40 protein-coding genes and 2 pseudogenes are annotated in these 45923 nt (G+C 68.2%); 27 read left to right on the top strand and 15 right to left on the bottom strand.

What is annotated here, in order from left to right; genetic code table 11:
* From RWX45_RS09135 to RWX45_RS09105, 7 genes and pseudogenes are all read left to right on the top strand, one after another.
* A pseudogene (locus tag RWX45_RS09135) lies at nt 1–274 on the top strand (WYL domain-containing protein); the annotation flags it as partial.
* Between the two features lie 3 nt (nt 275–277).
* Nucleotides 278–1234, top strand: a complete 957-nt coding sequence (locus tag RWX45_RS09130; protein ID WP_316023409.1) for a WYL domain-containing protein — start codon at nt 278–280, stop codon at nt 1232–1234.
* 107 nt (nt 1235–1341) lie between these two features.
* Nucleotides 1342–1647: a Sec-independent protein translocase subunit TatA gene (tatA, locus tag RWX45_RS09125; protein WP_316023408.1), complete on the top strand. Its 306-nt coding sequence runs from the start codon at nt 1342–1344 to the stop codon at nt 1645–1647.
* Nucleotides 1648–1827: 180 nt separating this feature from the next.
* Nucleotides 1828–2613, top strand: a complete 786-nt coding sequence (gene tatC, locus RWX45_RS09120; protein WP_410050705.1) for a twin-arginine translocase subunit TatC — start codon at nt 1828–1830, stop codon at nt 2611–2613.
* The gene (locus RWX45_RS09115) at nt 2610–5462 is read left to right on the top strand and encodes a DEAD/DEAH box helicase (protein WP_316023406.1); all 2853 of its coding nucleotides are present in this window, start codon (nt 2610–2612) and stop codon (nt 5460–5462) included. Before tatC ends, RWX45_RS09115 begins: the two co-directional genes overlap by 4 nt.
* On the top strand, nt 5459–7057 hold the full coding sequence (gene lnt / locus RWX45_RS09110) for an apolipoprotein N-acyltransferase (protein ID WP_316023405.1): 1599 nt from the start codon (nt 5459–5461) through the stop codon (nt 7055–7057). Before RWX45_RS09115 ends, lnt begins: the two co-directional genes overlap by 4 nt.
* A 23-nt stretch (nt 7058–7080) precedes the next feature.
* Nucleotides 7081–7890: a polyprenol monophosphomannose synthase gene (locus RWX45_RS09105; RefSeq protein WP_316023419.1), complete on the top strand. Its 810-nt coding sequence runs from the start codon at nt 7081–7083 to the stop codon at nt 7888–7890.
* Here the strand turns inward: RWX45_RS09105 and RWX45_RS09100 are convergent.
* The gene (locus RWX45_RS09100) at nt 7872–8225 is read right to left on the bottom strand and encodes an RNA polymerase-binding protein RbpA (protein ID WP_316023404.1); all 354 of its coding nucleotides are present in this window, start codon (nt 8223–8225) and stop codon (nt 7872–7874) included. The genes RWX45_RS09105 and RWX45_RS09100 overlap by 19 nt on opposite strands.
* 121 nt (nt 8226–8346) lie before the next feature.
* On the opposite strand from RWX45_RS09100, the gene RWX45_RS09095 reads away from it, so the two are divergent.
* From RWX45_RS09095 to RWX45_RS09075, 5 genes are all read left to right on the top strand, one after another.
* On the top strand, nt 8347–9471 hold the full coding sequence (locus tag RWX45_RS09095; protein WP_316023403.1) for an ATP-dependent 6-phosphofructokinase: 1125 nt from the start codon (nt 8347–8349) through the stop codon (nt 9469–9471).
* A 166-nt stretch (nt 9472–9637) separates the two neighbouring features.
* A complete protein-coding gene (locus RWX45_RS09090; RefSeq protein ID WP_316023402.1) occupies nt 9638–9832 on the top strand; it encodes a helix-turn-helix domain-containing protein in 195 nt (64 codons plus the stop codon).
* 371 nt (nt 9833–10203) lie between these two features.
* Nucleotides 10204–11205 (top strand): ABC transporter permease, encoded by a 1002-nt coding sequence (locus RWX45_RS09085; protein ID WP_316023401.1) that lies wholly within the window; start codon nt 10204–10206, stop codon nt 11203–11205.
* A complete protein-coding gene (locus tag RWX45_RS09080; protein ID WP_316023400.1) occupies nt 11202–11921 on the top strand; it encodes an ABC transporter ATP-binding protein in 720 nt (239 codons plus the stop codon). Before RWX45_RS09085 ends, RWX45_RS09080 begins: the two co-directional genes overlap by 4 nt.
* Nucleotides 11922–12093: 172 nt before the next feature.
* A complete protein-coding gene (locus RWX45_RS09075; protein ID WP_316023399.1) occupies nt 12094–13098 on the top strand; it encodes a LacI family DNA-binding transcriptional regulator in 1005 nt (334 codons plus the stop codon).
* 62 nt (nt 13099–13160) lie between these two features.
* On the opposite strand, the gene RWX45_RS09070 is transcribed toward RWX45_RS09075, so the two are convergent.
* From RWX45_RS09070 to RWX45_RS09055, 4 genes are all read right to left on the bottom strand, one after another.
* The gene (locus tag RWX45_RS09070) at nt 13161–15179 is read right to left on the bottom strand and encodes a sucrose-specific PTS transporter subunit IIBC (RefSeq protein WP_316023418.1); all 2019 of its coding nucleotides are present in this window, start codon (nt 15177–15179) and stop codon (nt 13161–13163) included.
* Between the two features lie 154 nt (nt 15180–15333).
* Complete coding sequence (locus RWX45_RS09065) at nt 15334–16863, bottom strand: glycoside hydrolase family 32 protein (protein ID WP_316023417.1); 1530 nt, start codon at nt 16861–16863, stop codon at nt 15334–15336.
* Between the two features lie 91 nt (nt 16864–16954).
* Entirely contained in the window at nt 16955–17191 is a 237-nt protein-coding gene (locus RWX45_RS09060; protein ID WP_316023398.1) for a hypothetical protein, read from the bottom strand.
* Nucleotides 17188–18414: an anion permease gene (locus RWX45_RS09055; protein WP_316023397.1), complete on the bottom strand. Its 1227-nt coding sequence runs from the start codon at nt 18412–18414 to the stop codon at nt 17188–17190. The genes RWX45_RS09060 and RWX45_RS09055 overlap by 4 nt, the downstream gene beginning before the upstream one ends.
* Before the next feature lie 262 nt (nt 18415–18676).
* Between RWX45_RS09055 and RWX45_RS09050 the strand changes: the two genes are divergently transcribed.
* On the top strand, nt 18677–20272 hold the full coding sequence (locus tag RWX45_RS09050; protein WP_316023396.1) for an Hsp70 family protein: 1596 nt from the start codon (nt 18677–18679) through the stop codon (nt 20270–20272).
* A 31-nt stretch (nt 20273–20303) separates the two neighbouring features.
* On the opposite strand, the gene RWX45_RS09045 is transcribed toward RWX45_RS09050, so the two are convergent.
* The 6 genes from RWX45_RS09045 to gndA all read right to left on the bottom strand — a co-directional run bounded on the left by RWX45_RS09045 (nt 20304) and on the right by gndA (nt 25494).
* Nucleotides 20304–21272 (bottom strand): aldo/keto reductase, encoded by a 969-nt coding sequence (locus RWX45_RS09045; protein WP_410050704.1) that lies wholly within the window; start codon nt 21270–21272, stop codon nt 20304–20306.
* Between the two features lie 3 nt (nt 21273–21275).
* On the bottom strand, nt 21276–21794 hold the full coding sequence (locus RWX45_RS09040) for a MerR family transcriptional regulator (protein WP_316023415.1): 519 nt from the start codon (nt 21792–21794) through the stop codon (nt 21276–21278).
* A 350-nt stretch (nt 21795–22144) separates the two neighbouring features.
* Nucleotides 22145–22630 (bottom strand): bifunctional nuclease, encoded by a 486-nt coding sequence (locus RWX45_RS09035; RefSeq protein WP_316023395.1) that lies wholly within the window; start codon nt 22628–22630, stop codon nt 22145–22147.
* A 52-nt stretch (nt 22631–22682) separates the two neighbouring features.
* Nucleotides 22683–23327 (bottom strand): MerR family transcriptional regulator, encoded by a 645-nt coding sequence (locus RWX45_RS09030; protein WP_316023414.1) that lies wholly within the window; start codon nt 23325–23327, stop codon nt 22683–22685.
* 92 nt (nt 23328–23419) lie between these two features.
* Nucleotides 23420–23866, bottom strand: a complete 447-nt coding sequence (locus RWX45_RS09025; RefSeq protein ID WP_316023394.1) for an FHA domain-containing protein — start codon at nt 23864–23866, stop codon at nt 23420–23422.
* Nucleotides 23867–24009: 143 nt separating this feature from the next.
* Nucleotides 24010–25494 carry an NADP-dependent phosphogluconate dehydrogenase gene (gene gndA / locus RWX45_RS09020; protein WP_316023393.1) on the bottom strand — a complete coding sequence of 495 codons (1485 nt, stop codon included), beginning with the start codon at nt 25492–25494 and terminating at the stop codon, nt 24010–24012.
* A gap of 256 nt (nt 25495–25750) precedes the next feature.
* Between gndA and zwf the strand changes: the two genes are divergently transcribed.
* The 11 genes from zwf (at nt 25751) to RWX45_RS08965 (ending at nt 37145) form a co-directional block, all read left to right on the top strand.
* Nucleotides 25751–27271 carry a glucose-6-phosphate dehydrogenase gene (gene zwf / locus RWX45_RS09015; protein ID WP_316023413.1) on the top strand — a complete coding sequence of 507 codons (1521 nt, stop codon included), beginning with the start codon at nt 25751–25753 and terminating at the stop codon, nt 27269–27271.
* On the top strand, nt 27268–28224 hold the full coding sequence (locus tag RWX45_RS09010) for a glucose-6-phosphate dehydrogenase assembly protein OpcA (RefSeq protein ID WP_316023392.1): 957 nt from the start codon (nt 27268–27270) through the stop codon (nt 28222–28224). The genes zwf and RWX45_RS09010 overlap by 4 nt, the downstream gene beginning before the upstream one ends.
* Before the next feature lie 120 nt (nt 28225–28344).
* On the top strand, nt 28345–29268 hold the full coding sequence (locus tag RWX45_RS09005) for an aldo/keto reductase (RefSeq protein ID WP_316023391.1): 924 nt from the start codon (nt 28345–28347) through the stop codon (nt 29266–29268).
* 56 nt (nt 29269–29324) lie between these two features.
* Complete coding sequence (locus RWX45_RS09000) at nt 29325–30263, top strand: HNH endonuclease family protein (RefSeq protein WP_316023412.1); 939 nt, start codon at nt 29325–29327, stop codon at nt 30261–30263.
* Nucleotides 30264–30319: 56 nt separating this feature from the next.
* On the top strand, nt 30320–31015 hold the full coding sequence (gene lipB, locus RWX45_RS08995) for a lipoyl(octanoyl) transferase LipB (RefSeq protein ID WP_316023390.1): 696 nt from the start codon (nt 30320–30322) through the stop codon (nt 31013–31015).
* A gap of 28 nt (nt 31016–31043) precedes the next feature.
* Nucleotides 31044–32069, top strand: coding sequence for a lipoyl synthase (locus RWX45_RS08990; protein ID WP_316023389.1), 1026 nt, complete (start codon nt 31044–31046; stop codon nt 32067–32069).
* Between the two features lie 30 nt (nt 32070–32099).
* The gene (locus RWX45_RS08985; RefSeq protein WP_316023388.1) at nt 32100–32822 is read left to right on the top strand and encodes a DUF4191 domain-containing protein; all 723 of its coding nucleotides are present in this window, start codon (nt 32100–32102) and stop codon (nt 32820–32822) included.
* A gap of 103 nt (nt 32823–32925) precedes the next feature.
* A complete protein-coding gene (glnA, locus tag RWX45_RS08980) occupies nt 32926–34350 on the top strand; it encodes a type I glutamate--ammonia ligase (RefSeq protein WP_316023387.1) in 1425 nt (474 codons plus the stop codon).
* A 98-nt stretch (nt 34351–34448) separates the two neighbouring features.
* Complete coding sequence (locus tag RWX45_RS08975) at nt 34449–35390, top strand: ABC transporter substrate-binding protein (RefSeq protein ID WP_316023386.1); 942 nt, start codon at nt 34449–34451, stop codon at nt 35388–35390.
* A 1-nt stretch (nt 35391) separates the two neighbouring features.
* Complete coding sequence (locus tag RWX45_RS08970; RefSeq protein ID WP_316023385.1) at nt 35392–36369, top strand: amino acid ABC transporter permease; 978 nt, start codon at nt 35392–35394, stop codon at nt 36367–36369.
* Entirely contained in the window at nt 36366–37145 is a 780-nt protein-coding gene (locus RWX45_RS08965) for an amino acid ABC transporter ATP-binding protein (RefSeq protein ID WP_316023384.1), read from the top strand. Before RWX45_RS08970 ends, RWX45_RS08965 begins: the two co-directional genes overlap by 4 nt.
* A 48-nt stretch (nt 37146–37193) precedes the next feature.
* On the opposite strand, the gene RWX45_RS08960 is transcribed toward RWX45_RS08965, so the two are convergent.
* From RWX45_RS08960 to glnA (RWX45_RS08950), 3 genes are read right to left on the bottom strand one after another with little or no spacing between them, the layout of a single operon-like run.
* Nucleotides 37194–37844: a histidine phosphatase family protein gene (locus RWX45_RS08960; RefSeq protein WP_316023383.1), complete on the bottom strand. Its 651-nt coding sequence runs from the start codon at nt 37842–37844 to the stop codon at nt 37194–37196.
* A gap of 37 nt (nt 37845–37881) precedes the next feature.
* Nucleotides 37882–41304 carry a bifunctional [glutamine synthetase] adenylyltransferase/[glutamine synthetase]-adenylyl-L-tyrosine phosphorylase gene (locus tag RWX45_RS08955; RefSeq protein WP_316023382.1) on the bottom strand — a complete coding sequence of 1141 codons (3423 nt, stop codon included), beginning with the start codon at nt 41302–41304 and terminating at the stop codon, nt 37882–37884.
* Between the two features lie 7 nt (nt 41305–41311).
* Nucleotides 41312–42643, bottom strand: a complete 1332-nt coding sequence (gene glnA, locus RWX45_RS08950; RefSeq protein WP_316023411.1) for a type I glutamate--ammonia ligase — start codon at nt 42641–42643, stop codon at nt 41312–41314.
* Nucleotides 42644–42856: 213 nt separating this feature from the next.
* Here glnA (RWX45_RS08950) and panB point away from each other — a divergent pair, with 213 nt between their 5' ends.
* On the top strand, nt 42857–43645 hold the full coding sequence (panB, locus tag RWX45_RS08945; protein WP_316023410.1) for a 3-methyl-2-oxobutanoate hydroxymethyltransferase: 789 nt from the start codon (nt 42857–42859) through the stop codon (nt 43643–43645).
* Between the two features lie 73 nt (nt 43646–43718).
* Here the strand turns inward: panB and RWX45_RS08940 are convergent, their stop codons facing one another.
* Nucleotides 43719–44483: a histidine phosphatase family protein gene (locus RWX45_RS08940; protein WP_316023381.1), complete on the bottom strand. Its 765-nt coding sequence runs from the start codon at nt 44481–44483 to the stop codon at nt 43719–43721.
* Nucleotides 44484–44551: 68 nt separating this feature from the next.
* Here RWX45_RS08940 and map point away from each other — a divergent pair, with 68 nt between their 5' ends.
* Together map and RWX45_RS08930 are read left to right on the top strand one after the other, a co-directional pair.
* Nucleotides 44552–45454, top strand: coding sequence for a type I methionyl aminopeptidase (gene map / locus RWX45_RS08935; protein ID WP_316023380.1), 903 nt, complete (start codon nt 44552–44554; stop codon nt 45452–45454).
* 202 nt (nt 45455–45656) lie between these two features.
* Nucleotides 45657–45923 (top strand): annotated as a pseudogene (locus RWX45_RS08930) (hypothetical protein); the annotation flags it as partial.

Here is a 45923-nt window from a genome sequence, read left to right as displayed (position 1 = left end):
CGAGCCGTCCCGCGCTGCCATCGCCGTGGCCCCCGGGCGGGCGCTCCAGCTGCGCTCGCGCGCCCTGGAGACCGGACCCGCTCCGGCGTCACTGCGACTACCCGCCGATTGGGACGTCATCCGCGTGGCCTACACCGACCGTTTCGCCTTCGCCGGGGCGCTTGCCGCCCTGGGCGACGCCGTCGTCGTGCTGGAGCCGCACGTGCTGCACGCGGACGTGGTGGCACATCTGCGCGCGGTCGCCGCCCTGGCCGCCGCGGCGGAGGAGGAATAAGACATGGCTCGCCCCAGCTCCACCGACCGCCTCGTGCGGCTCCTCGCGCTGCCCGCCTGGGTGGCGGATCACGACGGCGCCACTTTCGAGGAGGCGGCCGCGCACTTCCGGGTGAGCCCCGAGACCATCCGCGAGGACGTCGCCACCCTGTGGGTGTCCGGCCTGCCCGGCGGCATGCCGGACGACCTCGTGGACTTCTCCGCGGCCGCCTTTGAAGCCGGGCGGCTCAGCCTGACCGAGCCACTGGGACTGGATCGTCCGGTACGCCTGTCACACCGCGAGGCGGTCGCCCTGCTGCTGTCGCTGGGCGTGCTCGGCGACGTCCTCGCCGAGGATCCCGAGGCCGCGGCCCCGCTGCACGAGGCGCGCCACGCGCTGCAGCAGGCACTGGGGGCGACCCCGGCCCCGGACCCGCCAGCTGACGCTACGCACTCCGACGTGCTGCGCACCGTTCGCCAGGCGTTGGCACAACACCGCCGCCTGCACCTCGTCTATGTGTCCGCCACCGATACCCGTTCCGAACGCGACGTTGATCCGCTGGAGCTGCGCAGTGACGGAACCCATCTCACGCTGCAGGCGTGGTGCCTGAGCGCCAGGGCGGAACGCTCCTTCCGAGTTGACCGCATCCTGTCCGCCACGCTGCTGGAAAAAACGGCGACAGCGCACCGCACTGCGCGCCGCCGCCATGCTCCCGCATCCGATTCGACGTCGACGACGGTCACGCTCGATCTCAAGGCGTCCGGACGCTGGCTGGTGGAGCAGATCCCCTGCGAGGTGGTGGAGGAGAGGGCCGATGGCTCGGCGCGCGTGCGGGTGCGCGGACGCGACCAGGCCTGGTTGGTGGGGCTGCTGTTATCGACCGGCACACATCTGCAGGCGGTGGCACCGGACGAGCTCCTGGCCGACGCCGGCGCCGCGGCACGGCGTGCCCTCGCACGCGACGCCGCCGTATACGCCTAGGGTGGAACGCCCCCGCGGGGTACGCAGTCCACGACACCGAAACGCTAGACTCATGACGTACCACGCGGGCTCAGCCAGTATGCGAGCCCCACGAAAGGAGTTGCGTCGTGATCAAGCCCACGCACATCGTCGTTCTGCTTGTGCTCGTCCTTCTCATCTTCGGCGCCAACAAGCTCCCCGAGATCGCCGGGAGTGTCGGTAAGTCCATGAAGGTGTTCAAGAAGGAGGTCAAGGAGCTCCGCGAGGACGAAGACGCCCCCACCGCCGCGCAGCAGCCTCCGGCCCAGATTCCGCAGCAGCCGCAGCAGGGCACCTACTACACCCAGCCCACGCAGCCGGGCCAGGCGGCCCCACAGCAGCAGGCAGCGCCGCAGCAGCCGCAGCAGTACACGGACGGCAACGTCCAGCAGTGATGCCCAGCGCCTGTGGCGCCGCCGCAGGCGCATCCATCGCGCATCATCGTTGAGCGTCGCCGAGACCGGGCCGCCTCGGTCTCATGGGCGTATTGGGCCATCAACATCCGGGAGGAGTAGAACGTGCCGCATTTGCCGAAGCTGCCCCACTCCAAGCGTAAGGACAATCCCGAAGCGGTGATGTCCATCGGGGAGCACCTGCGCGAGCTGCGCAATCGGCTGTTCATCTCCGCCATCGGCGTCACCGTCATGGCGATTGTCGGCTACTTCCTATACGACGCCGCCTTCGAGTTCATCACCCACCCGGTCGAGGTCGCCAGGGCCCGCGGCGCGGAACTCAACATCAACTTCTCCACCATCCTGTCCTCCTTCGACATGCGGCTGCGCATCTCCATCTGGATCGGTGTGCTGCTGTCCTCCCCACTGTGGATCTACGAGTTCTTCGCCTACGTGGGTCCCGGCATGACCCGTAAGGAGAAGGTCTACACCTGGGCGTTCGGGGTGGTGGCCCTGCTGCTATTCGCCGCCGGCTGCGCGCTGGGCATGTGGGTCATGCCGCACGCCGTGGTGATCCTCACCGGATTCATCCCGAAGACGGATTCGGCCACCGGCATTATGGACGCCTCGACCTACCTGTCGTTCGTCCTGCGCCTGGTGTTGGCCTTCGGAGCGGCCTTCCTGCTGCCCGAGATCATGGTCGCCCTCAACCGACTCGGGGTCATGAAGGGGCGCACCATGCTCAAGGGCTGGCGCTGGGCGGTGGTGGGCATCTTCACCTTCATGGCCTTCGCCAACCCGCTGCCCGACCCCTGGTCCATGATCTTCATGGCCATCCCCATCACCGGGCTGTACTTCCTGGCGTGCTACATCTCCATCCGCCACGATAAACACGTGGCCAAGCGCCGTGCACAGGAGGATGCGGCTCTGGACGCCGCCCTGGCCGAAACGCCTTCGACGGCCCCATGAGCTCGCCCGCCGAGCGCTACGCCGCCGCCCGCCGCCGTCAAGCGGAATCCCGCACCGAGCTCGCCTGTTTCGCCGCCACCTACGACTTCCCCTTTGACGACTTCCAAAATGACGCCTGCCGGGCGCTCGAGCACGGTGAGGGCGTGCTGGTGGCAGCCCCCACCGGGGCGGGTAAGACCGTCGTCGGCGAATTCGCCGTCCACCTGGCGCTTGCGCGTGGGCTCAAGGCCTTCTACACGACGCCGATCAAGGCCCTGTCCAATCAGAAATACCTCGATCTGGTGGCGCGGCACGGAGCCGACCGGGTGGGTCTGCTCACCGGCGACACCTCCGTCAATCCGCATGCGGACATCATCGTCATGACCACCGAGGTACTGCGGAACATGCTCTACTCCGGGGCCCGAGACCTGGATCGGCTGGGTTTTGTGGTCATGGACGAGGTGCACTACCTCGCCGATCGGTTCCGCGGTCCGGTGTGGGAAGAGGTCATCATTCACCTCGCCCCCGAGGTGCAGGTCGTCTCCCTGTCGGCGACGGTTTCCAATGCGGAGGAGTTCGGGGACTGGTTGGGACAGGTTCGCGGCGAGACCGCCGTCGTCGTCTCCGAGCACCGGCCGGTCCCACTGACCCAGCATATGCTGGTCGGGAGGCGGCTGCTGCCGCTGTACTCGGTGCCGGTCGCCCCCGGCTCCGCCTCCGAGGAGGCCGCCGTCTCCGCCCAGCCGCCGCTCAACCCCGATCTGCTCAAGGCGGTCCGGGACGCCCGCCGCGCCGCCGCGGGGGAGGACTCGGGCACGCCCGCGCGGGGCAGGTTCGCCCGACGGACAGGCCGCCCGCCGCGGCGCGGTGAAGCCGGCGCACGGACGGCCCGGTTGCGTCCGCCCTCCCGCGTAGCCGTCATCAGGGCGCTCGAGCGCGCCGACCTGCTGCCTGCCATCGTCTTTGTCTTCTCCCGTGCGGGTTGCGAGAACGCGGTGCGTGAGGCGCTCACCCGTGGCGTCAACCTCACCAGTGAGGCGGAGGCCCGACGTATCCGGGAGATTATTGACCGGCGCACCGCGGACATCCCCACCGGCGACCTGGGCGTGCTGGGCTTCCACACCTGGGCAGACGCACTGAGCCGGGGCGTGGCGGCCCACCACGCCGGCCTGCTGCCCGTGTTCAAGGAGACCGTGGAGGAGCTGTTCGCTGCCAACCTCGTCAAGGTCGTCTACGCCACCGAGACTCTTGCGCTGGGCATCAATATGCCGGCGCGCACGGTGGTGCTGGAATCACTGCGCAAGTGGAACGGCTCGGCCCACGTCACTCTCACTCCCGGGGAATACACCCAGCTGACCGGCCGTGCCGGCAGACGCGGCATCGACGTGGAGGGACACGCGGTCGTGTTGGCCACCGACGACGCCGAGCCCGCCTTCGTCTCTTCGCTCGCCTCCCGCCGCACCTATCCACTCGTCTCGGCCTTCCACCCCACCTACAACATGGCGGTCAACCTGCTGGGCCGGATGACGCGGGCACGCGCCCGTGAGGTGCTGGAATCCTCCTTCGCCCAGTTCCAAGCCGACCGCGGCGTGGTGGAGTTGGCCGCGCAAGCCCGCCGGAAACGCCACCAACTGGACGCGCTGGAAGCGCAGATGGCCTGCCACCTGGGGGACTTTCGCGAATACGCCCGCCTGCGCCGCCGCCTCAGCGACGCCGAGGCCGACCAATCCCGCGGGAATCGGGCGGCGCGACGCAGCCAGGCCAGCCGGACGATCGGTTCGCTCGCGCGCGGTGACGTGGTCCTGTACCGCACGGGCCGGAGGCATCGGCACGGCGTGGTCATCGCCCAGAACACGACCCACCCCGGAGACCCGCAGCTGACGGTTCTCGGTGAGGACAAGCGCGTCCACACCCTCACCCCCGCGAGCGCACCGGAGGGCGTCACCCGCGTTGGTGCCCTGGAGGTGGCCGAGACGGTTGACATCCACCGTCCGCGTGAGCGGGACCGGTTGGCGGATCGGCTCATTGACGCACTGCGCGCCGGCACGCTCGACGTCTCGCCCCAGCGCGGTACGCGGCGCAGGCGGGCAGCCGATGACGACGTCACTGACCGTGTGGAGCAGCTGCGCCACGAACTGCGCGTCCACCCGTGCCACGCCTGCCCGCACCGCGAGGAACACGCCCGTATCGGCCGCAGGTGGGTGCGGGTACTCGATGAGCTGGACCGGCTCCGCTCCCGCGTCGATAAGCGCACCGGTACGATCGCCCGCCAGTTCGACGCCGTGTGCCGGGTGCTCACCGAACTCGGATACCTGGCCCCCGCCGACCGCGGCCACCCCGAACGCGAGCTGCGGGTCACCGCCTCCGGGCGGGTGCTGGCGCGCGTGTATGCCGAACGCGACCTGCTCATCGCCGAGTGCCTGCGTCGCTCACTGTGGGACGGTCTTAGTCCAGCCGAGTTGGCCGCAGCGGTGTCGGCGTGCGTCTACGAGCCCCGAGTGACGGCGCAGTCGCTTACGCTGCCGATTGCGCCGGGCTCACGTCTGGCGCAGGTGCTGCGCCAGGAGCTGTCCGTCTCCCGGCGTATCAATGATCTGGAGGCGCTAGAACGGGTGGAGCCGTCTACCGGCGCCGAACCCGTCCTGGCCGGCGCCGTGCGGGCGTGGGCCGACGGCGCAGAACTGGCGACCATCCTGGAGGATACGGAGCTGACCGCCGGGGACTTCGTGCGCTGGTGCAAGCAGCTGCTCGATGTGCTCGGCCAGCTCGCCACCCTGAACCTGGGCTCTCACCTCACGGCGCTGGCGGCAACCGCCGCCGAATCCTGCCTGGACGTCAATAGGGGAGTGGTGAGTTGGTCCTCCGTATGAGCATGCGGAAGCGGTGGGGAGCGTCCGTGCTCATCGCGGGGTGTGCTGGGCTGGGAGTATGGGCCGCTTTCCCGCCGCTGGGCTGGTGGTGGGCGGCCCCACTGGGGTTGGCCCTGCTGGCCTCGGTGCTACGCGATCGGGGCCCCTGGACCGGGGCGGGACTCGGCCTCGTGTTCGGCATCGCCCTGTTCACGCCGCTGCTGCACTTCACGGCGGTCGCCATGGGCAATCCGATCGGCTGGGCCGCGTTGACCGTCGTCGAGTCGTTGTACCTGGCCGTATTCGGGGCCGCGTGGGCGCTGGCCAGCCGCATAGGCGTCCTGCAGCGGCACGGAACCTTGACCGTGCTCGCGCGCATCGTGGCCTTCACCGTGCTGTGGTGCGGCGTGGAGGAGGTGCGCTCGTCCTGGCCCTGGGGCGGGTTCCCGTTCGGTCGTCTGGCTTTCGCCATGGCCGATGCCCCCATGCTGCCGTTCGCGGCCTACGGGGGAGCGGTGGGGCTGAGCGCGCTGGTTGCCTGCGCCGGAGCCGGTCTGGCCGAGGCGGGCCGGGCCCTGCGCGAGCACCGCGCGTTGAACGCACTAGCGGCCGCGGCGCTGGCCGGCGTGGTCGCCGTGGCACCCATGCTGCTGCCCGTGGACGGCGCCGCCGAGGACGGTACTCTGCGCGTCGGCGCGGTGCAGGGCAATGTCGCCGAGGAGTTCGAGGATGCCTTCAATCGGGCGTTGGAGGTAACCGGAAACCACGCTGAGGCCACCCGGCAGCTCGCCGACGACGTCGGCACAGGCGCCCTCGACGTCGTCATCTGGCCGGAGAACGCCGCCGACCTCGACCCGCGCGCCACTCCGGCGTCGGCGGCCCTGGTGGAGTCGTCGGCCCAGGCCGTGGGCGCGCCGATCCTGGTCGGCGCCATACTCTATGCGAACGGTGAGCGCTACAACGACGTCGTGGTGTGGACCCCGGGTCAGGGCGCGGGGGAGTACTACCGCAAGCACCGCCCGGTTCCCTTCGCCGAGTACGTGCCGCTGCGCGACCAGCTGCGTCACCTGACCCGACAAGTGGACCGCATTGGCACCGACCTGGCCCCGGGAACCGGCCCGTACACGCTGCCGGTCCATGCCGCCGTCCAGGACCGGGACGTGCTACTCGCCATGGGAATCTGTTTCGAGGTCGCCTACGACGACACTCTGCGCAGTGGAGTGGAGCAGGGTGGCGAGCTCATCGTCATCCCCACCAACAACGCCAGTTTCCTCACCTCCTCGGAGGCGGAGCAGCAGCTGGCGCAAGGGCGGGTGCAGGCTGTCATCCACGGGCGTGCCCTGGTGCAGGTTTCCACCGTGGGTGTCACGGCCATCATCAATCCACGCGGCGGCGTCGAACAGCGCACCGAGGCCTACACCCAGGCCGCGCTCGTTGCCGACGTGCCGCTGCGCACGTCCATCACCGTTGCCGACCGCCTTGGTGCCCTGCCCGGACGCGCCCTCGAAATGGGGGCTGCCCTGCTGGCAGTGGCCGGTATGGTGTCGGGTATGGCACGGCTACGACGTCGCCGTCGACGAAACGTCGCACGATCCCGTCGACGCCGCCGCACATGAGCTCAACGCACGGGAGAAGAGTTGTGAAGGCCCTGGTTGTCATCCCCACGTACAACGAGATCGAAACCCTCGCCGGGGCGCTGGACGGCGTGCGCCGGGAGGCCCCGGCGGCTCATGTGCTCGTTGTCGACGACGACTCTCCCGACGGCACCGGCGCTCTCGCCGACGCCCGCGCCCAGGCGGACGACCATATCCACGTCCTGCACCGCAGTGAGAAGAACGGGCTCGGCCCCGCCTACCTGGCCGGATTCTCCTGGGCACTGGCGAGCGGCTATGAGCTCATCTGCGAAATGGACGCCGATGGCTCGCACCGCCCCGAGGACCTGGCACTGCTGCTGCAGCGCGCACAGATGGCCGACGAGCCCGACCTCGTCATCGGCTCCCGCTGGGTCTGTGGAGGCGCCACCTCCGGCTGGGACGCTAAACGCGTGGCCCTGTCACGCGGCGGCAACCTGTACATCAACGCCTGGCTCGGGCTGCGAGTCAAGGACGCGACTGCGGGCTTCCGGGTGTACCGGGCAAGCACGCTGCGGCGCCTCAACCTGGGTGAGGTCGAGGCGCTCGGCTACGGCTTCCAGGTCAATATGACCAAACTCGTCGCCGATGCGGGTGGCCGCATCGTGGAAATGCCGATCACCTTCCGGGAGCGCGAGGCGGGCCGCTCCAAGCTCTCCGGCGGCATCTTCTCCGAGGAGCTGGCTCTGGTCACCAAGTGGGGCTTGGCCAAGCGCGGCGGCCAGTTGGCCGCGCTAGCCGGATCCGCCCGCGACGGTGCCCGCAACATGCTGCGGCGGGCTCGGGGCAATCGGCGCGATCAGAAGCGTTCGCGGTAGATCTCGCCGGAGCGCAGCATCTCCAGCCGCTCATCCAGGAGGACCTTGAGCTCCTCAATGTCGCGGCGCTCCAGCAGCATGTCCCAGTGGGTGCGCGGCGCCTTCTTGGGCTCATCCGACTCGGGCTCGTCCTCACCGCGGAGCACCGCGACCTGCCCGCACTCCGGGCACTCCCAGGTCTGGGGAACCTCCGCCTCCATGGACATGGGCACGGTCGTGACGTGGCCGACCGGGCACTCGTAGGTGATGTTCTGCCGCTCGGCGAATTCCACGCCCTCCTCGGACTCCATCGACTTCGCGCCGATCGTCATGCCTCGCAGTGCGCGGTCCGCCATGCTCGTGCCCTTTCCTGTTGGTGTGCGTTAGCTGCGCAGAGCATAACGCGTCCGCGCCCCGAGCCATTCCCGGACCGTTTTCGGGCCGCGTCGGGGGCCGGGCTGCGGCATACTGGGCGCCATGGCAACCAAGCGCATTGGAATCCTGACAGCGGGCGGCGACGCCCCCGGGCTCAACGCGGCGATCCGCGGCTTCGGCAAGGCGGCAATCTCGGAGCACGGCTGGAAGCTCATCGGTTTCCGCGACGGTATGCGTGGGCTCGCCGAGAACCGCTACATGGAGCTGGACGGTGCCGCACTGTCCGGCATTCTCACCACCGGCGGCACCATGCTGGGCACCAGCCGGGACAAGGTGCATCGCATGGTGGTCGACGGCGAAGTCCGGGACATGATTCCGACGATCGTGGACAACCTTGAGAAGGACAAGATCGACGCCCTGGTATGCCTGGGCGGGGGAGGCACCGCCAAGAACGCCCGCCGCCTCATGGACGCCGGCGTCAACGTGCTGCACCTGCCCAAGACCATCGACAACGACATTGTGCGCACGGACAGCTCCTTCGGCTTCGCCACCGCTCTGGAAATCGCCACCGAGGCGGTGGACCGGCTGCACTCGACGGCGCACTCCCACCACCGCATCATCCTCACCGAGATCATGGGCCACCGCGCTGGCTGGCTGGCGCTGGGGGCAGGGGTCGCCGGGGGAGCCGACGTCATCCTGCTGCCCGAGGTGCCTTACTCAGTGGAGGCGATCGCCGAGAAGATCGAGCGGCGCCGCAAGCACGGGTCGAACTTCTCCGTCGTCGCCGTCGCTGAGGGCGCTCTCAGCCAGGCGGATGCCGAAGAGCTGGCCCACGCGCAGGCGCTCGTCAAGGATGCGTCCAGCCCCGAGCTCAAGGCCATGGCCAAGAAGGGTGTCAAGGCGCTGGAGGCCTCACATCGAGCCAACACCTTCACCCTCGCCGAGCAGCTCGAGGCTGCCACCGGTCTCGAGGCGCGCGTGTCCATCCTGGGCTACGTCCAGCGCGGCGGCACCCCGAATGCGGCCGACCGGCTGCTCGGGACCCGCCTGGGTGTGGCCGGAGCGAACGCCATTGCGGATGGGAAGTTCGGCGTCATGGTTGCCGACCGTGGCCACGACACCGCACTGGTGCCGCTCAAAGACGTGGCCGGCAAGGTCAAGTACGTGCCGCGCGACCACGAGTGGATCAAGGCGGCCCGCGCCGTCGGCACCGCCCTGGGTGACTGAAGCGTTCACCGACTGTGGCGGGCGCTAAGCACGCGGGGAAGCCGGCCAGCGGAGCGTTATCTATAGTCCACCCACGCGCAGATTATGACCTCCATCACATGGAGATACTAGCGTCACCACACAGATCGGTTGCTACCACGACGAGCGGTCAACTATGATTGACGCCATGAAGACTCTAGTCAGCGCCGACGATGACGCACCACTGAAGGAGCTCAGGCGCATTGTGCGCGAGCGCAAGCAACTCGACGCCGCAGAGGAACTCGCCGTGCGTCGCGCACGCAATGCCGGCCACAGCTGGACGGCCATCGGTGCCGCACTCGGAATCAGCAAGCAGGCCACCCACAAGCGCTACGGGAAGTAGCGCACTGTTCCAAACCAGGAGCATCCAGCCAGGGCATTGAGGCCGAGCCACAGACCGGTTAGACCGAACCGCCGCCCACACACCGCAAGAGCCGATAATGTACATTATGTCATTCCTCGAATGAGGAACGAGCGAGCACTCCTCCGTTCTGTGCCCTGATTCCAATGCGGCTCGGATGGGACTCACATGGGAGGCCCTGCCAGCCAGGGCAAGCTGTGGACCGTTGGCGGACCGGAACCCGGTCCGCCCGATTCGAAGCTGATTCAAAGGAGTCTCGGTGTTTCTTGCTCTGCGTGAGATACAGCATGAGCCCGGCCGTTTCGCGCTGGTCGTCTCGGTAATCACACTGATCACCTACCTCACCTTCTTCCTTGCCTCTCTTGCCTCCGGCCTGGCCGGCTCACCGGGCCATTGTGGACGGCTGGAGCTCTGGCAGCGTCATAGTCACCGAGGCGTCCAACGAGAACATCGCGGCCTCGCGAATGACCAGCGACCAAGTGACGTCCGCCACCTCGATCGCCGACGCCGCCGGTACACGCGCATCTCCCCTCATCTCCACTCCCGCAGTGGCGCAGCTCACTTCTGAGAATGAGTCCAAGGTGGACGTCTTCGCCTTCGGAATCGACTTGGACGGACGACTCTCCCCCACCATCGTGTCCGGCTCCAAGATCACCGATCCGACGAGTGAGCTCCTGGCCGATGAGAGCCTGAAGGCAGACGGGCTGGGAGTCGGTGACACGATCCGGCTCCTGGGCTCGGACCATGAGTGGACCGTCTCCGGCCTCACCCGGAACACGACATTCCAAGCCACCCCAGTACTCACCATGGACGCCAGCGCCCTGCAGGACAAGGGACCGGCCGCTGCGTCCCCCACGATCAGCGCCATGGTGCTTGACGACGACATCACAGCGGACTCAGCAGCAGCCGAAACCGCCCCAGCCACCGGGCTTGCTCTGTTGACGACTGAGGAGCTCATTCAGACGCTGCCCGGCTACTCCGCGCAGGTTCTGACATTCACCCTCATGATCGGCTCCCTCATCCTCGTGGCCTCACTGGTACTCGGGATCTTCCTTTACGTGCTCACCCTCCAAAAGCGGCCAGTCCTGGGCATCCTGCGGGCACGCGGGGTCCCCACCGGCTACCTCATCCGCTCCGGCGGTGTCCAGACCGCGGTCCTTGCGGCGGTCGGCGTCCTCGTGGGACTGGTACTGACCCTGGTGACCTCGGTCATCCTTCCCGACGCCGTTCCGTTCCGCCTGTCCTCGGGGCTCAACGCCGCCATCTCCCTCGCCTTCATCCTGGTATCGGTCTTGGGAGGGCTGGCCTCGGTGCGCGTCATCGCCCGCATTGATCCTGTGGAGGCAATCTCATGAATAACAACTCCGAACGGCATGCTTCAGCGATGGCGGCGCTGACCCTGTCCAAAGTGACTCGCGACTACCGCCAGGGCAAGGAGACCGTGCATGCGCTACGAACCACGGACCTGGAGATCCACAACGGTGAGCTCGTCGGCATCCTGGGGCCCTCCGGCTCGGGCAAGTCGACGCTGCTCACCGTCATGGGCGGACTGCGCACGCCCACGACGGGCACCGTGGAGATCGGCGGGGAACCGTTCTCCGCGCTGCCCGAGAAGAAGCGGGCCCAGCTGCGCCGGCAGTACCTGGGGTTTGTGCTCCAGAACTCGGGCCTGGTCCCGTTCCTCACTCTGGCTGACCAGTTCGCCCTGCATGACCGGGTACTTAAGCGCGCCCCCACGACGGAGCATCGTGACGAGCTGCTTGACACTCTGGGCATCAGCGACCGTGTGCGCGCCTATCCGTCCCAGATGTCCGGAGGTGAGAAGCAGCGCGCCGCGATCGCCGTTGCCGTCTACCACGACCCCACCGTGATCTTGGCCGATGAGCCCACGGCCGCACTGGACTCTCACCGAGCCCACGACGTGGCACAGCTGCTTGCCCAACAGACGCACGAGCAGGGCAAGGCAACGGTCATGGTGACCCACGATGAACGGATTCTGCCGGTCTGCGACCGGGTCATGGTCATGCGCGACGGCGTGCTCAGCGACGAGAAGCGCTCCGAGTCGCCGTAACATGCTCTACAATGTTATGACATAACCGTGACCAAGATGGTCGCCTGGCGTCCGGATGCACGAAACCGGCCTCGTGGGGATTAGGCTTGTCCGGAATTTGTCGGACAGCCGGGCAAAACGGCCCGGCCGACTCATATGCCCAGGTCAGTCACGTCTCACAAAGGAGTTGCCGTTGACCGTACGTCGTGAACCCACACTTGCCGACGTCGCTGAAGTCGCGGGTGTCTCCTTGACCACGGTTTCCCGGGTGCTCAACAACCGGGGCTACCTCAGCCAGGCGACCAAGGACCGCGTCGCCAAGGCCATTACTCAGCTCAACTACCGGCCCAACCAGGTTGCGCGGGCACTCCACGGCAAGTCGACCAAGATCATCGGCGTCATCGTGCCAACGGTCGCCCTCCCATTCTTCGGTGAACTCGCCGCGGAGATCGAGAACGCACTGGCCGATCACCACTACCGCATGCTGGTGTGCAACTCGATGGGGCGAGCGGAACGCGAACGCGAGTATTTGGACCTGCTCATCTCCCACCGCGTGGACGGCATCATCTCCGGTGCCCACAACGAGAACCTCGAGGAATACCAGACGGTGCGCATGCCGCTGGTGACGGTCGACCGCGACCTCTCCCCCACCATCCCGAATATTCGCTGTGCCAACGAAGCGGCGGCGCGAGAGGCCACCCAGTTGCTACTGGACCGGGGGGCACGCCGCCCCGCGCTACTCACCTCACGCACCGGCACACACAACCGTCGCGAGGCCGGCTACCGCACCGTCCTGGCCGACGCCGGTATTGAGCCACTCATCTTCACCGTTGACTTCCACACTCCCGACGCCGAACGGGCCCGGCTCATCGATGCTCACCTCGACGCCGCGGCCGACGACATCGACGCCGTCTTCGCCACCGATGACCTCTCCGCGGCCGCGGTGCTGGACTGGGCCGAACGCCACGGCCGCCGCGTGCCGCAGGACTTCAAGGTCATCGGTTTCGATGGGACCTCCGCGGTGCGCCGCGCTCTACCCGGTCTGGCCACGGTACGCCAGCCCATCGCCGGGATTGCCGCCGCCGCCGTGGACGTGCTGCTGGCCCAAATCGAGGCGGCCGCCCAGGGCGAGGAGGCCGCGCCCGTGGACTCGCCTATTGAGCTGCCCGGCGAACTGCTGGTCGGGACGACCGCCTGAAACCAAAGCTGGTGGCCAACCCGTTGGGGTTGGCCACCAGCTTCTTGTTGCGCGCCTGATGCTCAGGCGCTTGCGCCTTGCTCCGCCGGCTGCTCGGCGGGAACGACGGCGTACAGCGCATCGCCGCGGGCGACCTCGCCGGTGTGCTCATCGGCCAGGCCACCGAAGGCGGTCGCATTGGACACGACAATCGGGGTCACCGTCTGGTAGCCCGCCGCCGTGACGCCGTCCCAGTCGACGTCCACCAGCGGCTGACCGCGCAGCACCTTGTCCCCCGCGGATACCTTCGGGCTGAAGTGCTTACCGTCAAGCTCGACGGTGTCCATACCCACGTGGATGAGCAGCTCGACACCGCTGGCCGAGCGCAGGCCGTAGGCGTGGCCGGTCGGGAAGGCGACCAGCACCTCGCCGTCGACCGGGGAGACGACCGGACCGGAGTCCGGAACCACAGCCAGGCCGGGGCCAAGCATGCCGGAGGCGAAGGTCTGATCCTGCACTTCGGACAGCGGTACGGCCTTGCCCTGAATCGGGGCGGTGACGGTGAAGTCGGTGGCGGCCTCGGCGGGCAGTTCGACGGTGGCGGCGTGTGCCTTGGTGGCCTCCGCCTCGAGAGCAGCCTCGTCCACCTCGTCGTCGGCCGCGAACGATGCCTGGCCCTTCGGGGTCCGGCCGTAGATGAACGCCGCCGCGAAGGCGATGACGAAGGTCATGGCCTCGAGCATGAGGTAGGTGGGGATGTTGCTGGTGATGATGGAGACGAAGCCGACGAATCCGGCCGCGCCCAGCGCCGCGCCGCGCACGTTGAACAGGGCCACACCGGCGCCACCGATGGCGGCCGCGCCCATAGCGATGTAGAAGGGCCAGCGCAGGCGCAGGTTGACACCGAAGATGGCCGGCTCGGTGATGCCGAAGACGGCGGACACACCACCGGCACCGGCAAGACCCTTCATCTTGGCGTCGCGGGTGTTGAAGAAGACCGCCAGGGCCACCGCTCCCTGGGCCACGTTGGCCATGGAGGCGATCGGGAAGATGAAGTCACCGACGCCGCCGTTGACGGGCAGCAGCGGGATCTCGACGGCCGGGAAGGACTGGTGCAGGCCGGTGACGACGATCGGCGAGTAGACCAGGCCGAAGAGGAAACCGCCGATGGGGCCCAGGGTGTTGTAGGTCCAGTCCAGACCCTCGGTGATCCAGAGGGACAGCTGGCGGGTGATCGGGCCGACCAGGACGAAGGTGAGGAACCCGGTGACCAGCATGGTGATGAGCGGCGTGAGCAGGAAGTCCGCGGTACCGGACAGGCGCTTGTGCAGCCACTTCTCGATGGTCGACAAGATCCAGGCCACGCACAGCACCGGGATGACCATGGCCTGGTAGCCGATCTTATCCACGGTCAGACCGAACAGGCTCCAGGTGTCGCTGGTGCCCATGTAGTCCCAGAAGGCCTGGGCAGCGGCCTCATCGGCCATGTTGTAGGCGCTCAGCAGCGAGGTGGAGACCATGGCGGCGCCCATGGCGGCACCGAGATAGACGTTGCCGCCGAAGCGCTTGGTGGCCGAGTAGCCGACCAGCACCGGCAGGAACGCGAAGGCCGCCGAGGAAATCATATTGATGAGCTGGGCGTAATCGTCCAGCCAGATGAAGCGCTTCACGAGGGCCTGGTCCCCGAACAACCCCTCGGCGGTGAGCACATTGTTGATCGCCATCATGAGGCCGCCGGCGATGAGGGCGGGCAGGATCGGGACGAAGATGTCCGCGATCATCTTGATGAAGCGGGAGAAGATATTGCCGCTCTTGGCAGCTTCCTGCTTCGCCTCGTCCTTGGAGACTTCCTTGACACCGCCGGTCTTGACCATCTCATCGAACACGAGGTCGACGTCTCCGGGACCAACGATGATCTGGAACATGCCGCCGGCTACGAAGGTGCCCTTGAGATCGGGGTCCTTGTCCAGCGCCTTCTGGTCCACCTTGTCCATGTCGTTGAGGACGAGGCGCAAACGAGTCGCACAGTGTGCTGCCGCGTTGATGTTATCGGCGCCACCGACGTAGGTCAGGACGTCTTGCGCCACGCGGGCGTGATCCATTGCCACCCGGGCTTCCTTTCTGTGGGAACTGATGACTCTGCGTTGAGCTCGACGGAAGGTTCCGGTGCGTCGGGGTCAACCGCTCGCCCCTGCCGCCTAGACCTGTGTCAAACGTTGGTCAGACTACCGTTCACCTACGGGTTGCGCAACCGTCTCAGTCGTAGGCAATCGCGCACCCAGACGCCAGTCGGAACGGGCTGGCAGCAAAGACGACGGCGCCGCTAGCCTGCGGGGAGACGAAACTGCGCAGGGTAAAGGCAATGTCGCCGTCGCCCACGAATACCTCGGTGATGGAGCGATCGTGCAGGATCTCCAATCGCGGCACGGTTCCCGACAGCAGGGTGACCGTGCGCACCTGGCCGTGCTGGGTGTAGCGCGAGTGCGAACGATCGACGACCAGGCGCGTTGCGTCGGCGTCGGGCACCAGCTCGACGGTGATGTAATCGGCGTCGTCGCCGATGCGCACGCCCCAGCGTTCCTGTGCCTGTGCGGTTTCCAGACGCATGTGCCAGGAGCGTTTGCCGTCCAGTTCCGCTATGCGGGTTGCGGAATCCAGCCACTCCCCCACGATGCCCAAGGCGGGGGCGTCATGGGGCAGCTCCACGGCCGGCCGTTGCAGGAGGCGGCCACCGCGCAGCGTGAGTACCCGGGGAGCGGTGAAGGCATGTACCCAGCCGCCGGTTTCAATCGAGGGTTGATCGTCCTCAGCGGCATTACCGGCCCAGCCGACCATGATGGCCGGGCCCGGCTGGCTGGGGCGGCGGGCAAAGACCTGAGGGGCGTAGAACTCGAAGCCCCGGTCGACCTCGGCGAAGGTGCCGTCGCATTCGCGCAGCTCGGTGCCTTCCAGTCGGCCGACCGTGTAGACGCAGGGGAAGATGTTCTCGTACCCCTCGGCGTCGGGGGTGATGCCCTGCGGGCACCAGATGAGCACGTCCCGTACATGCCCGGTGAGCTCGTCGGTCAGCCGCACCAGGCCCGGGCACTCCCACATGTATCCGAAGTGGTCGAAGGCGCCGTCGGCGTCCGGGAAGGTCAGTTCGCCCTCCAGCTGCCAGTGCAACAGGTCCGTAGAGCGGTACAGCAAGGCGGTGCCGGTGAGGTCTTCACGCTGTGCGCCGACCAGCATGCGGAAACTGCCCGGGGCGTCGGGATCGCGCCACACCTGCGGGTCGCGGAAGTGGGGCGTATAGCCCTCGGGGTGAGCGGGCAGCAGCGGGTTGGCCGGCCATTTGGTGAAGTGCTCAAGGTCGGGGCTGGTGACCAGGCACTGGCTGGCGGTGCGAGCATCAGTGACCGGATCCTTGAGGTTGCCGGTGTAGAACAACTGGTAGGCGGCACTATCGGGGGCCTGCGCGGGCTCGTCACCGTCCAGCACCAGCGCTCCGCCGGAATACGCGCCGGAGCGATCATAGAAGGAGTCGGGGATGATCGCCGGCTCGTGCTGCTGCCAGTGGAGCAAATCGTCGGAGGAGGCGTGTCCCCAGTAGACCAGTTTGCGATGGGGATGGAACGGGCTGAATTGGTAAAAGGCGTGGTAGGTGCCCGAGTCAACAAGCAGACCGTTGGGGTCGTTGAGCCGACCGACCGGTGCCGCCAGGTGCACCACGGGATAGTCCGGATCGGTAGCTGCCCGTGAGCTGGCGACGGCATCCTGGGCGGCCGCCCTCAGATCCTCGCTCATCCCCAAATTCATGTCCTCACTCATGCGGGTGACCTTAACAGCCGTTGCCGAGTGACAGGCTCTGAATGGAATGGGAAGTCCCGGGGCCCAGTCAGTGGAAGTACGGAATCAGCAGCCACAGGCCGAACAGGACGATGCCCACGGCACAGGCAAGGAAGAAGCCCGCGGCCACCTCGGCCGCATGCAAGCCATTGACTTCTCCTGCCTGCCGTTTGATGTGAACCGCGTCGAGCATGCGCGCTGCCGCCGAGACGACGGCCAGAATGAAGGCCGTACCAACAACTGTCACGAGGGTGACCAGGGCGAGGGAGGACCAGTCGATACTCATACGAGAGCTCCTGTTCCGCGGTCGCCAGAGCCGGCGCCCACCAGTTCGCGCTTGACCTGCTCCAGGGTCTTGGGAGCGCGGCCGAGCGCCGGGTCGGTTTGCTTGGCGACGACCACCTTGTCGGCGTCATTGACATTGGAGAAGTCGACCTTGTTGTGGTTGGCCTGCCGGATGATGAGCAGGGCGCTCAGCAGCAGCATGGCAATGACGACGAGCGTGCCGATGACTCCGCCTTTGACGGCGATGAAGGACGTCACCGCACCGACGACGCCCGCGCTGGGCAGGGTGATGAGCCAGGCGGCGCCCATCTTGCCGAAGGTGCCCCAGGAAACTTTGGACCCGCGGCCGACGCCGGTGCCGAGGATCGAGCCGGTGCAGATATGCGTGGTGGACAAGGCGAAACCGAGGTGGGAGGAAGCGAGGATGGCGACCGTCGAGGTGGTCTCTGCGGCGAAGCCCTGTGGCGGATCAATGTGGACCAGCCCCTTGCCCATGGTGCGCATAATGCGCCAGCCGCCGGAGTAGGTGCCCAGGCCGATGGCCATGCCGGCGGCAGCCACAACCCACCAGTAGGGGGCGCTTCCCGGCTCCTGGTAACCGGCCGCAATGAGCACCAGGGTGATAACCCCCATGGTCTTCTGGCCGTCGGAGGTTCCGTGGGCCAGGGCCACCATGGAGGCGGAGATGCGCTGTCCGTGGCGGAAGATCTTCTGACTGAACTTGTCGTCCGGGTTGGAGATCCGATAGGTGATCCAGGTGCCGATGGCTGAGGCCAGGCCGGCCACGCACGGGGCGATGAACGCCGGCAGGATGATCTTGGAGATGACGGTGCCCCAGTGCACGCCTTGGAATCCGGCGGCGACGACAACAGCGCCGATCAGTCCGCCGAACAGGGCGTGCGATGACGAGGAGGGCAGGCCGAGCAGCCAGGTGGCGAGGTTCCACAGGATGGCACCGGCCAGGCCGGCGAACACCATGGCGGGGGCCGCCTGAATAAGCGCGTCATCAAACATGCCATGGGAGATCGTCCGGGCGACTTCGGTGGACAGGGTGGCGCCGACGACGTTGAGGACGGCCGCGATGAGCACGGCGCGCCGCGGGGTGAAAGCGCCCGTGGCCACAGACGTCGCCATGGCGTTTGACGAATCGTGGAATCCGTTGGTGAAGTCGAAGACGAGCGCCGTGACGACGACCACGACCACGATGAAAAGGGTTGTACTCATGCCATTCCCGGTCGGGTGGGCGGTCCTGCGATCGCGCCGGGAGACTTCCCCGCACTGCACAGGTCCGGGCCGCAGGAACGCGGCCTGCTGTCATTCTTACCCGCTGGAGGCGAGCCGCCGAAGCCCTGCGAGCGGGAATTCACCAACTGTTCACTCGGGGTGTGGCGGCGGCGACGTCCTGCCCCAGGAAGAGGCCGACGCCTCACCGACGCCCCGCTCGCCCAGGGGGCGTCGGCCCGGCTTGAGCGATAGGGTCAGGGCCATGGCAGCCCGAAGTGGTAGCAGCAGTACGCGGCAGTCCCGCACCCGTCGGCGCACAGCATCCGCGCCTCTCGACCTCGGCATCGACCTGGGCACGACACGCACCGTCGTGGCCCGTGCGGACCGGGGCAATTACCCCGTCGTCACCTTCACGGACACCGACGGCGACGCCCATGAGTTCTTCCCTTCCCTGACCGCGCTGACCGCCGACGGGCTGGTGCACGGCTTTGCGGCACGCGCCGCCGCCCGCCGCGGCGCTCCCCTGCTGCGCAGTCTCAAGCGAGTACTGGCCTCACCGACGGTGACTGCCCAGACACCGGTTGTGCTGGGCGAGCGCACCTTCACCGTCTCCGAGCTATTGGTCAGTTACCTCACGACGGTACGCGAGCAGTTGCTCCGCTCCGGCGCCCTGGAGGGTGCCGACCCGGCCGACGAGGACGCCAATATCGTCGTCGCCGTGCCAGCGCACGCCTACGGCGCCCAACGGCTCATCACGCTGGACGCGTTCCGCGAGGCCGGCTTCCACGTCACCGCCATGCTCAATGAGCCCAGCGCGGCGGGATTCGAGTACACGCATCGCAAATCCCAGACCGTCTCCTCCCGGCGCACCCGGGTGCTGGTCTACGACCTGGGCGGCGGCACCTTCGATACCTCGCTTGTGGACGTACGCGGCCAGTCCCATGAGGTGCTCGCCTCGCGCGGCGCCAGCGACCTCGGCGGCGACGACCTCGACCTTCTGCTGGCCCAGACCGCGCTCGCGGCGGCCGGCGTGGCGGAGGAGGAGCTGACGGCAGCGCAAATCGACGACCTCCTCGATGACTGCCGCGACGCCAAGGAGTCCATGGCACCGCAGACGCGTCGGTTGCTCATCACCGTGCGCGGGCACGACCTGGTCATTCAGGCGGCCGACTTCTACACCGCGGCGACCCCGCTCATCCAGCGCAGTCTCGACACCATGGCACCCCTCATCGGCCGGCTCGACGACGGCGGTCCGGATCTCACCGACATTGCCGGCATCTACCTGGTGGGGGGCGCCTCGGCCTTTCCGCTCGTCCCCCGCCTGCTGCGGGAGCGCTTCGGTCGGCGCGTGCACCGCTCCCCCTACCCCGGCGCCTCCACCGCAATCGGTTTGGCCATCGCCGCCGACCGCACGGCCACGGTGGCTCTCACCGACCGGCTCTCTCGCGGCTTCGGCGTCTTCCGTGAAGCCGAAGGCGGCACCCGCACCGTGTTCGACCCCATCCTCAGCGAAGAGTCGATTCAGGAACGCGCCGACGGCGCACGCGGGACGATCATCACCCGCCGCTACCCCGCCGTGCACAACATCGGGCGCTATCGGTTCGTGGAGTGCGCGGGTGTCGACGACTCCGGCGAGCCCCGCGGCGAGCTGGCGCCTTACGAAGATGTCCTGTTCCCCTTCGACCGTTCCCTGCGGGAGGTCGAGGAGCTCAAGGCGGTACCCGTACAGCGTCTCGGCAACGGCCCTGAGGTGGAGGAGCGCTATGAGATCGACGGTGCCGGGCTCATCCGGGTCACGTTGACGGATCTGTCGGACGGCTACGCACGCACCTACGTACTCGGGCGCAGAACCAGCTGAAACCCGGTCAAGCGTCCGGGGCGCGCCCGGGTCAGACCAGGTCCGAGGCGCGCGTCAGGGCCGCGGACTCCTCCGCGGAGAGGGCCAGGTCCAGGGCGTCCAGGATCGGGCCCAGCTGGTCCAGCGTACGCGCTGAAGCCAGGGGCGCGACCACGCCCGGCCGCTCACGCAACCAGGCCAAGGCCACCGCGGCCGGAGCCACTGCGTGTGCGTCTGCGATCTCGCGCAACACGTCCACGACGGCGAAGCACTCCGGACGCAGATAGTCCTCCACCCAGCCCCCGCGCGCGGAGGCGGCGGGCGCGGCGGCCGACACCGTATCGGGACGGTACTTGCCGGTGAGGAATCCGGAGGCGAGCGAGAAGTAGGGCACGAGTCCCAAGCCGTGGGTGGCCGCAACCTCTCCCCGATTGCCGGGCCCCTCAACGTCCTGGCGGTGGACGAGGTTGTAGTGGGGCTGGAGGGCCACGGGTGGCGCGAAGTCGTTCGCGGCGGCGATGGCGCACCATTCCTCAACCCGGTCGGGCGTGTAGTTGGACAGCGCGACATAGCGTGTCTTGCCGGCGCGGCGCACATCCTCGAAGGCCGCTACGGTCTCCTCCAGCGGCGTATCCGGATCGTCGAAGTGGGCGTAGTACAGGTCAACGTGGTCGGTGCCCAGACGCGCCAGCGACTCGTCGATGGCCGCGTGGATATTGTCCACGCCCAGACCCTCCCGGCCCGGCTTGGTGGACACCTTGGTGGCGATGACGACGTCGTCGCGCCGCTTGCGGTGTCGCAGCCAGGAGCCAATGACGCTTTCGGATTCGCCGCCCGTGTGCCCCTCGGCCCAGTGAGAGTAGCCGTCTGCGGTGTCGATGAGGTTGCCGCCGCCGTCGATGTAGGCGTCCATGATGCGGTGGGACGTGGCCTCGTCAGCTGTCCAACCGAAGACATTGCCGCCCAGACCGATGGGGCTGACCGACAGTTCCGAGCGTCCGAGTGTGCGCATCGCCGCCATGGCTCAGACCGCCTGCTGCCGGGCCGCGCGGCGCTTGGCGAGCTCGTCTTCAACCACGGGGGCGTCGGCCGCGTGCTCAACCGGCAGCTCGGCGAGTGAGCCCTCGATCTCATGCCAGACACGGCCGACCGCAATGCCAAATACGCCCTGCCCGCCCTGCACCAGGTCGACGACCTCGTCCGCGCTGGTGCATTCATAGACCGAGGCGCCGTCGCTCATGAGCGTGATGGAGGTGAGGTCCTCGACGCCGCGTTCATGGAGGGCGTTGATGGCGACCCGGATCTGCTGCAGGGAGACGCCGGTGTCGAGCAGGCGCTTGACAATTTTGAGCAGCAAGATGTCACGGAAGGCGTACAGGCGCTGCGAGCCGGACCCCTTGGCGCCCCGAATGGAGGGCTCCACCAGGCCGGTACGGGCCCAGTAGTCCAGCTGTCGGTAGGTGATGCCGGCGGCGCGGCAGGCGACGGGCCCGCGGTAACCGGTGTTGACATCCAGGTGCGGGAGCGGGTCGCCAAAGAGCATCCCCTGCATGTGCTGAGATGCGGGGGCGTGAAGACTCGCTTCGTTAGCGCTCACTTGCCGGCTCCTGTCGAGATCGGGGCGTGCGTGGGAGGCACGCGCGGCCGGTCCTCCCGGCCACGACCCCACGATAGAACCCGCCGTGGATTCACTCAATGACAGGCACGCCGAGGAAACAGGTTTGAGTTCAGGTTGAGGTTGATGCCGAAGCGGGCCCACCCCGAACCCCCGGCGCCATCACGCGGATTACGCGACTCGACACCGAGCCCAGCTGTGATGCAGTACACATCAATATTCACACGAGCCACAGCCGTACCGCGTGTCGCGGTCCCGGCGCGCTCCATCTCACGGCCTCAGGAACCCGGAGCGGAGGCGGCGTCCTCCGCGGCTGCGTCGTCCAGCGCCCTGCGCCACTGCTGCAGACGGTGTTGCAGCTCTTCCTCACCCAGGTCGATGCCGCGCAAGCGCAGCAACGCGCCCGTGGCGAGCAGGGGGACGGACAGGGCGCTGGCCAGGATCAACCCGTCGCTGGGAGTGCACGGCACGGAGGTGGACAGGGTGGGCGTATCGGCGTCGAGCACGGCGGTGCAGCACAGACCGCCGTCGTCGTCCACGTCAAGCACAACCCGCAACACGCTTGATCCGAAGGCATCGACGCACGCGGCAAGGAAAGGCGCCCACGTGGGCCGACGAGACCATTCGGGGGTGCTGAGCAGGAGCCCGTCGCGAGCGCCGACGGGGACGGCGAGCATGCCCGGGCCCCCCTCCTCCATGAGGACGGCAACCAGGCCTGAGTCTGGAGTCGTCGAACGGACTCCCATGAGCGACATGGTCCGCACGCCCTTAATCTAAGGGTGGGACGGTGGCTGTGTCCCGCGAATGGAGAACCAGTCAGCGCAGCGCCTCAACCGCGCGATGCAGCAGGTTGGAGTGCAGATCGGCCAGGACCCCGGCCAGTTCCGCGGCCGCGTCCTCCCCCGCCGTCGTTGAGCGATTGCGCTTGTGTTGGGTCGCCAGGTCAATCGCATCCGCCTCGCGTTCGGCGGCGCTGCGCACCGCCCGCAAATTACGCAGCGGGATGCCCAACCTTCCGGCCTGGAGTGCCAGTGAAACCGTCGCGAGTGCGCGCGTATCGAAGCGCCCGTGGGCGTCCGGGGCAATGACGCCGATGGCCACAAGTTCCTCGACCTGCTCCAGTGATGCCCCTGAATGGTGTACCAGGTCCTCGGCGTTGAGCGCCCCGCTCACCGTGCGCCCGCCCGAAGCGACGACCCGTGCCACCGCGGGTGGTGGGGCGTCTGCGGTGCCGTCCAGCTCGAGCAGCCGCTCCCGAATGACGGACAGGGGCAGGTACTCGTCGCGCTGAGCCGTGAGCGCATAGCGCAGCCGCTCGACATCTGCCGTGGAATAGCGGCGGTAGCCGTTACCAACGCGGTGCGGGGCGATGAGGCCCTCCGCCTCGAGATAGCGGACCTTGGAAACCGACAATGCGGGGAACTCGGCCTTGAGACGATCGACAACCTCGCCGATCTTCATGGCGGGCTGCCGAGACACGCCCCGGGGCCATGGGCCGGGGTCGTTTTCTTGCGCCGCGTCACCCGCGGCGGCGCGCCGGGCGGCGGCGCCGGTCACTGCGCCGCCTGCTGGGGCGCAGGATGGTAGGTCATGCGGTACTTGCCGATTTGAACCTCGTCACCCGGTCGCAGGGCGGCCTGCTCAACACGCTGACGGTTGACGTAGGTACCGTTGAGAGAGCCCGAGTCACGTACGGAGAAGCCGCCGTCCGGCAGCGCGGTGAACACCGCGTGCTTGCGGGAGACCGTGACGTCATCGAGGAAGATGTCTGCCCGCGGGTGACGACCGACGGTCGTCTCGGCAGAGTCAAGCAGGAAGCGCGCACCCGTAGTGGGACCCTGCTGTACCAGGAGGAGGGCCGTCCCCGGAGGCAGGGCCGCGATCGCGGCGCGATCCTGCGGGGAAATACCAGCGTAGGGGACGTCGGGTTCCGCCGGGACGCCAACGGCTCCAAAGGCCTGGGTCGAGGTGGGATCCGGTTCCATCGGCGTACTCGACATCTATTCCCCTCCGGTCGGGCGGTGCCGGTTGCACCGCGGTGGTCCCACCATACCGTTGCAGCGATGTGCGGCCGCAATGCGTAGGCTCAGAAAAGCACGAATGCTTGGGTGCGTCGCCACGAGAACGTGTGTGGGATCGTGCGTCAGCTCCACTTGCACTCAGCGCGGCCGGGCTCGGCCCACTCCACATGGTAGACACCGGTGGGGTCATCGACACGGTGGTAGGTGTGTGAGCCGAAGAAGTCCCGCTGGCCCTGAATGAGGGCGGCGGGCAGACGCTCCGCGCGCAACTGATCGAGGTAGGCCAGCGAGGCGGCGAAGGCCGGCGTCGCCACCCCGGCGCGGGCGGCGGTGGCCACCACCTCGCGCCAGGCGGGCAATGCGCTGCGGAGCGCCTCGGCGAAGGTGGGCGCCGCGAGCAGGCTGGGCAGCTGCGGTTGCTCGGCGTAGGCGCGGGTGATGTCGTCCAGGAAGCGGGCGCGAATAATGCATCCACCCCGCCAGATCCGGGCCATGGCACCCAGGTCAACCCTCCAGCCGTTCTGGGCGGAGGCGGTGGCGATCTCATCGAAGCCCTGGGCGTAGGCGGCGATCTTGGAGCCGTAGAGGGCCTGGCGCACGGAGTCGATGAAGGCGTCGCGCTGTGCGGGGGTGACGAAGGCGGGGCGGTTCGCTCCGGCATCGAAGCCGGCCTCACGCACCGATGCGCGCAGCGCGGTCGCCGACGACGCGGCCCGGGCGAAGGTGGCTTCGGCGATGGCGGGTACGGCGACTCCGAGTTCCAGGGCCGTCTGCGTGGTCCAGGCGCCGGTGCCCTTCTGGCCGGCGGCGTCCACGATGACGTCGACGAAGGGCGCGCCCGTGGCCGGGTCGATGCGGTCGAGAACTTCGGCGGTGATGTCAATGAGGTAGGAGTCGAGTTCAGAGTGCTTCCAGGTGCGGAACACCTCCGCAATCTCGGGCACGCTCAGGCCCGCCACGCGGCGCAGCAGGTCGTAGGCCTCGGCGATGAGTTGCATATCGGCGTACTCGATGCCGTTGTGCACCATCTTGACGAAGTGACCGGCCCCGCCCGGGCCCACGTGGGTGCAGCAGGGCACGCCGTCGACGTCGGCGGCGATGGACTCCAGCAGGGGGCCCAGGCGCGTGTAGGACGCGTCGGTTCCGCCCGGCATGATGGAGGGGCCCAGCAGTGCCCCCTCCTCGCCGCCGGACACGCCCATGCCCACGAAGTGCAGGCCCTGCTCGCGTAGCGACGCCTCGCGGCGCTCGGTGTCCTGGTAATAGGTGTTGCCGGCGTCGACGATGATGTCGCCGGGCTCGAGCAGCTGGCGCAGCTGGTCGATGACGGCTTCGGTTGCCGCCCCGGCCTGAACCATGATGATGACCGCGCGCGGCCGGCGCAGGGAGGCGACGAAGGATGCCGGGTCCGCCGCGGGTACGAAGTCGCCCTCGGCGCCGTGGGAGTCGATGAGACGCTCGGTGCGCGCCGGGGTGCGGTTGAAGACGGCGACGGAGTGGCCGTGGCGGGCGAGATTGCGCGCCAGGTTGGCCCCCATCACCCCCAGGCCGTACACGCCAATGTCTGCGGAGGCCGGCTGCGGGGCGAAGTCACAGGCTGACGTCATCGAGGGTCCTTCTCTTCAACGCGGTGGTGCACCGCCTACAGTAGATGCGGGCAGTACCATGAGGATAGTCCTGGCGCCCGGTGCTGTTCGACGGCGGATGCCGCCGGTTCGTCGCGCACCCGCTCCGCCCGCAACCAACGGACGATAGGAAGGCTGCACAATACTCGTGGACGTCTCCGAAAGTCTCCAGCCCGCGCCGGCGACCGCCACGCCCGTCGTCACCGCAGAGCCTGATCCGTCGCAGCCGGGCAACCCGCTGCTCGATCCGCGCGACCTGCGCCTGCCCCGCATCGCCGATCCGTGCGTGCTCGTCATGTTCGGCATCACCGGCGACCTGGCCCGCCGCAAGCTACTGCCGGCCATCTATGACCTGGCCAACCGCGGTCTGCTCTCCCCCAGCTTCTCACTGGTGGGCGTGGGGCGGCGTGACTGGAGCGACGATGACATGCGCGCCTACATCGCGGACGCCGTGCACGACGGCGCCCGCACGCCTTGGCGCCAGGCCATCTGGGACCAGCTGGCCGCCGGTATGCGCTTCGTGGAACTGGCTTCTTTCCATGACGAGGCCGCCTACGACCGACTGACCCGTACCGTTGCCGATCTGGACGCCACCCGCGGCACGGCCGGCAATCGCGCCTTCTACCTGTCGGTGCCACCGGCCTGGTTCTCCGCCGTCACCGAGCACGTGGCCGCCTCTGGACTTGTGGATGAGGTGCCCGGCTCCTGGCGGCGGGTCATCATCGAGAAGCCCTTCGGCCACGACCGGGCCAGTGCCCAGGAACTGGACGCCGTGGTCTCCCGGATCGTGCGCGCCGACGACGTGTTCCGCGTCGACCACTACCTGGGCAAGGAAACGGTGCAGAACATTCTGGCGCTGCGCTTCGCCAACACCATTTTCGAGCCGCTGTGGAACCAGCGGTACGTGGACCACGTCCAGATCACCATGGCCGAGGACATCGGCATCGGCACCCGCGCCGGCTACTACGACACCATCGGCTCCGCGCGCGACGTGATCCAGAACCACCTGCTGCAGCTGCTCGCGCTGACCGCCATGGAGGAGCCCACCAGCATGCGCGCCTCCGCGGTTCGCGCGGAGAAGGAGAAGGTGCTGGCCGCGGTCAAGCTGGAGCGGGCCGGGGTCCTCGACTTGGACGCCACCACCGCTCGTGGCCGCTACGAGGCCGGCTTCCAGGGCGGCGTCCAGGTGTGCGGCTACCTCGAGGAGGACGGCGTGGACGCCGACTCCCGCACCGAAACCTTTGCGGCGGTGCGCTTGGAGATCGCCAATCGCCGCTGGGCGGGTGTTCCCTTCTACCTGCGCACCGGCAAGCGGCTCGCCCGGCGGGTGACGGAGGTAGCGGTCGTGTTCAAGCGTCCACCGTTCCTGCCCTTCACTGACGCCGCCACCGCGGGTGTGGGTGCCAATACCATCGTGCTGCGCATTCAGCCCGATGAGGGCATCACCATGCGTATGGCTTCGAAGGTGCCCGGCACGCAGATGGAGCTGCGCGACGTGACCATGAACTTCGGCTACGGCGCCTCCTTCAATGAGGAGTCCCCGGAGGCTTACGAACGGCTCATCCTAGACGCGCTGCTTGGGGACGCCCCGTTGTTCCCCCATCAGCAGGAGGTCGACCTGTCCTGGCGGATCCTCGACCCGGTTATTGAGCACTGGGCCGCCTCCGGCTCGCCGGAGGGATACCGGCCGGGTTCCTGGGGGCCGCCCTCCGCGCATGACCTGCTCGCCCGCGACGGCCGCATGTGGAGGCGCTCATGATCATCAACCTCGCTCAGACCACGACCGATGAGATCGTCTCCGCGCTCCTGGCCGAAGGCGTGAGCAGCGGCTCGCGCGTGCTCACGCTCGTCATCGACACCGACCGCGACGGCCTGGAGGACGCCCTGGTGGCGGCCCATGGGGCCAGCCTGGACCACCCCTGCCGGGTGGTGGCGGTTGTCTCCCCCGCCCCCGACGGCGACGACGCCGGCGACGATGACCGGCGTCACAACGGAAGTCGGCCCGACGATTCCGCCGGCCACCTCGATGCTGAAATCCGGCTGGGGCACGACGCCGGCGCCGGCGAGACCCTGGTGCTGTACCCGCAGGGCGAGGCGGCTCGGCACGCCGACACCCTGGTCGTGCCCTTCCTCCTTCCGGATGTTCCCGTGGTGACCTGGTGGCCGGATGCGCCGCCCATGCGGCCGGCCACGAGCCCGCTTGGGGCCCTGGCCACCACCCGCATCACCAACACCCCGTCTCAGCCCAACCCGTCTGCCGCACTGGCGGCGTTGGCCCCGCAGTACACGCGCGGTGATATCGACCTGGCCTGGACCCGCATCACCCTGTGGCGGGCCATGGTCGCCTCAACGCTGGACTCCTTGCTGCGAGCCGGGGCAGTCCACGGCGTCGTCGTCGCCGGCGAGCCGCACAACTCCTCGGTGTCCCTCATGATCCGCTGGCTGCAGCTGCGCCTGGGCATCGACGTTGAGCGTGTGGACGCCCCTGATATCCCCGGCATCGCCACCATCACGGTGCGCACCGATTCCGGTGATCTGGTCATTGCGCGCAAGGACCACGAGCGGGTGGTCATCACCCGTCCCGGCGCCGAGCGCCCCCAGGTGGTGACCATGGCCCGCCGCGAGCCGGTGGCCACCATGAGCGAGGAACTGCGGCGGCTGAGCCCGGACCTCGTCTACGAGGAGGTCTTGGCGACCTTCGTCGCCGACTGACGCCCGCTGGCCGGCCGCCGTCGTCCACAAGGGGGCGCCGCGCACCCGTGCGCGCATGCCCGGTGGAGGCGCAGCCCTTCCCCTCTACTCGGCCTGGCTCACCTGGGCTAGCGTGTTTGTATGAGAACCCAACCAATCGGCGCCTCAGACCTGACCGCCTCCAACCTCATCCTCGGCCTCATGCGCATCAAGGAGATGTCCGACGCCGACATCCGCACGCTTGTGAGCACCGCGCTGGATGAGGGCATCACCATGTTCGACCATGCGGACATCTACGGCAACGACCATGCCTGCGAGGAACGCTTCGGCTCCGCCCTGCGCTGGTCGGCCGCCGAGCGCGAGCAGGTCGTGCTGCAGACCAAATGCGGTATCCGCCAGGGCTGGTTCGACTTCTCCGAGGCGCATATCCTGCGCTCGGTCGACCAGTCGCTGGCCGCCCTCAAGACCGACTACCTCGACATTCTGTTGCTGCACCGGCCCGATGCGCTGGTGGAGCCGGAGGAGGTCGCCTCCGCCTTCGACAAACTCTCCGCATCCGGGAAGGTCCGCCACTTCGGCGTGTCCAACCACACCCGCGGTCAACTCGAATTGCTGCGCGCCACCGTCAAGCAGCCGCTGTTGGTCAACCAGCTGCAGCTGTCCGTCACCCACGCCAACATGATTGCCGAGGGCGTGGCCCTCAACATGCGCCATGAGCAGTCGGTGGTGCGCACCGACGGCATCCTCGACTACTGCCGCCTCACCAACACCACCGTACAGGCCTGGTCCCCCTTCCAGTCCGGGGACGGCACCGGCCCGTTCCTCGGCAACCGGGAGCACTACGCCGAGCTCAACGACGTCGTCGACCGCCTCGCCGGCGAGTACGGCGTGAGCGCCGAGGCCATCGCCACCGCCTGGATCACACGCCACCCCGCCCACATCCAGGTGGTGCTGGGAACCACCCGCCCGGAGCGTGTGGCAGCCGCCGCCCAGGGCGCGCAGCTGCCGCTCACGCGCGAGCAGTGGTACGAGATCTTCCGCTCTGCCGGGTACATCGTTCCCTGACCCCGCCCGGTGCCACGATGTTCCTGTCCCGCCCGGTCGCCTTGGCGCTGTCGTGCATGCTCACGGTAGCGCCGAGCGGTGACGGGGCCACCGGGGAGGCGGCGTGGGACTCCCGCGGAGAGCATGTCCTCAGCGCCACGGCTGCGCTGGCCGCCCTGGAGGCCCTGCCGGACGACTCCCCCGCCGCCGTCTCCTGGGGCGAGGGCGGCTCGCGCACCGGTTGGTTCGGCGAGGCATGGCTCGACGTCGACGGGGACGGCTGCGACACTCGCAACGAGATCCTCGCCCGGGACCTCAGCAACACGGACTTCTCCCGCGAGGACGGTATCCAGGATGTCGCCGCCGGGCGGGGGCGGGGCGCGGCCGTCTGCCCGGATGCCACCGTCTGGTCCGGCACGCTCGTCGACCCCTACACCGGGCAGACGGTGTCCTTCCAGCGCGGGCAGGATACCTCTGACGCTGTACAGATCGACCACGTCATCCCGCTCAACTACCTGTACGCGCACGGAGCGTGGGCGTGGGATCAGCGCACGCGGCTCCTAGTGGCCAACGACCCGCTCAACCTGCTGGCCGTCGACGGTAAGGCCAACCAGGACAAGTCCAATTGCGGCCCGGCGACCTGCCCCGCCGGATCCACCGAGACCGGTACCTGGACCACCGCCACCGGCCCGGGCTGGTGGCCGACCAATACCAACTACCGTTGCGCCTACGCCCAGCGCTTTGTGAGTGTGGCCGCCGCCTACGAGCTGGGCCTGCCCGACGCCGACAAGCAAGCACTGCGCACCGCTCTGACCGACTGCGCCGCAGGCGGGGATGGGGATGTGTCCCCGCTGGCACGCGCCCGCGCTCTTGGCACCCACGTCACTCGCACGGTGGCGGATCACCGTAGCTACGTCTGGGTGTGCGCCGCGGGCACGGCGCTGGTCGGTGCGGGGCTACTCATGCGCGGCTACCGGGCGTTAAGAGATGGAACCGACCACCTCAGGTCACGGTGACGGCTGCGGCGCACCGCGGCACGCATCCCGGCGGCTCAATCCTCTACGCTGGGTACGTGCACCGGCTCGACCGCATCGACCTCGACCTGGGAACCCGGCTCGTCCCCTTCCTGGAAGGCTGGGAGAAGCAGCGCGCCGTGCATACCGCCGTCGCCGAGGGGCACAGGCCGGCCACCGTACTGCTGGTGGAGCACGCCCCCGTATACACGGTCGGCCGCCGCACCCGTTCGTGGGAGCGTCCGCAGGGGCTCTACGTTGGCCCCGACCGCGTGCCCGTGGTTGACGTCGACCGTGGCGGGAAGACGACCTGGCACGGCCCGGGCCAGTTGACCGTCTACCCCATCATTCGCCTCGCCACCCCGATCGACGTCATCAAATATGTGCGCGCGCTCGAAGCCGCGGTCATGGAGGTGTGCGCGCTCTACGGCGTGGACACCATGCGCATCGAGGGCCGCTCCGGGGTATGGGTACCGCCCGCTCCGGGAGCCGTCGGCGCTGCGAGACGCGACCGCAAGCTGTGTGCCCTGGGGGTGCGAGTCGCCCGGGGAACCACCATGCACGGCCTGGCGCTCAATGTGGATCCCGATTTGTCCGCCTTTGGCCTGGATCGGATCATTCCCTGCGGCATTTCCGACGCCGGGGTGACCTCGCTGACCGAGCAGACGGGGGTGCATTATGAGGCGGTCGATGTCGCCACGGCCATGATGGAGGCGCTGGAGCGCCACCTCGCACCGCTTATGGAACAACCCTGACGCTCGCAGCCCGTGAGAAGGTGAGCCCATGTCTCAGTCGTACGCCGTCGCACCTGAGGGCCGCCGCCTGCTGCGCGTGGAGGCGCGTAATGCGCGGACCCCGCTGGAGCAACGGCCCGAATGGCTGCGCACCCGAGCCGTTGTCACCGACACCTATCAAGACGTGCGCGACCTGGTGCATACCCGCGCCCTGCATACGGTGTGCGCCGAGGCCAACTGCCCCAACGTCTACGAGTGCTGGAACGACCGCGAGGCCTCCTTCCTGGTTGGTGGGAGCCTGTGTACCCGGCGCTGTGACTTCTGCAATATCGGTACCGGCCGTCCGGGCGATTACGACCCCGACGAGCCCGCGCGCGTGGCTGCCTCCATCGCCGAGCTGCGCCTGCGTTACGCCACCGTCACCGGCGTGTGTCGCGACGATCTGCCCGACGGCGGCGCCTGGCTCTACGCCGAGACCGCCCGCCAGGTTCACGCCCACGTCCCCGGTTGCGGCATTGAGCTGCTCGTCCCCGACTTCCGCGGCCGTGCGTCATCCCTGCAGGAAGTCTTCTCCTCCCGCCCCGAGGTCTTCGCCCACAACCTGGAGACCGTGCCGCGCCTGTTCACACAGATCCGCCCCGCCTTCTCCTACACCGGCAGTCTCGAGGTGCTCGCCGAGGCGTCCCGGGCGGGCCTTCTGACCAAGTCCAACCTCATCCTGGGCATGGGAGAAACCCGGCAGGAAGTCGAGCAGGCCATCGATGACCTGGTCGCCGCCGGCGTCAACATCCTCACGCTCACCCAGTACCTGCGTCCGTCCCGGCTGCACCGTCCCGTCGACCGGTGGGTCAAGCCCCAGGAATTCCTCGAGTTGGCGCGGCTGGCCGAGCAGCGGGGCATGGCCGCGACCATGAGCGGCCCCATGGTGCGCTCCTCCTACCGTTCGGGAATGCTGTGGGCGCGGGCCATGCGGGCCACCGGGCGGGAGATCCCCGCGGATATGCGCGACCTGGCCGAACCGACGACGGCCCGGCAGGAGGCCTCCGCCCTGATGACCGGGCGAACGGTCTCCTGACGTCCCCCGGCGTCGGCTAAGGTGGGAACTGTGAGCACAGCCCCCAGCGCCAAGCCGAAGAAGAAGCGCCGCCTCGCGCAGGTCGTCCAGAACGTCAAAGACTCCTACACCATCTCCCGGCGCAGCTATCCGTGGATCGGATGGGCGCTACTGGGTATCGCCGTGGCGCTGCTCGTGCTGGCCGGGGTGCTGGCCGCCGTCACCAGCCAGGCACTGTGGTACTGGCTGCTCATGGCCGTGATTATCGCGCTCATGGTCGACATGGTCGTCCTCAGCCTGGCCACCCGACGCGCCTCCTACATGCAGATCGAGGGTCGACCCGGCGCGGTCAAGGCCGTGCTCGATCAGTCCGGCCGCGGCTGGTATGTGGAGTCCGACCCGGTGGCATTCAGTCCCCGCGGTCAGGACTTCGTGTGGCGGCTGGTGGGTCGGCCGGGCGTCGTCTTGGTGGCGGAGGGCTCTCCGCATCGCACTCAGCGCATGATTGAGGATGAGCAGAAGGTGCTGCGGCGCATCCTGTCGACGGTGCCCGTGCACGTCATCAGCGTGGGCACCGAGGAGGGCCAGACCCGGCTTATCCACCTCGAGCGGACCCTGCGTCGGCTCCCCACCAAGCCGACCAAGCTGACGAACACCGAGATCGACCGCGTGGCCAAGCGGCTGTCCTCTCTGTCCTCCAAGGGGATGCCGATCCCCAAGCACATGGATCCGAACAACATCCGTCCCGACCGGCGCGCCATGCGCGGGCGCTGAAACACTCCGGACACATCTGCGGCACGCCGACGACACTCCCCCGTTCTAGCCTGCCGACTCGTGCCCACAGCACACCTCATGCTCATCCCGATGGAGGAACTACATGTTCAGTGACGCCTCTGAAGCGCTGGCTTACATCGAGGAAGAGGGGGTGGCACTGGTTGACGTCCGTTTCTGCGACTTACCCGGCGTCATGCAGCACTTCACCATCCCGGTTGCTGCCTTCAAGGATGAGGCGCTCACCGACGGCCTCATGTTCGATGGCTCTTCAATCCGCGGATTCACCGCCATCCACGAGTCGGATATGAAGCTCATCCCGGACGTGACCACGGCCTTCTTGGATCCCTTCCGCGAGCAGCGCACGCTGGTCATGAACTTCTCCATCGTCGACCCGTTCACCGATGAGGTCTACTCCCGCGACCCGCGTTCCATCGCCGCCAAGGCGGAGGACTATCTGCGGGCGACGGGCATCGCCGATACCTGCTACATCGGCGCGGAGGCGGAGTTCTACCTCTTCGACTCCATCCAGTATGAAACCACCCCGGCCTCTACCCGCTACCTCATCGACTCCGCCGAGGCCGCCTGGAACACCGGCCGTGACGAGCCCGGCGGCAACAAGGGGTACAAGACGGCTTTCAAGGGCGGCTACTTCCCCGTGTCCCCCAACGACCAGATGGCCGACCTGCGCGACCGCATCGTGAGTACCTGCATCGCTTCGGGCCTGGACATCGAGCGCGCTCATCACGAAGTGGGCACCGCCGGCCAGCAGGAGATCAACTATCGCTTCGCCTCCCTGCTGGCGGCGGGCGATGACATGATGAAGTTCAAGTACATCGTCAAGAACGAGGCGTGGCGATGCGGCAAGACCGCCACCTTCATGCCCAAACCGATCTTCGGCGACAACGGCTCCGGCATGCACACCCACCATTCCCTGTGGAAGGACGGCAAGCCGCTGTTCTTCGACGAGCGCGGCTACGGGCAGCTGTCTGACCTGGCCCGTTGGTACATCGGCGGCATTCTGCGTCACGCCCCCAGCCTGCTGGCCTTCACCAACCCGTCGGTCAACTCCTTCCACCGACTCGTCCCCGGCTTCGAGGCCCCGGTCAACCTGGTGTACTCGGCGCGCAACCGCTCGGCCTGCATCCGCATTCCTGTCACCGGCTCCTCGCCCAAGGCTAAGCGCATCGAGTATCGCGTGCCCGACCCGTCCGCCAACCCCTACCTCGCCTTCGCCGCCACGCTCATGGCCGGAATCGACGGTATCCGGGGCCGTATCGAGCCACGCGAGCCCGTCGACAAGGACCTCTACGAGCTGGCTCCCGAGGACTACCACGACATCGAGAAGCTGCCGGGCACCCTGGACGATGCCCTTGAGGCACTCGAGACGGACCACGACTACCTGACTGCGGGCGACGTCTTCACCCCGGATCTCATCGACACTTGGATGGATTACAAGCGCACCAATGAGATCGCTCCGATGCGGCAGCGGCCCCACCCTTATGAGTTCGAGCTCTACTACGACCTGTAAGCGGCATCTCATCTCGGCCCCGCCCGAGCATTTGCATATATATGCTCTTATATGGATATCCTGACGGTGGCTTGAGTCCTCAACCGGAAGGAGCCGCGATGAGATCTGCCCGTACCTGGAGCGCCCGCGTCGCCGGAGGGCTGTGCCTGGCGCTCTTGCCGGCCCTATCACTGTCCGCCTGCACCAACGCGGCCGACTGGAAGGCGAGCGGGGGCAGCGACGCTTTCACCGGGTACGACGTCTCCGGCATCCAACCGCAAGACGACATCATCGCCATGCTCCCCGAGGGGGCCCTGTCCGACGGCGTGTTCGACGTGGCCGCTTCCACCGACTATGCGCCGGCGGAATTCCTCGACACCGACGGTACCGCCATCGGTTACGACGTTGACCTCACCAAGGCGATCGCGGCCGTGCTCGGCGTGGATTCCACCACCCACACCGCCGAGTTCGACTCCATCATCGCCGCCGTCGGCTCCAAGTACGACGCCGGTATTTCCTCCTTCACCGTGACCACCGAGCGCGAGTCGGCCATGGACATGATCTCCTACATCAACGTCGGTTCGCGTTTCAATGTGGCCTCCGGCAACCCGGAGGGTGTAGATCCCTCCGACCATCTCAACCTGTGCGGCCTGACCATCGGGGTGCAGACCGGCACCGCCCAGGAGGAGGCCATGAACGCCGACTCGACCGCCTGCACCGACGCCGGCCTGCCCGCCATCTCCGTGCGTTCCTACTCATCCCAGTCCGAGGCCACCACCGGCCTCGTCGGCCACGTGGTCGATGCCGTCTACTCCGACTCCACCGTGGCCGGCTATGCCGTCGAGCTGACCGATGGTGGGGTGGAGACCATCGGCGAGGTCGAGGACGCACTGCCCCAGGGCATCGTCCTGACCAAGGACAACCCCGAGTTCAATGCCGCTATCCAGGCGGCCGTCCAGTACCTCATGGATGAAGGCATCTGGGAGGAAATCCTGGATGCCTGGGGCATCCAGGACGCCGCACTTGAGACCGCCGAGCTCAACCCGAACGTGGAGCAGTGATATGACCACGACCCCGCAGACCCCGCCGCCCGCCGCATCGGACCAGCCGGTCAAGCTCAACCATCCCAAGCCCGTGCCCCGGCCGGGCACGTGGATCAGCGCCACCATTGTGGCCATCCTCGGGGCGATGCTCGTCCACGCCCTGGTGACCAACGAGAAGTTCCACTGGGAAACGGTCTGGTTCTTCTTCCGCGAGGTGCACGTGGTGCGGGCAGTCGGCTGGACGCTGCTGCTCACCTTCCTCGCCATGCTCATCGGTATCGTCCTGGCGGTGACGACGGCGGTCATGCGCCAGTCCTCCAACCCGGTGCTGCGCGGCGTGTCGCTGGCCTACCTCTGGTTCTTCCGCGGCACCCCGATTTACACCCAGCTCGTCTTCTGGGGTGCGTTGTCCGCTCTGTACCAGTACCTGAGCCTCGGGGTACCCTTCGGCCCGGAGCTGCTCACCTTCCGCACCACCACCGTGTTCACCCCTTTCGTCGCCGCCGTCCTGGGGCTGGGTATCAACGAGGGCGCCTACCTGTCCGAGATCGTCCGGTCCGGCCTGGCCAGCGTGGATCCCGGGCAGACCGAGGCGGCCGGCGCGCTGGGCATGAGCAAGGGGCAGATCCTGCGCCGGATCGTCCTGCCGCAGGCCATGCGGGTCATCGTCCCGCCCACCGGCAATGAGACGATCTCCATGCTTAAGACCACGTCACTGGTGCTGGCGGTGCCCTTCACCCTGGATCTCACCTTCGTCACCAACTCCTACGCCTCCTACACCTATCAGACCATTCCCCTGCTCATCGTGGCGGCCCTGTGGTACATCATCATCACCTCCCTCCTCATGGTGGGGCAGCACTTCATTGAGCGGTACTACGGTCGCGGCTTCGACGGCTCCACTCAGACCGGCGGCCGTCGCGGCATGTCCGCCCGCCAGCAGGCCATCCTCGACTCCCACACCACCAAGGACTCCCCCTTCCTGGAGGTCACCCCGTGAACACCCCCAAAGTACGTATTTCCGGCCTGCACAAGTTCTTCGGGGAACTGCACGTTCTCAAGGGCATTGACTTAACGGTTCAGCCGGGCTCCGTCACCGTGCTGGTAGGCCCGTCCGGGTCGGGGAAGTCCACGCTGCTGCGCTGCATCAACGAGCTCGAGACCATTGACGCCGGGCGGGTGTGGGTGGACGGCGAGCTCATCGGCATGCGTGAGGTCACCCGCCGGGACGGCACCGTTGAGCTGCACGCCCTCACGGATAAGCAGCGCGCCGCGCAGCGCTCCAAAATCGGCATGGTCTTCCAACGCTTCAACCTGTTCCCGCATATGACGGCACTGGGCAACGTCATGGAAGCGCCGGTGCATGTGCGGGGGCTGCCCAAGGAGCAGGCGCGCCAACGCGGCATCGCCCTGCTCGAGCGCGTGGGGCTGGGCGACCGGCTGGACCACTATCCCTCGCAGTTGTCGGGCGGCCAGCAGCAGCGCGTGGCCATCGCCCGCGCCCTGGCCATGGAGCCAGAACTCATGCTCTTCGACGAGCCCACCTCTGCTCTGGACCCCGAGCTGGTGGGTGAGGTCCTGCAGGTGATGCAGGATTTGGCCGCCGACGGCATGACCATGGTCGTGGTCACCCATGAGATGGGATTCGCCCGGGAGGTCGGCGATCAACTCATCTTCATGGACGGCGGCATCGTGTGCGAGTCCGGCAAGCCCATCGATGTGCTCGACCACCCCACTCAGGAGCGCACCAAGGCCTTTCTCGCCTCCGTGCTGTAAGCGAGGGTACCGGCGCGGCTGTCCTTCCGAGGCAGCGGCCTTCCCGGCTCAGCCGACGATGTCGGCCCGCCAGGTGCCCTCGTCCCAGTCGACCAGCCGCCACCCGGATTCGGGATCGCCCTCGACGACGCTGACCGCGGTATTGCGCATGGGGTGCTCGGCCACCCAGGCCGGATCCGCGCCGCCGTGTGCGGCCGCCGCCAGCGCCACCCACAGGCGCAGAATCGTGCCGTGCGCGACCAGCAGCGCGGTGCCGCCGGTGCGCGTGGAGTTGTAGATCTCCTCCACCACCGCGTTGAATCGGGCGAAGGTGTCCGCCCCATCCTCCGGGCTGCCGGGGATGCGCGCGGCGGTGCGCCCCACCATCCAGGAGCGGGTGGTGTCGGTGTAGCACGCCACCGAGCGGACGTCGGTGTTCATCTCCATATCGCCGGCCAGGACCTCGCGCAGACCGGGACGGATCCGCGCAGCCAGGCCGGTGGCCTGCTCAATGGGGGCGATGGTTTCCCGGGCACGTTGAATCGGGGAGACCCACAGGGAGGAGATGGCATCGAGGTCGCCGGTGGCCTCAAGACGCGCGGGGAGCAGAGACGCCTGCTCGCGCCCGATGGCATCCAGACTGTTGCCGGGGAACGCGGTATCCAGAGCGCCGGCAACATTGGCAATGGTGCGGCCGTGACGGACGAAGAGAAGCTTCACGGGCCCTATCCTGCCAGGCGTAGCAACCCGGCGGAGACTACGACCAGGGGTAGGGGCCGGTGCTGCGCCTCACGGTGGGCCGGGGCGGGGTGCGCGGTGCTGCCCCCTGCCCCTGAACACGCCCGGGTGCGGGCCGCTTCACCGGTGCGGACCCGGTGTCCGCGGCCGTGGTTGTTGCCCGCGCCGCCCGGCTGGGGGCCGTATCTCCGAAGACGACGTGTTCGACGACGCGCCGCGCGTGCCGGGCGGTACGCCGGTAGATGTCCTCAAGGTCCCGTTCATTCCCCGCAGGAATGCCCAGCAGTCGCGCCACCAGCCGAATCTCCCGCTGATCGGTGGGGAGCACGTCGACTCGGGTCCCGCCCGCACGTCCGGTCCCCAGCACACTGGCCGCCCGCACCCGGGAGGCCAGCACCCAGGCTGCGGTGAGTTTGCCGGCATCGTCGACGCTGATAAGGCCCGCCTGTGCGGCCGCGGCCAGCGCGTCCAGGGTGGAGGTGGTGCGCAGGCCCGGTACCCGGACGGCCTGGGTGAGTTGCAGCAGTTGGGCGGACCATTCGACGTCCGTCAGCCCGCCGGGGCCGAGTTTGACGTGTCGGCTCGGGTCGGCACCACGCGGCAGCCGTTCGGATTCCATGCGGGCCTTGAGCCGCCGGATTTCCCGCAGCCCGGCGTCGTCGAGCCCGTTGGGGCTCCAGCGCAGCGGGTTGATGAGTGCCTTGAACCGCTCCCCGAGTCGGCGGTCACCGGCGCAGGGGCGGGCCCGCAGCAGAGCCTGGCGCTCCCAGACCGAAGCCCAGCGGCCGTAGTACTCCGCATAAGAGCCGAGTGAGCGGCTGACCGGGCCCTGCCTGCCTTCGGGCCGCAGCCCGGTATCGACCACCAGGGGGTGGGGGTGTGCCTGAGCGAGCAGCCGGGTCACCCATTTGGCCACGGCCTCGGCTTCTGTGGCGGCCACATCCGGGTCGGCACCGGGGCGGGGCTCGTGTACGAACAGCACGTCGGCGTCGGAGGTGTAGGTGATCTCCCGACCGCCCAGGCGTCCCATGGCGATGATGGCGTGATGGGCGGCAGCGCCCGGCCAGTTGCCGTCGGCATCCGGTCCAGCAGCGACCGCCGCCGGCCCCTCACGCAGGGCGATGACCAGTCCGGTGGCCACGGTCAGGGCCGCGCCCAGGGCGGCGTCGGTGGCGTCGCCGAGGATCTGGGCCGTGCGCGCGGGGTCGACGTCGCTGAGGGAGTCGGCCAGGGCGGCGCGGATGAGTTCGCGGGTGCGCACCCCCATGGCGGCGCGGACCGCCTCGGTCGCTTGCGCCTCCAGGCCGACGGCGTCGGTGGCGGTCAAGGCCCGGCGCCGCAGTATGCGCTGGGTTTCGGAGCAGATGGCGCCGCGGGGCCGGGCAACCAGTTCGGCGTCGTCGTCGAGCCAGGCGATGGATTCGGGGCGCTCGGCCAACCGGTCGGTGGTCCACCGGGCGCCGGACAGCACTTGGCACAGCCTCCGGGCGGCAACCGGGGAGTCGCGCAGCATGGCCAAATACCAGTGGGACCCGCCAATGGATTCTGATAGCCGCCTGAAGGACAGCAGCCCGTTGTCGGGGTCGGGGCCCTGGCCAATCCACCCGATGATGACCGGCAGCAGCTGCCGCTGGATAGCGGCACGACGGCTAACCCCCTCGGTGAGGGCCTGAATGTGGTGCAGGGCGCCGTCCGGGTCGAGGTAGCCGAATGCGGCCAGGCGCTCCCGAGCGGCGTCGGGGGTCAGCGTCAGTTCTTCGGTGCTCAGGCTGGCCGCGACGCTCAGCAGCGGCCGGTAGTAGATCTCCTCGTGCAGCGCCCGCACGCGTCGACGCACCGAGGTGAACAGGGCGCGTACGGACTCGGGATCCTTGAGGGTGCGGCGGTCGATGCCGCGTCCGATGCAGCGCAGGTCCGCCGCTGTGTCCGGCAGGTCGTGGGTGCGGCGCAGGTGTAACAGCTGGGCGCGGTGTTCCAGCAGCCGCAGCATGCGGTAGCAGTCGCCGAGCTCGGCAGCGTCGGCGCGGCCCACATAGCCGCCGGCCGACAGCGCATCCAGCGCCTCCAGGGTGGAGCGCGCCCGCAGCCGGGCGTCGGCGCGTCCGTGAACCAGCTGCAACAGCTGCACGGTGAACTCCACATCCCGCAGGCCGCCGGGCCCGAGTTTGATGCGGCGATCATCCCGACCGGTGGAGCCGGACTCCTGCTCCACTCGCCGCCGCATGGCACGGGCGTCGTCGACGAAGTTCTCCCGCTGGCTCGCCGACCAGACCAGGGGGGCGACGCCGGCCTCGTAGGCGGCGCCGAGCTCCCGGTCGCCGGCGCAGGCCCGCGCCTTGAGCAGCGCCTGAAACTCCCAGGAGGAGGCCCAGCGCTGGTAGTAGGCCAGGTGGGAGGCGAGGGTGCGCACGAGGGCGCCGTCCTTGCCCTCCGGGCGCAGGGCGGTGTCCAGTGGCCACAGTGGCGGCTCGGTTCCCGAGGCAGAGGTGACGCGGGCAATCTCGGTGGCCATCCGCGTGCCCACCCGAATGGCGGTCTCCTCGCTCGTCTCCCCGTCCGCACCGCGACGGGCGGGGGCAACGACGTAGACGACGTCGACGTCGGAGATGTAGTTGAGCTCGCGGGCGCCGGTCTTGCCCATGGCGATGACGGCCAGGTTCACCTCGGCGGCAGGCGGGCCGACGACGGCGCGGGCAATGGCGAGCGCGGCCTCAAGGGAGGCGTCGGCGAGTTCGGTCATGCGCTCCCCCACCACCGGCATGTGGGCGACGGGGTTCTCGGCGGCCAGGTCGTCGGCGACGACGGCGAGCAGCCGGTCCCGGTAGGCGACCCGCAGCGCGGCCACCGCCCGGTCGGCGACGTCGGCCGGTATGGGGGTGGGCACGCCGGCCAGTACCGCGTCAACGGCGCCTTGCAGGGTCGCTGCGGCGTCGGGCCTGCCCGGGGCGTCGAAGGCACGGTCGGGGGCCAGCGCCTCGACATGCTCGGGATGGGTGATGAGGAAGTCGCCGAGTGCCTGGGAGGCGCCGAGCACCGCCAGCAGCCGGCTGCGGTGCACGGCGCGGCTCTCATCCTCGTCCGGGTCCAGGCACAGCAGTGCGCGCAGGCGTCGTGCCGGGGCACCTGTGTCGCTCAGGTCACCACTCGCCTCACCGATGACGGTGCAAGCCTCGGCCAGGCGGACCAGGGCCAGCAGGGCGAGGTCCGGGTCCGCGGTGGCGCCCAGTTCCTCGACGAGCCGGGCGAGTACCGGGTCCAGGTCTTTCGTCTCGCCGCGGCCCACGACCTGCCCGTCGGCCGACGCAGACGGCAGGAAGGGCGCGAGGGCGGGGTCCGCGAGCAGGCTGAGGGCGCGTTTAACCTCGGTGAAGCCGGCCCAAATCAGCCGGGTGCGGGTACTGGGTCGGCGGCTGTCCGCCGCTCCCCCACGATTCACGGGCATGGGCGGTTCACAGCTTCGGGAAGAACTGGCTGATTTCGAAGTCGGTGACTTGGGCGTCGTAGGCCAGATACTCGCGGCGCTTATTGCGGCGGAAGAACTCAAAGGCGTCCTCCCCCAGCGTATCGGCAACGAGGTCGGACTCGGCCATGGCAGCCACGGCGCTCTTGAGGGAGGTTGGCAGGGCGCCGATGCCGAGGGCGGCGCGCTCCATTTCGGACAGTGCCCACACGTCGTCCTCGGCCTCGGCAGGCAGGTCGTACCCCTCCTCGATTCCCTTGAGCCCGGCGGCGAGGATGACCGCGAAGGCCAGGTAAGGGTTGGCGGAGGAATCGATGCCCCGGTACTCGATGCGGGCCGATTGGGCCTTGCCGGGCTTGTGCATGGGCACGCGCACCAGGGCGGAGCGGTTGTTGTGTCCCCAGCACACGTAACTGGGGGCCTCATCGCCGCCCCACAGCCGCTTGTAGGAGTTGACGTGCTGATTGGTGACCGCGCAGATCTCGGTGGCGTGGTGCAGCAGGCCGGCGATGAAGGCGCGCCCGGTGGCGGAGAGCTGATACTGGCCGGCCGGGTCGTGGAAGGCGTTGTGATCCCCCTCGAACAAGGAGAAGTGCGTGTGCATGCCGCTTCCGGGCTGGCCGATGAACGGCTTGGGCATGAAGGTGGCCTGGCAGCCCTCCTGAATGGCGACCTCTTGCACGACGGCGCGGAAGGTCATGATGTTGTCGGCCATGGACAGGGCGTCGGCGAAGCGCAGGTCGATCTCGTTCTGGCCGGGGCCGCCCTCGTGGTGGGAGAACTCCACCGAAATGCCCATCTGCTCGAGCATGAGGATGGCGCGGCGCCGGAACTCGTGCGCGGTTCCGCCCGGCACGTGGTCGAAGTAACCGGCGTGGTCGGTGGGCTTGATACGTCCGTCACCGTCACGGGAGACCAGATAGAACTCGATCTCGGGGTGGACGTAGCAGGTGAAACCGGCATCGGCGACTCGGGCCAACTGCCGCTCGAGGACGGCCCGCGGGTCGGTGCGGGCGGGTTCGCCGTCGGGGGTGAGCACGTCGCAGAACATGCGGGCGACGCTGTTAACTTCATCCCGCCACGGCAGCATCTGGAAAGTGGAGGGATCTGGGGACAGCAGCATGTCCGCTTCGAAGATGCGTGTGAGTCCCTCAATGGCGGAGCCATCAAAGCCGATGCCCTCCTCGAAGGCGCCCTCAACCTCTGCCGGGGCGATGGCCACCGACTTGAGTTGGCCGAGCACGTCGGTGAACCACAGTCGGATGAAGCGGATGTCGCGCTCCTCAATGGCGCGCAGAACGTATTCCTGCTGCTTGTCCATCATGCCTCCGTTGCCTTCCTGCGCGGCCAGCGCGGGCCTCGGGACCAGCCTAGCGGCTCATGCTCCCGTGCCGCCGCCACGCGGCCTGGCGAGTAGGCTCCGAGCATGAGCACTTCCGCGTCATCCCAGTCAACCGGCGACTCCGCCGCGACCGGCGGTCCTGTTGCCGACACCGCAGTCCCCCCGACGTCGCAACTCGCACAGGTCAAGAAGGTGCGTGTCCACCATCTGGTGGGTGCCAAGCAGCGCGGCGAGAAACTGACCATGCTCACCGCGTACGACGCAGTCACCGCACGGATCCTGGATGAGGCGGGCACCGATATGTTGCTGGTGGGTGACTCGCTGGGCAATGTCATGCTCGGCTACGACTCCACCATGCCGGTCACCCTCGACGAAATGGTGGTGGCCACGCGCTCGGTGGCGCGGGCAACGCAGCGGGCGCTCGTGGTTGCGGATCTGCCCTTCGGCACCTACGAGGCCGGTCCGCAGCAGGCCCTGGCCAGCGCCGTGCAGCTCATGCGGGTGGGTGCCAATGCGGTCAAGCTCGAGGGCGGCCGCCCCCGCGCCGAGGCGGTACGTGCCCTCACCGACGCGGGCATCCCCGTGGTCGGTCACCTGGGCTTCACCCCGCAGTCGGTCAACAAGCTCGGCGGGTTCCGCGTGCAGGGGCGCGGCGAGGACGCCGCCGAGGCCATGCTCGCCGACGCCGCGGCTTTGGTGCAGGCCGGCGTGGTTGCCCTGGTCCTGGAAATGGTGCCGGAACCGCTGGCCGCACGAGTCACCGAGGCGGTGCCGGTGCCGACCATCGGCATCGGCGCCGGGCCGCAGTGCGACGGCCAGGTTCTGGTATGGACCGATATGGCGGGGATGACGCAGTGGCAGCCGCGCTTCGTGCGGCGCTTCGGTCAGGTCGGTGCGGCGCTACGGCAGGCGGTGGAGGACTACAACCAGGCAGTGCGCGCGGGCTCCTTCCCGGGCGCGGCGGAGAGCTTCGCAGACTGAAGCTAACGAGCACGCCCCCGGAGATCTGGTCGGTCCAACGCTGCAGTAGATCAGCTGGGCACGCAGGTCGGGCTCATGCGCGGTCTCCCGCTGCGGCGTCGGTCATGGGCACCGGATCCTCGGGGTGCTCCCAATCGATGGGGACCGGGTCCACCCCCTCCAGGGCGGCGCTGAGATCGGTGGCGGGGAAGGTGACGCCCTGGTGCGCCGGGTCCTGCGCCCAGGCGAGCAGCCGCGGCGCGCCGTCGCCGGAGGTCGGCGTCACTTCCACCGTGGTTACCGAGCAGTTCGCCATGGGGGCCATGCCGTAAATCTGCATACTCACCCAGCGGGCAATCAGGGTCATGAGCGTCATACCGTGCGAGACCACGAGGACGTTCTCATCGTGTCTGCCCGCGCGGGCGCCATCGCGCAAATCGGTGAGGATTCGTGCCAAGGCGCCATCGATGTCGGCGAGGTAATCGCGTGCGGCAATACCGCCGGGCGCGCCGGGGTGGGTTCCGGCGAGCACCGCGGGCAGGTGCTGCGCGGCGGGCAGGGCGGCATGCATCTCGGGGTCCGGGCCGCCGTCGTAAATGCCGTAGTTGTACTCGCGCAGGCCCGTCAGATTCATGGGGACGGCGCCGGGATGGGCCTGCAACAGGATGCCGCCGGTCTCCTGCACGCGGCCCTGGGGACTCAAGTAGGCGCGGGTGAAGGCGGCGTCGGCGAGGTAGTCGCGGCAGACCTCGGCGCCCCGCCGGCCCTCTGGCGTGAGCGGCGAATCCGCTGCGCCTTGGGTGCGGCGCTGCTCGTTGAGGACGGTACGGCCGTGCCGCACGAAGTAGATCGTCGCCATATGGTCATCGTATGGCACTGCCGCCCGCTCACTGAATGGAGAGGCAGGCGGGTTTGCACACGGCTCCTATGCTGGGCACCATGACGACAACCACGATCTCTCTGGCGGACCGGGCTCCACGCGGCACTTTGACCAAGGGCGTGCTCGGGCCCGCCCGCCACGTCCCCACGTCCATCCCGCGCCCGGAGTACATGTTCCACGACGGACCGGAGCGGGTCACCGCCTCCGACGTCAAGGACGCCGAGACGGTTGAGCGCATCCGCGTGGCCGGCCGGATCGCGGCGCGTGCCATGGCGGAGGCCGCCAAGGCGATTGCGCCGGGCGTGACCACCGATGAGCTGGACCGGATTGCGCACGAGTACATGTGCGATCACCACGCTTACCCCTCCTGCCTGGGCTACATGGGATTCCCGAAGTCCATCTGCACCTCGATCAACGAGGTCATCTGCCACGGCATCCCCGACTCCACCGTGCTCAAGGAGGGCGATCTCATCAACCTGGACGTGACCGCATATGTGGACGGAGTCCACGGCGACACGAATGCGACGTACCCGGTTGGGGAGGTTGACGAAGAGACAGCACTGCTCATCGAGCGCACCCGCACGGCTATGGACCGCGGCATTAAGACGGTCAAGCCGGGCCGCGAAGTCAATGTCATCGGTCGGGTCATCGAGAAGTACGCCAAGCGCTTCGACTATGGGGTGGTGCGCGACTACACCGGCCACGGCGTCGGTGAGGCCTTCCACTCCGGGCTCATCATCCCCCACTACGACGCCGCCCCGCGCTTCGACGACGTCATGGAGGCGGGCATGGTCTTCACCATCGAGCCGATGCTCACCCTGGGAACCGAGGACTGGGAGCAGTGGGATGACGGTTGGACCGTGGTGACCAAGGACCGCTCCCGCACAGCCCAATTCGAGCACACCCTCGTGGTCACCGAGGACGGAGCCGACATCCTCACCCTGCCGTGAGTTGCGCGACGCTGCCACGGTGTATGAGGTGCATCGGCACACATCTTTCAGCCGTGTCGGGCAGTTCTCCCCATCTTCCCGGCTGAGATGGATGTCCGCAAAGCTCACAGCACGTGTACATTCGTCTTCGTGATGTGCCCGCGACCAACGCTAGCGGGCAACGCGCGACAATACGCATCCCCTTCCCGGAGGTATTTGACTCATGGCATTGCGTTTCAACCCGCCGCCGAACTGGCCCGCGCCCCCCGAGGGTTTCAACCCGCCCGCTGGCTGGCAGCCCGACCCCGCCTGGGGGCCTGCCCCCGAGGGATGGCAGCTGTGGGTCGAGGACTCGGCCGCGGATTCGAGTGCCGCCTCCGCTCCGCAGGCCGGCTCCTCCGCTCCGCAAGCGGGCTCGGCTCCTGACGCCGGCTGGGCGCCCACTCAGGCGGTTCCCACCGGCGGCTCCGCCCCCGTGGCGGACCCAACC

It is taken from the genome of Actinomyces sp. MRS3W (assembly GCF_032465695.1).
In the GTDB taxonomy this organism is placed as follows: domain Bacteria; phylum Actinomycetota; class Actinomycetes; order Actinomycetales; family Actinomycetaceae; genus Actinomyces.
Note: the sequence above shows the minus strand (reverse complement) of the source record. Positions and strands in the feature narration are given on the sequence as shown.

What these genes read in the sequence shown, in the direction of transcription:
- RWX45_RS09130 (WP_316023409.1), top strand. Translation starts at nt 278, where the DNA reads ATGGCTCGCCCCAGCTCCACCGACCGCCTCGTGCGGCTCCTCGCGCTG.
- tatC (WP_410050705.1), top strand. Translation starts at nt 1,828, where the DNA reads ATGTCCATCGGGGAGCACCTGCGCGAGCTGCGCAATCGGCTGTTCATC.
- RWX45_RS09115 (WP_316023406.1), top strand. Translation starts at nt 2,610, where the DNA reads ATGAGCTCGCCCGCCGAGCGCTACGCCGCCGCCCGCCGCCGTCAAGCG.
- lnt (WP_316023405.1), top strand. Translation starts at nt 5,459, where the DNA reads ATGAGCATGCGGAAGCGGTGGGGAGCGTCCGTGCTCATCGCGGGGTGT.
- RWX45_RS09100 (WP_316023404.1), bottom strand. Translation starts at nt 8,225, where the DNA reads ATGGCGGACCGCGCACTGCGAGGCATGACGATCGGCGCGAAGTCGATG.
- RWX45_RS09095 (WP_316023403.1), top strand. Translation starts at nt 8,347, where the DNA reads ATGGCAACCAAGCGCATTGGAATCCTGACAGCGGGCGGCGACGCCCCC.
- RWX45_RS09090 (WP_316023402.1), top strand. Translation starts at nt 9,638, where the DNA reads ATGAAGACTCTAGTCAGCGCCGACGATGACGCACCACTGAAGGAGCTC.
- RWX45_RS09080 (WP_316023400.1), top strand. Translation starts at nt 11,202, where the DNA reads ATGAATAACAACTCCGAACGGCATGCTTCAGCGATGGCGGCGCTGACC.
- RWX45_RS09070 (WP_316023418.1), bottom strand. Translation starts at nt 15,179, where the DNA reads ATGGATCACGCCCGCGTGGCGCAAGACGTCCTGACCTACGTCGGTGGC.
- RWX45_RS09065 (WP_316023417.1), bottom strand. Translation starts at nt 16,863, where the DNA reads ATGAGCGAGGATCTGAGGGCGGCCGCCCAGGATGCCGTCGCCAGCTCA.
- RWX45_RS09060 (WP_316023398.1), bottom strand. Translation starts at nt 17,191, where the DNA reads ATGAGTATCGACTGGTCCTCCCTCGCCCTGGTCACCCTCGTGACAGTT.
- RWX45_RS09055 (WP_316023397.1), bottom strand. Translation starts at nt 18,414, where the DNA reads ATGAGTACAACCCTTTTCATCGTGGTCGTGGTCGTCGTCACGGCGCTC.
- RWX45_RS09050 (WP_316023396.1), top strand. Translation starts at nt 18,677, where the DNA reads ATGGCAGCCCGAAGTGGTAGCAGCAGTACGCGGCAGTCCCGCACCCGT.
- RWX45_RS09045 (WP_410050704.1), bottom strand. Translation starts at nt 21,272, where the DNA reads ATGGCGGCGATGCGCACACTCGGACGCTCGGAACTGTCGGTCAGCCCC.
- RWX45_RS09040 (WP_316023415.1), bottom strand. Translation starts at nt 21,794, where the DNA reads ATGCTCTTTGGCGACCCGCTCCCGCACCTGGATGTCAACACCGGTTAC.
- RWX45_RS09030 (WP_316023414.1), bottom strand. Translation starts at nt 23,327, where the DNA reads ATGAAGATCGGCGAGGTTGTCGATCGTCTCAAGGCCGAGTTCCCCGCA.
- RWX45_RS09025 (WP_316023394.1), bottom strand. Translation starts at nt 23,866, where the DNA reads ATGTCGAGTACGCCGATGGAACCGGATCCCACCTCGACCCAGGCCTTT.
- gndA (WP_316023393.1), bottom strand. Translation starts at nt 25,494, where the DNA reads ATGACGTCAGCCTGTGACTTCGCCCCGCAGCCGGCCTCCGCAGACATT.
- RWX45_RS09010 (WP_316023392.1), top strand. Translation starts at nt 27,268, where the DNA reads ATGATCATCAACCTCGCTCAGACCACGACCGATGAGATCGTCTCCGCG.
- RWX45_RS09005 (WP_316023391.1), top strand. Translation starts at nt 28,345, where the DNA reads ATGAGAACCCAACCAATCGGCGCCTCAGACCTGACCGCCTCCAACCTC.
- RWX45_RS09000 (WP_316023412.1), top strand. Translation starts at nt 29,325, where the DNA reads ATGCTCACGGTAGCGCCGAGCGGTGACGGGGCCACCGGGGAGGCGGCG.
- RWX45_RS08990 (WP_316023389.1), top strand. Translation starts at nt 31,044, where the DNA reads ATGTCTCAGTCGTACGCCGTCGCACCTGAGGGCCGCCGCCTGCTGCGC.
- glnA (WP_316023387.1), top strand. Translation starts at nt 32,926, where the DNA reads ATGTTCAGTGACGCCTCTGAAGCGCTGGCTTACATCGAGGAAGAGGGG.
- RWX45_RS08975 (WP_316023386.1), top strand. Translation starts at nt 34,449, where the DNA reads ATGAGATCTGCCCGTACCTGGAGCGCCCGCGTCGCCGGAGGGCTGTGC.
- RWX45_RS08970 (WP_316023385.1), top strand. Translation starts at nt 35,392, where the DNA reads ATGACCACGACCCCGCAGACCCCGCCGCCCGCCGCATCGGACCAGCCG.
- RWX45_RS08955 (WP_316023382.1), bottom strand. Translation starts at nt 41,304, where the DNA reads ATGCCCGTGAATCGTGGGGGAGCGGCGGACAGCCGCCGACCCAGTACC.
- glnA (WP_316023411.1), bottom strand. Translation starts at nt 42,643, where the DNA reads ATGGACAAGCAGCAGGAATACGTTCTGCGCGCCATTGAGGAGCGCGAC.
- RWX45_RS08940 (WP_316023381.1), bottom strand. Translation starts at nt 44,483, where the DNA reads ATGGCGACGATCTACTTCGTGCGGCACGGCCGTACCGTCCTCAACGAG.
- map (WP_316023380.1), top strand. Translation starts at nt 44,552, where the DNA reads ATGCTGGGCACCATGACGACAACCACGATCTCTCTGGCGGACCGGGCT.